Genomic DNA, 57,671 nt, shown 5'->3' with positions numbered 1-57,671 from the left:
GATCAAGTGGTTTCTGCTCAGCTGTCTTATTTTCTTGAAGAAAATCCTGATATTAGTTCGCTATTAATTAAAAAGGCGGTAAAAGCCGCTCAAGCGAGAGAAGCAGCGCGTAAAGCGAGAGAAGATGCCCGCAATGGCAAAAAGCGCAAAAAAAATGAAGCGGTTCTTTCAGGAAAGTTGACGCCAGCACAATCAAGAAATCCACAAAAAAATGAATTGTATTTAGTGGAGGGAGATTCAGCAGGTGGTTCGGCGAAGCAAGGTCGTGACCGTCGTTTCCAGGCGGTGTTGCCACTTCGAGGGAAAGTGATCAACACAGAAAAAGCGAAACTCGCTGATATTTTTAAAAATGAAGAAATCAACACGATTATTCATGCGATTGGTGCCGGAGTTGGGCCAGAATTTGCGGTGGAAGATGCTAATTACGATAAAGTCATTATTATGACCGATGCCGATACAGATGGTGCGCATATTCAAGTGTTGTTGTTAACGTTCTTTTACCGTTATATGAAACCTTTGATCGAAGCGGGGAAAGTGTATATTGCCCTTCCGCCCCTTTATAAAGTAAGTAAAGGAAGCGGCAAAAAAGAAGTCGTTGAATATGCATGGACCGATGATGAGCTCGATGAAACGATGAAAAGAGTAGGAAGAGGCTGCATGCTTCAGCGTTATAAAGGTTTAGGTGAGATGAATGCCGATCAACTGTGGGAGACGACGATGAATCCTGAAACGAGAACGTTAATTCGTGTCTTAATCGATGATGCCGCAAGAGCGGAACGTCGAATCACCACGTTAATGGGTGATAAAGTTGAACCGCGCCGCAAGTGGATTGAATCGAATGTTGCGTTCGGCATGGAAGAGGATGGCAACATTTTAGAAAACGAGAATCTTTCAATCGGCGAGGAGGAATAACTAAATGGAGAAAGAGAAATTTCAAGATTTACCATTAGAAGAAGTGTTAGGTGATCGCTTCGGTCGCTACAGTAAATATATTATCCAAGAGCGTGCATTACCGGATGCTCGCGATGGATTAAAGCCGGTTCAGCGCCGAATTTTATACGCGATGTATGCAGAAGGAAACACGCAAGAAAAAGGATTTAGAAAATCAGCCAAGACGGTTGGTAATGTCATCGGTAATTACCATCCGCATGGTGACACGTCCGTCTATGATGCGATGGTACGTCTTAGTCAAGATTGGAAAGTGAGAAAATTGCTCGTTGAAATGCATGGAAACAACGGATCGATTGATGGCGATCCTCCAGCAGCGATGCGTTATACAGAAGCAAGACTTTCCTCGATTGCGGGTGAGTTGTTAAAAGATATTGATAAACGAACGGTTGATTTTATCCCAAACTTTGATGATACAACCGAAGAGCCGACTGTGTTGCCATCACGATATCCCAATTTGTTAGTGAATGGAGCGACGGGAATTTCTGCTGGGTATGCAACAGAAATTCCCCCTCACCAACTTGGAGAAGTCATTGATGCGGCTATTTTAAGAATGGACAAGCCGAATTGTACAGTAGAGGAGTTAATGACTGTCATAAAAGGTCCAGATTTTCCGACTGGAGGAATTATTCAAGGGATCGATGGCATTGAAAAAGCGTATAAAACAGGTAAGGGAAAAGTAGTCGTGCGCGGTAAAGCCGACATCGAAGAGATTCGAGGTGGCCGTAAGCAAATTGTGATCACAGAAATTCCTTATGAAGTGAATAAAGCCAATCTCGTCAAGAAAATAGATGAGCTACGATTAGATCGCAAAGTAGAGGGAATCTCCGAAATTCGCGATGAAACGGATCGAACAGGTTTAAGAGTTGTCATCGAGTTGAAAAAAGACGGTGATGCACAAGGGATTCTTAATTACTTATATAAGGCGAGTGACCTGCAAGTTAGCTACAATTTTAATATGGTCGCTATCCATAACCGTCGTCCTACGTTAATGGGGCTTACTCAGTTGCTCGATACCTACATAACCCATCAAAAAGAAGTGGTGACGAAACGTTCTGAATTCGAATTGGCAAAGGCAAAAGCAAGAGCCCATATTGTCGACGGCTTAATAAAGGCATTGTCTATTTTAGATGAAGTGATTGCAACGATCCGAGCATCTAAAGACAAGAAAGACGCGAAACAAAATTTAATGCAATCGTTTGACTTTACTGAGCCGCAAGCAGAAGCAATTGTCAATTTACAGCTATATCGATTAACGAATACTGATATTACAGCTTTACGAACAGAAGCGGATGAGCTAGCGGCTTTAATTGCTCAGTTGACGTCTATTTTAGCTAGTGAGAAAAAGTTAGCAGCTGTCATTAAAACAGAGCTTCGAGCTATTAAGAAAAATTACAACGACGAGCGCCGAACCGTCATTGAGAAAGAAATTGAAGAAATTAAAGTGAATTTAGAAGTGATGATCCCGAGTGAAGATGTAATGGTGACTGTTACAAAGGATGGCTATATGAAGAGAACAAGCTTGCGTTCTTATTCAGCTTCCGGTGGGGCTGACCTTGGCATGAAAGAAACGGATCATTTACTTTATCAAGCGGAAGTGAACACAACAGATGTTTTACTAGTGTTTACGAATAAAGGGAACTACTTGTATTTACCGGTTCATGAATTGCCAGATATTCGTTGGAAAGACTTAGGGCAGCATGTCGCAAGCCTTGTGTCGATTGATAAAGAGGAAGAGGTTATTTCTGTATTCTCGGTGAAGGATTTCAATCAACCGCTCTTCTTATTGTTTATGACGAAAAACGGGATGGTCAAGAAAACAGAGCTGTCACAGTATAAAGTTCAGCGTTATTCTCGAGCATTAGTCGCGATCAATTTAAAAGCGGATGATGAAGTCGTCGATGTTCATTTGACGGATGGCGAAGGTCATGTGTTCATCGCGACACATTTTGGTTACGGTTTATTATTTGCTGAGCAAGAAGTGAATATCTTTGGGCCACGAGCAGCGGGAGTCAAGGGGATTAATTTAAAAGAAGGCGATTTTGTTGTTGCTGGTAAAGCAACGAAAGAGCTATCCGGTCAAGCGCTCATTCTAGTCACGCAACGAGGTGCTGTCAAGAAAATGGACATATCTGTGTTTGAAGTCGCTACCCGAGCCACTCGGGGAGTCGTCATGCTTCGTGAATTAAAAACGAATCCTCATCGTGTCGTCGGAGTAGAATGGGTCGAGTCTATAGAAAAAATGGTGTTACAAACAGAAAAAGGTCAAACTGAAACATTTGATTTTCACTCGTTAAAAAAGAGCGATCGTTATTCTAATGGTTCCTTTGTTGTTGATGAAAAAGAAAGTGGTGTAGTCACAAGAGTGTGGCCGTTGATTGATCCACAACAATAAGGGAGTTCCGTAGGGCTGTGTATGATTATGCAGCCCTATTTCTCAATGGTGTTTAAAAAATCCATTTGATTGGAATCTATCTTTTTGATAAGGTAGTATAGGTTAATTTTAAGCTGAATGCAGGTAAAAGGGAGGGTGATTTTATATGGAGCTTTTAGATGTCATTAATCAATATGTATTGACAATTAATGATTATTTGTATACCTATTTAATGATTGCCATGTTGATAGGTTTGGGTCTATTTTTCTCATATAAAAGCAAGTTTGTTCAGTTTCGTTATTTCGGGGAAATGTTTCGTGTAATTTTTGAAAAATCAACAATCTCAACCGATGGAAAAAAAGGGGTCTCTTCCTTCCAAGCGTTTACGATCAGTGCGGCTTCAAGAGTAGGAACAGGAAACCTTGCTGGAGTTGCAACAGCAATCGCAACGGGTGGACCAGGAGCTGTTTTCTGGATGTGGGTCATTGCTTTTGTTGGAGCGGCGTCGAGCTTTGTTGAGAGTACACTTGCTCAAGTGTATAAGGTAAAAGATAAAAATGGTTTCCGTGGAGGTCCTGCCTATTATATGGAGAAGGGGCTTAATAAAAGATGGATGGGAATTATCTTTGCGATTACCATCACTTTTTGCTTCGGATTAGTCTTTAATGCCGTTCAATCGAATACCATTTCAAATGCGGTTAATCAAGGGTTTAATATACCTACTTCTACGATCGGGCTGATCCTTGCCGGGTTAACAGCTGTCGTTATTTTCGGTGGGATTAAAAGGGTTGCGAATGTGACACAAATTCTCGTCCCCGTGATGGCGATTATTTATTTAATTTTGGCGATTACTATTTTATTCATGAACATTACAGAAGTACCAGCGATGTTTATGTTAATCTTTAAAAGCGCTTTCGGTTTGCAAGAGGCAGCAGGAGGAGCATTAGGTGCTGCGGTGATGAACGGAGTGAAGCGAGGACTCTATTCAAATGAAGCAGGTATGGGTTCCGCTCCAAATGCCGCAGCGGCAGCAGATGTTAGTCATCCAGTGAAGCAAGGGTTGATTCAAACATTAGGCGTATTCGTCGATACGATTTTGATTTGTTCGGCTACTGCTTTCATCATTCTCTTATCTGGTGAGTATACAAAAGAAGGACTTACTTCTATTAATCTAACTCAATCAGCGCTTAGTGTTCATATCGGTGATTGGGCGAGTATTTTCATTGCTGTAGCGATTTTTCTATTTGCTTTTAGTTCGGTTATCGGGAATTATTATTACGGAGAAACAAATATCGAATTTATTAAAAATTCACCGACAACATTATTTGTGTATCGCGTAGCTGTCGTTGGAATGGTCTATTTTGGATCAGTCGCTAAAATCAGTTTAGTCTGGGACTTAGCAGATTTATTTATGGCGATTATGGCCTTTATTAACTTAGTGGCCATTGCGATGTTGTATAAAATCTCTATGGCGGTTCTTAGGGATTATCAGAAACAACGAAAAGCAGGAAAAGACCCCGTTTTCTATGCTGATTCTATCGAAGGTCTCAATGGAGTTGAATGTTGGGAACGAAAAGAAAAATAAACGGGCAAAGCTCATGACGTATTCGTCGTGGGCTTTTTATATGAAACGGCATAGATATTTAGGAAAGAAACCAGTACATTCCTACTTTTTTCTCGTATTACCTAGTCATTTTATATACAAAAGTGTTAATCTTTAATTAATTCTAATTTTTTGTAGGACTAAAATTCGTTTTTAAAGAGGTATAGAAAATGGCGAATAATTTTTTTAATTCTTCACTCGTTTCTCCTGAAGAGATTGAGTGGTTTATACAAATGACAAAAGAAATGTTTGCAGCTACTGATCATGATGGAATTATTCGATTTGTTAACCCAGCATTAACCTCGGTGTTAGGTTATGATGAGAAAGAACTTATCGGAAAGAATTTCTTAGATTACATTCACTCATCTGACTTTGAAAATACAAGAGAAAAGTTTGAAGAGGTTGTACAATGTGGCAAATCAGTAACTGTTGAGAACCGTAGTTTATGCAAAGATGGTAATTACATTTGGATGTCTTGGAGTGGAGCTTCAATGGTTGCGCAAAAAATGGTTTTAATGATCGGGAGAGATATGAGCCGACAAAAGCGATTAGAACGTGAACTTATTCAATCAAATCAATATTTTCAATCATTTTGGGAAAATACGGATGATGCAGTTGACCTTATAGATTTAGAAGGAAATGTTATTGCTGTGAATAGAGCCTTTGAGAAGATTTTTGGATGGACAAATGAAGAAGTAAAAGGACAAAAGTTACCGATTATTCCGGACTCTTTTTACATTGAATTTCAACAGATCAGGGAAAGAGTATTATCTGGGGAAAAAATGGTCAACTATGAAGCGATGAGATTGCGTAAAGATGGGTCAATGATTCCTGTGAGTATAACCGCTTCACCGATCCGAAATGAAGTAGGAGAAGTCGTGGCTTTCTCCGGTATTAGTAGAGATAATTCCATGCTAGTGGAGGCGCAGAGAGAGCTTATCAATCAGAAAAAAGAGCTAAAAAAAGCAAACGAGCGTCTTGAGAATATATTACAGAGCATTATCGAAGCATTTTTCTTTGTAGATGATCAGTGGAATATTGTCTATGTCAATGACGTGCTTGCAAACATGTGGAAGAAAAATCAAGAAGAAATTGTGGGGAAGAATTTATGGGATACTTTTCCTGAGGTAAGAGGAACGATTTATGAATATTATTATAAGCAGTCCATGAATACGCAAGAACCCCAACGTTTTCAAGTATATAGTAATCTTTACAAAGGTTATTTTGAAATCTGTACGTTCCCATCCTCAACAGGGCTTGCGGTAAATATACGTGACATTACAGACTATCAAATGAGTTTGCAAAAATTAAGGGAAAGCGAAAAACAAATAAGAGAGATTACTGAAAATATTAATGAAGTATTTTGTGTGCATAATGTAGAGGGGTTTCAACTACTTTATGTAAGCGCTGCATTTGAGAAAGTATGGCAACGTTCTATATCCGATTTATATCAAAATCACTTTCAATATATTGAAACGATTCATGAAGAGGACCGCGAGTACTTAATGTATCAATTTACTCATTATAAGGAAGAACCTGATGAATTCGAGTTTCGTATCATTCGACCGAGTGGTGAAATTCGCTGGATCCGATCAAGACAAACCGTCATTTACAATAAAGCGAAACAGCCGAAGCGAATCATTAGTGTGATGGAAGATATTACCGAATTGAAGGAGAAAGATATTTTAATTCGTAAAGGCGATAAGCTAGGAGCTGTGGGACAATTAGCGGCTGGGATCGCTCATGAAATTCGCAATCCATTAACGACGATTAAAGGGTTTGTTCAGCTTTGGGGAAAGGAAAGCCAAACGAAGTATAGCGACATTATTTTGTCTGAACTACAACGAATTGAATTTATTATGAATGAATTTTTAATGCTAGCGAAACCTCATCAAGAATTGCAAATGGAAAAACTTAATTTGAATAAAATACTGAATGAAGTCATTATTTTTATGCAACCTGAAGCGTTACTCCATAATGCCAATATCGTTAGTACACTTGATCATTATTTACCGGAAACATTTGGAGAAATGAAGCAAATTAAACAAGTAATCATTAATTTAATCAAGAATGCTTTAGAAGCGATGCCTAATGGCGGGGTCATTACCATGACAACGAAGCATGAAAATAATCGAGTGATCATGGAATTGACAGATGAAGGAGTTGGCATTCAAAAAGATCGGATTGCTAGACTTGGTGAACCATTCTATTCTAATAAAGAAAAGGGGACCGGTCTTGGATTAATGGTCAGCTTTAAAATTATTCAAAACCATAAAGGAACGATTTCTTTTGAAAGCGAAGAAGGGAAAGGAACAAAGGTGATGATTTCTTTACCTGTATATGAAGAAGAAAAGAGTAAAGGGAGTGGGAGAAGTGAACATAGTGAGTAGTTTAATGCAACTATTTGTGTTTGCTATACCCGTTTTTTTTATCGCTCTGTTGACAGGGCTGTTTTTTTCAGAGAAAAAACGCAATGAAAGATTTAGAAGAATAGAAGAGAGAGTCAAGCAGAAACAACATCACGACTGAAAGCAGGAGTATATCCTGCTTTTGTTTTATTTTGTCTAAAGAAGTTTAGAAACAAGAAAGAAAAATTCATAATAATTTATTTTCTTTATCTTTCCCCATTTTTTGCTATAGTTAGAGAGAAATTATTAGTGAATGGAGGGGTTTTATGCTAAAGGAATTTAAGGAATTTGCGATGCGTGGGAATGTCATTGACCTAGCAGTTGGGGTGATTATCGGTGGAGCTTTTGGTAAAATCGTAACGTCGCTTGTGGAAGATGTGATTATGCCGCTGGTTGGATTGCTTCTTGGAGGAGTCAACTTTACGGATTTAGCCTTTACTTATAACAAGGCGACGATTAAATATGGGGCGTTTATTCAAACGATTGTGGACTTTTTAATTATTGCTTTTTCGATTTTTCTTTTTATTAAGTTATTTAATAAACTAACCGCTAAGCGAGAAAAAGCTGAGGAACCAGCAGCACCGCCAGCACCTTCTAAAGAGGAAGTGCTATTAGCAGAAATTCGAGACTTATTAAAAGCGCAAAAATAATTTGAGTTGGATTATTGGGATATAGGAGCGGGGAAAAGTGACTTTTCCTGCTCCTTTTTAATTATGAATGATGGAAAGCTTGTCTTTTATAGTATTTGTTTGTCGTATTAATTGACGGAATATTTCGAATGATATACTCTTTATGTAAGTACATAGCATGGAAAAGGAATGATAAGAGGAGGGTATTCAGAATGAGGAATCATCATTTTCGTTTAATTAATCAAGAAGTACCGAAAACGATTATGGAGTCTTGGAAAAGAAGTCGGAAAAGCGAAGTATCAGAAACCCTTAATTCTGCACCTCTTGTGTTAACCGAGGAAGATATAAACAAAATCAAACAACATGATAACCTTTATCAATCTTTTTCAATGGTCTACTCTCGAATGGAGAGGGAGATTGAGGACTACTATGCTTTTGGACTAGCGGATGAACGCGGCAGAATGATTGGTGTAAGGATGAAAGGGAAGTTACATGACCAATTGCGAGAAGCTAACTTTTATCCGGGAGCGAATTGGCATGAAGAAGTGACAGGAACAAATGCGATCGGCACAGCGTTAGCCGCAAAACAGCCGGTGACGATTCATACGGCGGAGCATTTTTGTGATGCTTGGAAAGCGTTTTCATGTGCGGGCGTACCTATTTTTCATCCTATTAAAAAGAAGCTAATAGGCGTTCTTGACTTGACGAGCAATGATGAACATTTCCATAAACAAAGCTTGCTGCTGACAAAGGCGGTTGCGGAGGGGATTCATTTAGACATGTTGAATCGTGTTCACAGAAAAACAAGTATATTGAAAGAAGTCTTTATGAAGAAAAAACATGAGACCCAACAAGATTGGCTACTCGCGATTGATGAGGATGGGGACATGGTTGCTTCTAATCACTCATCTAAATCTTTTCAGTATATATGGAAATCTGCTTTTGATTGGGACACATACTTTCAGCAACTGCAGAGTAAGAAAAAGACAGATAACGAGCATGCACCTTTGCCCTTTTTACATGGACAACCTGAAGGAAAGGTGCATTCGGTTATTGATAACGAAAAAATCATCGGCATCATCGTCCAACTCCCTAAACATTCATCTCGGCAACCTACTACAAAGATGTCCACCCAAACCTCACAACATGAAGATGGAGTGATCGGGCAGAGCGCTCCGTTTCTATCTTTCTTTTCCAAAATTAAAAAAGTAGCTCCAAGCCATGTGCCTGTATTGCTAACTGGAGAGAGCGGCACGGGAAAGGAGGTATTTAGTCAAACGATTCATCGATTAAGTGATAGAAGAGAGAAGCCTTTTATTACATTTAATTGTTCTTCTCTTAACCATGAACTCGCAGCGAGTGAATTGTTTGGCTATGCACCAGGCTCTTTTACAGGAGGATTAAAAGAAGGAAAGAAAGGGTTATTTGAAGCAGCGGATGGCGGTGTGTTATTTTTGGATGAAATTGGAGAAATTCCGTTAACCGTTCAACCATTGCTATTGCGAGTGTTGCAAGAAAAAGAGGTGCTAAGAGTCGGAGAATATAAACCTAGAAAAGTCGATGTTCGAATTATTGCAGCGACAAACCGCGATTTAAAACAAATGATTCAAGAAGGTACTTTCCGAGAAGACCTTTATTATCGATTAAGTGTGATTAACTTACCGATTCCTTCGCTTAGAGAAAGGAAAGAAGATATTCTTCCGTTAGCCGATTATTTTTTAGAGCAATGCCAGCTAGCTGGGCGTATTCAATTTAGTGAATCGGTCGTACAAGTACTACAAACGTATGATTGGCCAGGTAATATTAGAGAGCTTCGCAATGCGATTGAATATAGCGTACTATTTGTGGATGGAGACATCATCGAAATCTATCATTTACCTGATTATTTACAAGAGCTTAGATCGACTCCATTTGTGTTAGTGAATAATTTACCAGACATTGGGACGGAGAAACATGAACGAGAAAATATTATTCAAATGTTAAAGCAAACGAATTTTAATGTAACAAAAGCTGCTAAGATGCTCGGCTTTTCGCGAGGCACATTGTATAATCGTCTAAAAAAATACAATATTTCCTACTGAAAATAAACAAACTGTTCAATTGCCGTTGAACAGTTTGTTTATTTTTTTGAACAACTGAACAAAAAATAGTCAGAAAATATAGAATAATCAATGTATTTTCTTTGGCACAAGATTTGCATTTATGTAGGTAAGCTCATAGACATTTAAGGATTCACTTCTAGTAAATGAGTTTTCAGAAAATTCAAGGAGGGGAATGAAGATGAGAGCTGCTGTTATGGAAGAGTTTAATAAACCGCTGAAAGTTTTAAATGTAGCTGATCCTGAATGTGGCCCAGATGATGTGATTGTAGCGGTGAAAGCCAATGGAGTGTGCCGTAGTGATTGGCACGGATGGGTAGGAGATTGGGAATGGCTCGGCTTAAAGCCGGAATTGCCTCATATTCTTGGTCATGAATTTGCAGGAGTCATTGAAGAAGTAGGAAAGAACGTAAAACATTTCAAAAGAGGAGATCGAGTCGTTATTCCATTCAGTTTAGGATGTGGAAGTTGTGATTGTTGTCAAACAGGGCATCAAAACGTCTGCGAAAGTTTAACGATTTTAGGCTTTGCGTGTAATGGGTCTTATGCTCAGTTTACGAGAGTCCCTCTTGCAGACCAAAACTTAGTTCATTTACCCGATTCCATTGACTTCACTACGGCAGCTTCTTTAGGTTGTCGGTTTATGACTAGCTTCCATGCAGTAGCAGATATTTCGGGTGTGAAAGCTGGCGATTATTTTACCATTTATGGAGCTGGTGGAGTAGGCTTAGCGGCTCTACAGATCGCTTCTACACTCGGAGCAAGGGTGATTGTTGTCGATATTGATGATCAAAAGTTAGAAATGGCGAAACAACTTGGTGCGGTGGCGACAGTTAATTCAAGAGAAGTGAACCCTGTTGAGGCGATCATGCACATCACAAGTGGTGGAAGTGATATTACGTATGATGCGCTAGGTATTGCTGAAACTTGTCGGAATTCGATTTTGAGTTTAAGAAATCGAGGCACTCATGTTCAAGTCGGATTAACGACTCAAGCAGAGGGAGGGATGATTTCATTGCCGACTGACTTAATCGTTGCGAAAGAATTGCAAATAAAAGGTTCCCTAGGAATGCAAGCTCATCGCTATAAAGCCTTACTGGCAATGGTAGAAAGCGGCCAGCTCCATCCAGAAAAACTGATTTCAAGAACCATTCCTTTAGAAGAAGCGAGCAGTGTTTTAGCGTCTATGCATGAATATGGAACGGTAGGTTCTGTCGTTATTGACCGTTTCTAAATAAACATGAGGAGGAGATTTAAATGGAAAAAACAATCAACATTTCACCACGTGTAGAGGAATTTTTAAAAGGGACGAAAAAGCTATTCATTAATGGAAAGTGGGTTGAGTCCGCTTCTGGAAAAAAATTTGAAACGTATAATCCAGCAACTGGAGAAGTGCTTGCTGTTGTCAGTGAAGCGATGGAGCAAGATATTGAACAAGCTGTTCAAGCTGCAAGACGAGCATTTGACAGTGGTCCGTGGTCAAAGATGAGTGCAGCGGAGCGGAGTCGTCTCATTTATTTATTGGCTGACAAGATGGAGGAGAATAAAGAAGAATTAGCACAGCTCGATACGTTAGATAGCGGAAAGCCGATTCGTGAATCATCGGCAGCAGATGTGCCGCTTGCGATTGAACATTTTCGTTACTTTGCTGGGTGGGCAACGAAGATTATGGGACAAACAATCCCGGTTGCAGGTAATTATTTGAACTACACTCGACATGAGCCTGTAGGGGTAGTCGGGCAAATTATTCCATGGAACTTCCCATTATTGATGGCGGCTTGGAAATTAGGAGCGGCATTGGCAACAGGTTGTACAGTTGTCTTAAAGCCAGCAGAGCAAACGCCATTATCAGCTCTTTATTTAGCTCAGCTTGCGCAAGAAGTTGGGTTTCCTGATGGTGTTATCAACGTCGTTCCTGGCTTTGGAGAAACAGCAGGAGCTCCATTAGTAAACCATCCGCAAGTCGATAAAATCGCTTTCACTGGTTCGACACCAGTTGGAAAATCGATTATGAGACAAGCATCAGAAACATTGAAACGAGTCACGCTTGAGCTAGGAGGAAAATCACCGAATATCATTTTACCAGATGCCGACCTTAGTAAAGCGGTACCAGGAGCTTTATTCGGTATTATGTTTAACCAAGGACAAGTGTGTTGTGCCGGTTCTCGACTGTTTATTCAGAAAAAGAAATACGATAATTTCCTAGCGGATATGGTGAGTCATGCTGAAAAAATTCAGCAAGGTCAAGGGATCAATCCAACAACAGAAATGGGACCACTCGTTTCAGACGAACAGCAAAAACGCGTCATGTCCTATATTCAAAAGGGACAAGAAGAAGGGGCAGAAATTTTAACAGGTGGAAAAGTGCCGTTTGATCAAGGGTACTTCGTGCAACCGACTATTTTCGCTGATGTAAACGATTCCATGACAATTGCTAAAGAAGAAATTTTCGGACCCGTCGTTTCAGCCATGCCATTTGATGACTTAGACGATTTGGTCGAGCGCGCAAACAATACAAACTTTGGATTAGCGGCAGGCGTATGGACAGAAAACTTAAAAAGTGCTCACTATTTAGCTCAGCGAATTAAAGCAGGAACAGTTTGGGTGAATTGCTATAACGCGTTGGATGCAGCGAGTCCATTCGGCGGCTTTAAGCAATCTGGCTTAGGAAGAGAAATGGGGTCTTACGCGTTAAATGCTTATACAGAAGTAAAAAGTGTATGGGTGGACTTAAACGAATAATTTAGACAAGTCTGGTCCGCTTATAGCGGACCAGCTTTTCTAAAAGAAGAAAGGAGCAGTGTCAATGAAGCATATTAAACCTTTGAATTTCAAAGGAAAGATGATTGAACAAACGGTTGACCTTGAAAAGAAGCCCGAGGTACAAGGATTAGCCTTGCTTCCGATGGGATGTACAAGCTTGTTTGATCCAGGGTGGGAAACAGACTTTTCTGGAATGAGCTTAGAAGGTGTATGCCAACCGCATTATAAAGACATTTACGGTTGTTATGGAGATTGTTGGTGGGCAGCTCAAGTACCTGATGGATTAACCAATTATGGAAATTGGGCAGATGAGTGTCCGGTCGCTGCGAATGATTGGCGAAAATTAACGTATGTGAAACCTTAAGAAGGAGTCGTGCCATGAGAAAAAAATATATCATGCTGGTCATTGTTATCGCTAGTTTTATGGCCTTATTAGTGGCTTGTTCAGATTCTGCAACAAATAAACAGAATAGTGAAGAAGTTGAAACGGTCTCATCAAATGTGCTTGTTAGTGAACAAGTGGAAAAAAGCTGTGTGAGCTGTCATGCGGTCGATCAATCAGGCAAGTTTGAACGCATTGAGTACATGAGGAAAACTCCAGAAGGTTGGGCTCAAACGATTGCTCGAATGGAAAGAATACATGGTTTAAAGATCACAGATGAAGAAAGAGAGCAGCTCGTAATGGACTTGAGTAGAGAAAGAGGATTAGCTCCGGAAGAGGCGGAGAAAGTTCAATATTGGCTAGCGAATAAACCATCTTATTCCGAGCCGATGCCTGAAAACGAAAGTGTGACTCAAAGCTGTATTGGCTGTCATGCGGGTGGAAGGTTCGAAGCACAGCGGAGAACAGAAGAGGAGTGGAAGAACTTAAAAGACTTCCACCTTGTGATGTATCCATCTATTTATTTAAATCACCGTCATATGGATTGGCCAACGGAAGCGGAAAAAGCGCTTGAGTATTTAGCGAAAAACTATGGCGAAGAGTCTGAGGCTTGGGAGCAGTGGAAAGGAAAAGAATACGATGTGACAGGGAAATGGAAAGTCGCTGGTTTTCAAGGAACGAAAGGCTATTACATTGGAGACAGTGAATTTTCAAAATCGGAAAAAGGTTATACCGAAGAGAAAAAAGTCCGCTTTATTAAAGATGGTAAAGAAGAGAGCTTTAGCGGGGATATGAAAATTTTCTCTGGCTACATGCTGCGCTCACATTATAAACAAGGAGAAAGCAAAATCAACGGAACGTATAATGTGACGAGCGACAACCTAATTAAAGGAGACTGGTCAAAGGTAGATGACCTTGGCATTACAGCGGAAGAAACGTATTACAAAGTTCAAACGGAAACACCGGAAATTTTTCACGTAGCACCTTTCGCATGGAAAAAAGGGGTGACGAATAAAGTAACTTTTTATGGAATGAACTTAAAGAAATTAAAACCAGAATCATTATCTTTACCTAAAGGAGTAGAAGTAGCCAATTTAACAGCAATATCCGACGATCAAGCAGAGATTGAGGTGAAAGTCGATCCAAAAGCAGAAACTGGATTTTTTATGCTAAGTGGAGAACAGGTAAAGGTCCATGAAAAGATGATAGTTTACGATCAAGCTGATTATATAAAAGTTGAGCCTAGTTATGGTGTTTCCCGAATGGGAGGGGCAGGGCCAATGGATAAAGTGAGTATTCAATATGTTGCTTATGCCTACAGTAACGGAAAAGATGGAAAGAAAGACTCGAAAGACGACTTGAATCTTGGTCCGGTGGATGCCGAATGGTCGTTATTAACATACCCAGAAGAGAATGCTCCGCGAGATGATCGCCCATACATTGGCGAACTAGCAGAAAATGGTTTATACACACCGGAAGCAGAAGGTTTAAATGAGAACCGAGAATTTGTTCAAGAAAATGTAGGAAGTGCTACAGTACAGGCGAAAGTGACGATTGATGGAAAAAGCTTAACCGCTAAAACGCATCATATCTCTACCGTACCAGACTATGTGAATAATGTTCACTAATAAAGGAGTTGGCCGCTATCGCAAACGTCACGTTAACTAATTATATTCAATTTGAAGTCGCAAATAAGGAATATTTATTTCATGGGTTAACAGGAAATATTATTGAACTGGATGGGTTATCGAAAAATATGGTTCAAACTTTTACTGAACATGGAGAACGTGTGGCTGATACATGGACCCTTTCTGAGACCAGTTTATTGCAAAAGAATCCAGCTTTCACTCATGTGTTAACGGAGCTTGAGCAGATGGAGATGATTCAACGAGAAAACGATCGTCAGCAACGGTTTTCTATGACTCCGCCTCCACCATCCACAACGGAAAATATGCCGGTGAAAACGCTCGTGTTTCATTTGGTCAACGAATGTAATTTGCGCTGTACGTATTGTTATGCGGGTGATGGAGAATACGGGGCACCGCAAAAGTATATGTCTGTTGAAACGGCGGATCAAGCAATTCGCTTTTTAATGGAGAATAGCTTTGATGAAAAGGAAGTCAATATTGTGTTGTTTGGTGGGGAGCCGTTTTTAAACTGGAAAACGTTAAAGTATGTGGTGGAACAGGCAACAGTAGAAGGAGAAAAGTATGGCAAAAGGGTTGGATTTTCGTTAACAACGAATGGCAGTAAAATGTCGGAAGCACAAATGGCTTTTCTCCATCAATACAAAGTCATGGTGTCAGTGAGTATGGATGGAACAAAAGAAGCGCATGACCGACATCGACCATTGGCGGGAGGTCAAGGATCATATGATCGCGTCAGTCAAAACGTCGAAAAATTAATGAACATTCACAATTCTGCTCCGATTGGTACTCGTGTGACAGTTGTCAAAGACTTTGAAAAGCTCGAAACATCTTTAAAGCATCTTTTATCTAAAGGATTTTATGAGGTCGGGTTCGCTCCAGTCACAGAGACGAATATGAATCTTGCATTAAATGATAAAGATTTAAAGGAGCTATTACGTCAGTTTGAAGAACTAACGGATTTATTTGTTGAACATGCGTTGAAAAATGAATATGTTGGTTTTTCTAATTTAACGAATTTATTAAAAGAGCTGCATATCGGGACAAATAAAGCGTACGGGTGTGGAGCAGGACTAGGCTTTTTTGCTGTGAGTCCTGATGGCGGTTTGTTCTTATGTCATCGCTTTAACGAAAATGAAGAATTCCGAATGGGAGATATTTTCTTCGGGATTGATCAGAAGAAAAGAGCGAACATGTTGGATGAGTTACATGTCGATCGTAAGCCAACGTGTCACTCTTGTGCGCTAAAGCATATTTGTTCTGGCGGCTGCTATTATGAAGCGATGGAAAGGCAAGGGGATTATCGAGCACCTAATGCTCATTACTGTAACTGGATGCACGAATGGATCACGATTGGATTAAAAGCGTATGTGAAAATTTTGCAACACAATCCTACATTTTTAGAAAAAATAAGCGGCACTACAAAAGAGAGGTGTGTGAGCAACTAATGTTCAAAAAAACAGCTTCATTTTTCATACTCACTTTATTGCTAATGATCGGAAGTACCAATTCTTTCAGTAGAGCAGAAGAGAATTATATAGAAAGAGTCTATATTTCAGGATATGGACAAATCATTCCGATTGATCCATCCGCTCCGAAAGTCATGGAAAGTATTAAAGTAAAGGGACCAGTTCGAGATATGAGCTTTTCAGAAGATGGTAAGACTGGTTTGTTTTTAGCGAATGATCGCAAATCGCTGTATGTAGTCGATACGATGCAAAATAAAATAATGTCTGAAATCAATCTTCAAGCAAGAACAGATCAAGGTTTGTTAGATCGTCGTGTATGGGGAAGTACGATTTCACCTGATGGGAAAACAGCGTATGCATTCGTCACCCAAGGAGAGAAAAGGCGGAATAGTTTTAAAACTCACCCGAGCAAGATTATAGAAATTGATATTGCTAGTAAAGAAGAGAAGCGCAGTGTAGAGGCTCCTTATGGTACCCACGTACTGCAATTTAAAAAAGGAGACCCGAATATTATATACGTTTGGGGATATGATGTTCATGAATTAAATGTGAAAAATATGGAACTGACGTTGAAACAAGGCATTAAACACCCTGAAAATGAAGCGGATGGATCAGGCAACTTTCTGATGCTTTTCCCGAGAGGAGAAAATGGAATTAACTCGATTCCATTAATGAAGCAATATCCGGATGGGCGTGTGACTGAAGGGATTATGTGGATGAATTTAGCGTCAGGTGAACTCAAAACATTAGAATACGATCGAGAGCCGATCGGAATGTTTTCAGCGATCATCGATCAAAAAGAAGAGTTCGCTTACACGACATTGAATAAATGGTATAAGGTGGATATTAAATCGCAAAAGGTTGTGAAAGAAGCCATACCGCCAGTTGGAAGTATGTATGGCGTCAATTTAAGTGCTGATGAAGAAAAACTATACTTTAGCGGTGCGGGAAATGATTTTATCATTGCTAATAAAGATTTACAAGTTGAGACAAAATTGACCATTCCAACCGACAGTTTAGATCTTAAAGTGATTAAAATTCAAAAATAATAGGCATCATCAGCAGACGAAAAGGGGTGGTTGATTTATGAAGCTTTCAGTAGCAATCCAATCGATTCGAGATTTAAAGTATGCGAAGGAGCCGTGGAATCCGATTGAATCACAGAATGAAATCGAAACTGAATTACAGGAAATCTTTTTTCAAGGGTGGAAGGAGGTGTTTGGAGAAATATCGACCCCTGATCGGATCATTTTCGGTTCTGAGTTTTGTCAATACCGCATTCCTTCCTTGAAAAATCTTAAAAAAGCGTGGGAGTTTTGCTTAGAAAATGATCTCGATTTCTCTTTTGCTACCCCCTATGTACATGAGGACAAATATCAGCAACTTCATGAACTGTTCGTTTTTTTAAATGAAGAAGCGAAGCAACAGGAGAAGCCGATCGAAATCATCGTCAATGATTGGGGTGTTTATTACTATACGAAAGAACATTTTTCGAACCTTCATTTAGTGATTGGAAGGTTATTGAATAAATCGATTCGTGATCCGCGGGTGGCTCATTATTATAATGAGAGCAATGCACCGGAAGAAGGGAAAGATTTTTTTAAGAGTACCGGTTTGTTTTCTACAGCCTTTGAACAATTTTTAGCTGACGGAAAAGTGATAGGATACGAATTTGATCAATTGATTCAAGGGAATTCGCTAAGTGCGAAAGAATCAGAGAAAACGATTGGCTTGCATTTTCCGTTTGGCTGTGTAGCGAGTGGAAGTGCGTGTATGGTTGGTTTTATGGATACGGATAGAATGGACAAGTTCCGTGGTGATCCGGAATGCAAGCAACAATGCCAACTATATATTTTTGAACTGAAAAATAAGCTCCATAGAGATATGAAAAATCGGGTGTTTCAAAAAGGGACGACCGCTTTTTATAGTCATGATCAAGGATTGGTCAAAGCTGGATTTACAAGTTTACAAACAATCGAACATGCGCGGGCTGTATATAGTATACGGATCCCTGTGTAAAGGAGGGTGAAAACATGAAAATTTTAGCACCGCTTGGATCAAAAGAAGAGGTAGAAATGTTAGCTGAAAATGGAGCGGAAGAATTTTATTGTGGCATTACTCCAAATGAATGGATGGAACAGTATTCGCCAGGTGTATGGATTAATCGTCGTAATCCATACGCCGGCTTCCCTTCTTTTCAAGATTTACAAGAAGCGGTACGACAAGCAGAGAGCTATAACATCCCGATTTTCTTAACGTTAAATGCTCCTTATTATATGGAAAAACAATATCCGATGTTGATCGATTTAATTAAACATTGTTCAGAGGAGATTGGTGTACGAGCGTTTATCGTCAGTGACCCAGGGTTAATGATTGCCATGAAAGAGAAGGTACCAAACGCTGCGATCCATGTGAGCAGTTTAGCAGCTCCAATGAATACAGGGAGTATTGAACTGTATAAGCAAATGGGAGTGGAACGAATTATTCTTCCTAGAAGTGTTCAGTTAAATGAAATCCCTACATTAAAAGAAGCGGCTGGGGATATAGAGTTAGAAGTGTTTATCTTGAATGATGGTTGTGTGTATGAAGAAAGCTTTTGTATGACGACTCATTCAGCAGGTGCTTTTTGTGCACAGTCACAATGGGAATACGAAGCGTTTCATGCGGATGGAAATAAACAATTGTCTTCGCGAGAAATGGCGAAATTAACTGAGCAAGTGAATGATTATCGCGAATTTGTTTGGTTTGTCAATGACTGTAACTGTCAAATTGCTTCTGACGGACTACCGCTCGGACCGTGTGGTTTATGTTCACTCGGAAAACTATTTCATATGGGCGTGGATTCGTTAAAGATCGTCGGTCGTGAAGGAGCGCCTTATAGAAAGTTGGCCAGTGTTCAGATGGTGAAAGCCGTGGTCGATCATGTTCGAAAGCAAGCTGTGGAAGAGGAAATAAAGCAAATAGCACGAAGCGTTCGTAATCAGCCTCAATACTGTGAATCTGGACTGATGTGTTATTATCGCTGAGGTGAAAGAGATGAAGATGTTTTCCTTTATCAAACCGTATCGTTTCATATTTTTATTCGTGTTTTTAATGGGACTTGTTTCGACGTTCATTACATCGATCCAGCCGATGATCGGCAAGTTTTTTATCGATGAAGTATTGATTGCCAAACGGTATTCCTTCTCGCTTACTTTAACATTAGCCGTCGTAGTAGCAGCTATCGGTTATGGAATCGCTCTTTTGACGAGGTTTCTGTATTTTCGCATGAGCTTGCAGATCACGGTTGATATGCGAACGATATTTTATCATCATTTACTTCATCTCCCATTTGATTTCTTTTCCAAAAATCGAACGGGAGATATCTTATCTCGAATGAATGAAGATCTCACAGAAATACAGCGTCTTTATACAGAAAATATGTTGCAGCTATTTACGATTAGCTTAACATTTGTCTTTAACGTGGCATTATTATTGTTTTTAGATTGGCGTTTAACCTTGTTATCATTTTTATTTATGCCTTTATTAGTAATCGGTGTTCAAAAATTTCGGCGTTTGATTTTTATCAATCAAATGGAATTTCGAAAATTATCAGCGAAAAATCAAAGTTTTCTATATGAGACGTTTTCATCGATGAACTTTATCCGTACCGCTCATATCGAAAAACAGCTCAAGCAGCAGTTTAGAGAAGAGTTAGAGGATATAAATAAGCAAAATATGAAAGTGATGTTTACCAATGCGTGGGCACAAGGGATTCCGCAGTTTGTTTTAATGGGGTCTGCTGTATTCATGCTAGCGTTTTTAGGGCAACAAGTCATTGGTGGACAGATGACATTAGGAGCTTTGCTTGCTTTTATGGCTTATCAGGCTAGCTTGTTTGCGACTGTTCAAGGAATGGCTCAGCTATATATGAAGTTTCAAAAAGGACGAGCATCCATTCAACGAGTAAATGAGTTTTTTCAAATTCTACCTATTCAAATGGAAGGAAAAGTAGTGCCAAAGACCTTTCATACCATTCGTTTGGAACACGTCTCTTTTTTTCACCAGCCACAGCAGCCGATTTTAACAGAGTTTAGCCTTGACATTCGATCAGGAGAGAAAGTCGGTCTTATTGGAGAAAATGGTAAGGGGAAAAGCACAATTGCTCAGCTACTAGCACAAATCTATGAGCCTATTAACGGAGCGATTTACTTGGACGATGAAAATATCCATAACTTTTCTAAAGCAAGCTGGTATAACAAAGTTTGTATTGTGACACATGATCACCCAGTTTGGTGTATGACGATTGAAGACTTTTTAAGATTAGGAAAGAAACAAGCGACAGCAGCTGAATTGGAGCAAGTAATCGAGTGGATGGGATTGACTAGCTGGATTCAGGCATTGCCTGAGAGAATGAACACACAGCTTGGTGAGCGTGGACTTACGATATCCGCTGGACAGAGGCAACGTCTTTTGTTGGCGCGAGCCTTATTGCAAGAGGCAGATATTTATATTTTGGATGAAGCCACTTGTCACTTGGATATCGAATCAGAGCGTCAGTTATTTCAACAATTAAACGAATACTTTCACGATAAAACCGTCATTGTCATTACCCATCGCCATAATCATTTAGCATGGTTAGATCGCGTCGTTGATTTATCAAAAAAAGAATGGAAACCGATAAGAGGGGAGTTGGCTAGTGAGCATGTATCAACTTTGCATGGATGAAGGAAAGTGGGGAAATGGACAAGGGATCAAAATCGCTCATATTGATAGTGGAATCAATGAATGGCATCCGCATATTGGGAAGGTGAATGGAGGGATTGCCTTTCGAGTAAACGATGCTGGAAAGATCGTAAGTGAGGAAGAGTTTCAAGATAAACTCGGACACGGAACAGCTGTTGCAGGAGTGATTAAAGAGCAGGTACCAGAAGCAGAGCTATGGGCAGTGAAAATTTTTCATGATCGACTCACGACTTATATTGAAGTGTTATGTACGGCGATCGAATGGTGTATAGAGCAGAAAATAGATCTGATCAATCTGAGCTTAGGGGTTAATAAAGACATTCCGACATTTCAGCATATTTGTCATCAAGCAAACGAAGCGGGCATAATTATTGTTTCGGCATGCGATGAACAAAATAATTTGTATTGGCCAGGCCATTATCCATCTGTTTATGGCGTGTGCAGTGCCAAGAGCGGAAGAAGAGGGGTGTTTCAGTTTTCGCCTAATGAGCCGGTTTCTTTTCAGACGATTGGTGTGCCTAGAAATTTAGAAGGGCCGTTACAAAAATTTAATTATCAAGGGCATAGTTTTGCAGCGGCTCATGTGACAGGTATGATTGCTAAGATTAAGGAGAAATATCCAAAAGTGAGAACGATCGCAGAAATGGATGATTTACTAATCAAATTGGGTAAGCAACACGCTGTTTAAAAGGAAAGAGCATCTAGCTTTGAACAGATGCTCTTTTTAGTGATTTACACTTCTCGCTGAAAAGTCCCTTTTACCTTTATTTTTCGTTCTTTTTCTCTAAACGTCAGCCAAATGATTACACTTAATCCGAAAGTGAGAAATTCTAAGGAGACGATGTACCAAGGATAAGGGCCTAATAGATCGAGTAGGCTCGTCCCTTTTGGCTTATGATGTAAGTACAAGTAGTTACCGTCGACGCTCTCATTCAGGAGCATAATAAAAGGCATGAGTATATTTAAAAAGATCAACATTTTGAAAACGGAATAAATGGTCGGTCGATAGCCTTTAATCCATGTAAAGTAAAAGGGCGTACAAAAAATAAACATATGTGTGATGAAGAAATGAAAAAAGCGGAAATGTGGAAAATCAAATGTTAAGAAAGGAGTTAGTAATGCTTGTGAAGCCCCTAATAAACCAGTAAATAATAAGATTTCATAGGCGATTTTTTTCTTAGTTATTAATAAGAAAATGGTTAAAAATAAACTAATGCTACATAATTCTAAAGGAATGGAGTGGCTAAGCTTCCAACTATCGGTTGTAAGCATCCAAACATGATAAGTGATTTCCAATATCAACAACAAAAGCGCTACTCCAAGTTCAACGTACCTTAACTGAAGTGTTTTTAAGTAGTTTTTAAACATATACATAAAAACGACGCTGGAAAGTACAATAAGTAAAATAGCTATATGACTAGTCGAAAACATTTGAAAAGGAAATTGTTCATTACTCCCACCGAACCATTCCATATATTTCTCCCCCCTACGGCAATAGTTTAACATATTTTGTTAAGAGTGTTGTTATAAATGAACGAATGTAGTTGTAGAAGCATTTAATAACTGGTTGAATAAGCTGTCAGTATATGAGCGACATCACACGAATGATCCAATATATTTGTTAATTGATTGTTAATTAACAGTGGAATCGGTGTGCATGTTCTGAAATACTGATATAATTGAGGGAAAGTGAGGCAATCAAACAAGGAGTGGTGTGACGGATGCCAAAATATGTTGTATTTGATTTCGATGGAACATTAGCGAATTCATTAACGCTTTTTATTGAAGCTTATAATGAAATGGCTGCAAAGGAAGGCTATCGAATTGTGCAAGAGTCGGATTTAGAACCTTTGAGCAAGATGTCTATTCCGGAAAGATGTAAGTATTTGAATTTTCCTTTACGAAACATCCCATTTGCCGCTCCGAAGCTTTATCGTTATGTGAGGGAGTCTGGTGTTGGTTTTCAGTTTTTCCCAGGCGTTAAAGAGCTTTTAGATGAATTAAAAGAAAAGGGATATCGATTAGCGATTATTTCCTCTAATGCTAAGGACATTATTAGTCAATCGTTAAAAGCACATCAAGTAGACTATTTTGATGAAATTTTATGTTCTAAATTTATTTTTAGCAAAGACAAAATGATTAAAAAGCTGTTGAACAAGTATAAACTAACGCCGGCTGATGCGTTATATGTCGGTGATGAAGAGCGCGATATCACTGCTTGTAATAAAGCGGGCATTAAAGTAGTATGGGCTGGATGGGGCTATGACGATGCGGAAGTGGCCTTAAAGGCAAAACCGGATTATATTGCCGAAAATCCGACAGAAGTATTACCGATTGTCTCTAAGTTGAGTGTCAATTGAATCATTTTTAATCAAAGAAAAAGGATACTCATTCAATGGGTATCCTTTTAATAACTCACTTGTTCAATGATTGTTTTCGGCTCGTTGGCTGGTTGCTGCTCCAACCAAGTAGGATACCAGCTGTTGATCATCAGCTGCATTTCCTTTGAACTAAATTGGCCTTTCCATGATTGTATTTCTTCTCCATCAATATAAAAGCTCAATTTATTTGGTAATACATCGAACCTGTAGCGATGTACATCCTTTGTTGGATCAAAAGGTAATTGATGAGTCGCTTGTTTCGCTTGTTTTCCATCTTTATAAACGGTAAACAACACTTTTCCGCTAGAGTCGTTCCATATTTCGATGTCAATTTCATGATAAAGATCAGGTGGTGCATAAAGAAAAAAGCCAGTGATCGACCCAGGAGCATCGGCTACTTGAATGTCAGCTTCAAACCGACCGTATTGAAAGGTTTCCTTCGTACGAATTTCCCCACCATTTCCTTCTTGGTCAGAAAGTGACAAAATGACTTTTCCACGTTCATGGCTCACTTGATCAGCTAATAATAAGCCATGGCCAAGTGGAAATTCCTTTCTTACTTCCCACTTAGCATGATCAAAAGTATCAAAGTTTTCTACTGTTCTATTAAATGTGTGAAGAAGGATAGCATTATTGATCCAAAAAGAACTGACGGCAACAACAGCAACAATTAACATAAGAAGCAATAATTTCGATTTCATGATTATTCCTAACCTTAAAATGCATTTTTAGTAAATATAATATAATAGTAAACACTTTTCAAGCTTATCCTGTTTCTGTATAGTAATATAAAAGAGACATTAAAAAAGAAGGAAGAGTTTTATTTATGATTATTAAAAATGATGAAGAACTGCAAGCGTTAAAAAAAATTGGTAAGATTGTGGCTGAAATACGAGATGAAATGCGTGCAGCGACAAAGCCAGGTGTGACGACAAAACAATTAGATGTATTAGGTGGAGAATTATTTGCTAAACACGGAGCCATTTCTGGTCCAAAGGGTGAGTATGATTTTCCAGGCTTCACTTGTATTAGTGTGAATGATGAGGTGGCCCATGGGATTCCGGGAGATCGAATCATTCAAGAAGGAGATCTTGTAAACATCGATGTTTCGGGGTCTTATGATGGATATTTTGCAGACACAGGTATTTCTTTCGTTGTGGGTGAAGGGGATCCGGTTTTAACAAAATTATGCCAAGCGGCCGAAATGGCTTTTGAACATGGCTTAACGAAAGCGAAGGCCGGCTCTAAGCAAAATCAAATCGGGAAAGCGGTTATGAATGCCGCTCGCCGAGAAGGGTTTACGGTCATTAAAAATCTAACAGGGCATGGAATTGGACGCTCTCTTCATGAAGCACCGGATCATATTTTAAATTATTTTGATCCGTGGGATAATGCTCTATTAAAAGAAGGTATGGTTATTGCTTTTGAGCCGTTCGTTTCAACAAAAGCAGAAATGATTGTCGAAAGTGGAGATGGTTGGACGTACAAAACACCAGATGGCAGTCTAGTGGCACAAATCGAACATACGATTGTGATTACAAAAGGCGAACCCTTGATTTTAACAAAATAATCAAAAAAGCTGAATCTGAAACATATTAGATTCAGCTTTTTTATTGTAGCGAGCAATAAAATAATGTATCCTTAAAGGAATCGACAGTTTTTTCATTCAGTAAAGGAGTTAAATGCATTGTTAGATTATAAGTTATATGAACATGCGAATTCGGATAAATATGTAGTGCTCATTCATGGTATGGGTGGAAATTCTAGCATCTTTTATAGTAATCTTAAATCCTTGAAAAAACATTTTAATATACTGGCTGTTCATCTTCACGGACATGGAAAGAGTCCGAGTGTAGAAGATCCCAAACATTTTAATATTGATGTAGCCGCACAGGAAGTGTTACATGTACTCGACCATTTATTCATTAAAAAAGCCCATTTTATCGGCATCTCTTTAGGAACGATTGTGATTCATTCGATCTTTAAAATAGCGCCGAAACGGGTGTATTCAGCTGTGATGGCTGGAGCGATCACGCACTTCAACCTCTTCTCAAAATTTTTGATTAAAGTTGGAAAAATGATTAAATCATTCACTCCTTTCTTATGGATTTATAAGCTTTGTGCCTATATTATTATGCCGGGGAAAATGAACCGCAGATCGCGCTCCTTATTTATTAGCCAGGCGACAAAAATGAAGCGTCCAGACTTTCTTGCTTGGTTCGACTTAGTGGATACGGTAGAAGAGGTGTATAGAGGGGTACCGGAAAGCTCAAAAGGCGTACCGAAGCTATACGTTTCCGGAGCGGAAGACCATTTGTTTATTAAGCAGCTTCAAAAGGATATTGCAGAAGATCCATATGCCACGTTTACATTAATTAATAATTGTGGTCACGTATGCAATGTCGAAAAAAGCAAAGAATTTAATGAAGTTTCTATTGATTTTCTGTTGAATAATGGAAATGAAATTAAAGAAGCGCAGTAATAAAATAAAGTGAAACTTCAATCAGTGGGGGGCATCCCCCACTGATTGTTAGTTGAACCGATCGGGCGTTTACGGGCTGTTGATCCCTCCTCAACGTTGAGGGGGGAGTCTTACAGCCCGTTAATGCGGGAGAAATGCATAGCTTCTTCACAAAGGTGGAGGAGCTTTCGTTTTTTTATTAAATCGTAACAATTACTATTTACAAAACGGAATCATTTCGATATAATTTCATACAGTTAGCAGTAGGAATGAGGAGGAGAATGGATGAAACGAATATTTTCAATGATTTTTATGCTATCAGCGATCATGCTTATTATAGCCGGGTGTTCAACTGAAAAGGTAGGAGAGACTAAGGAAAACAAGAAAGTTAACGAACAAAACGCTCCATTACAAGTGTATACAACGATCTATCCTTTAACGTTCTTCACTGAAGAAATCGGTCAAGAGTTTGTTGAGGTGGAAAGTGTCTTACCTGCAGGGGTAGATGCTCATACATATGAGCCGACACCGAAAACGATGATCAATATTGCACAATCCGATTTATTTATGTATAACGGTCTAGGACTAGAGCCTTTTGGAGATAAAATACAAGAATCGATGAAAAATGAAAAAGTTAAAGTGATCGAGGTTGGTAAAACCCTCGACCTAGATGCCCATCAACAAATGCATGCTCATGAAGAAGAGGTGGGACATGAGGAGCACGGTACTCATGAACATGAGGATCATGGTCATGATGATGGTCATAACCATGGAGGTATCGATCCTCACGTATGGATTGATCCAACATTAGCGATACAAATGGCGGAAGTGGTGAAAAATCAGTTAGTAGATCTTCAACCTAAACATAAGTCCGAGTTTGAAAATAATTTTGAGTCGTTAAAACAAAAATTATCGACGTTAGACGAGCAATTCCATGAAATGGCTGATCACGCTAAGCGTAAAGAATTTCTTGTGTCTCACGCTGCTTTTGGCTACTGGGAAGCTAATTATGGTTTAAAGCAAATTAGTGTAGCTGGTTTATCTCCAACGAACGAGCCTTCACAGAAGCAATTAACAGAAATGGTGGAAACAGCGAAAGAGCATCAGATTAAATACGTGATTTTTGAGCAAAATGTGACGCCGAAAGTGGCTAAAGTAGTGCAAAATGAATTGAATGCAGAAGCGTTACAAATTCATAATTTAGCGGTATTAACAAAAGAAGATGAAGCGAACAAAGACAACTACATCACTTTAATGGAAAACAACATTGAAACATTGAAAAAAGCAACAGAATAAAGATCAGAGCCTTGCCTCTTCTAAGATGAAGCATCACATGTCATAGGAAAGAGGCAAGGTTTTTTGCTACGTGAAAAATCTTCCTTGCTGTTTGGAATACTTTTCCTACGGGTTTGGCATGATAATAGATAGCCGAATGGAACAGGAGGAATTAAATTGACTAGAAAAACATTATGGGAACAAGAGGTGAAGCTCCCTTCATTTCCAGCTCTCGATCAGATGGTATTTGCAGATGTTGTTATTGTGGGTGGCGGTATTACAGGGATTATTACCGCTTATTTATTAACGAAAGCAAAGAAAAAAATTGTTTTAATCGAGGGATCACAGCTTGTAAACGGAACGACGGGCCATACAACTGCTAAAATGACAGCTCAGCATCATTTAATTTATCATGATCTTATGCAAAACTTTGGCAAAGAGCAAGCGAAGTTATATTATGAAGCGAATCAAGAAGCGATTGCTTGGGTGAAACAAACGATTCAGGAAGAAGCGATCGATTGCGACTGGATGGATGAAACAGCTTACGTATATACGAATTCAGAAAAAGAAGTAGAAGCTGTGAAGCAAGAGGTACAAAGCTATGAAGCGCTAAGCATTGATGGGTCGATAGCGACGACACTACCATGGAAAACCCCTTTTAAACAAGCGGTGCAAATGAACGGTCAAGGGCAGTTTCATCCGCTTAAATTTTTACTTCCGCTAGTACAGTTTATTACAGAGCATGGAGGAGAAATTTATGAGCATACTGTGGCAAAAGATATAGAAAAAGGAGAAAGACCTGCTGTCATTACGACAGAGGGGATGAAAGCGGTAGGCAATGAAATTGTAATTGCGAGCCATTTCCCTTTTTATGATAGCGGCTTTTATTTCACGAAAATGCATGCCGATCGTTCTTATATTATCGCAATCAAGCCACAAAAAGCAGTTCCAGCCGGAATGTATATAACAGCTGAAAAACCGATCCGTTCTGTGAGAAGTGCGATGTACCGAGGAGAGGAAGTGTTGCTCATCGGTGGAGAGGGACATAAAACAGGGAAAGGGCAGCCGACAGAAGCGCGGTATCAAGCATTAATTGATTTCGCAGAAAAAGAGTTTGGGATGAAAGAATTATTATTTACTTGGTCGACACAAGATTTAATGACGCTAGATAACCTTCCGTACATTGGTAAAGTGAATAATGCCGAACATATTTACACCGCTACTGGCTTTAAAAAATGGGGGATGACATCAAGTGTTGTCTCGTCGTTGCTCATTTCAGATTTAATTTTAAACAAGCAAAATCGCTATCAAGAATTATTTTCTCCACAACGCTTTAAAGCGGCCCCTAGTTTGGGGAATTTTGTGAAGCAAAATAGCGATGTAGCCGCTCAATTTGTTAAAGGTAAGCTGGACTATTTTCTGCAAAATAATGAGGAGTTACCGGCTAATACAGGCATGGTGATCAATTGGAATGGAACGAGAGCAGGGGCGTTTAAAGAAGAAGATGGCACGGTCCATCTTGTGGATACGACATGCACGCATTTAGGGTGTGAATGTGAATGGAATGATGCCGAAAAAACATGGGATTGCCCATGCCACGGCTCTCGGTTTTCTGTATCAGGGGAAGTGATCGAAGGACCAGCGATCGAGCCATTAAAGAAGTTGAAGGAATGAAAAAATCGTCCTCTGTATGAAGGACGATTTTTTTAGTATTAAATAAGACCAGTGACATCAAGAAAGACGATGATAATGATGATCGGTACAACAAAACGTAATAGTAGCAGCCATAAAGCGAACCAACTTTTTACGTTTCCTGCACCTTTGGATAATTCTTCAATTAGCAGTTGTTTATCCATCTTCAATGGGACAAAGATCGCGATTAAAAAAGCACCTAAAGGCATTAAAATATTACTGACTAAAAAGTCTGCTGCATCAAAAATGCTTTTATTAAAGAAAGTGATCTCACTGAGGACACCGAATGATAGAGCGGAAGGGATACCAGCGATAAAGATCAATAATCCAATGATCCAAGAAAGACTCTTTCGTTTCGTTGAATCTCCTTTGGCGATCGAAGCAACGATAATTTCGAGCATCGAAAAAGCAGATGTAAGTGTAGCAAATAAAAACAGTGCTAAAAATAAGATTAAAAACACTGAGCCGAAAGGGATTTGTTGGAAAATTGAAGGTAGAACGATAAATAATAATCCTGGTCCTGCTGTCGGTTCTACTCCCAATGCAAACACGGCTGGGAAAATCGCTAATCCTGCTAGCAAAGAAATAAAGATATTTAAACTAGCAATAGAAACAGCTGATTTAGGTAAATTTTGTGTTTTATCTAAATAGGAGCTGTATGTCACCATGACAGAGACTCCCACACTTAATGAGAAGAAAGACTGCCCCATAGCAAACAATACACCTTCAGAAGTAAGCTTCGTGAAATCAGGCTTTAAGAAAAATTCCACTCCGTTCATTGCTCCATCTAATGTTAATGAGCGAATAATGATCGCAATAAAGATGACGAAAAGAGCAGGCATTAAATATTTGTTTGCTGCTTCAATTCCATTTTGAATACCACGTGAGACAACGATGATCGTAATAAGTAAAAACGCTAATTGAGCGCCTATTGACCAAAGTGGGGATGAGATCGTTTCTCCAAACAGCGAAGCAAAGTCGCTTGTTGCTTGAAGTTTACCAGTTACTCCAAATAATAAATACTGTAAGATCCAACCGCCAACCACACTATAAAAGGATAAAAGGATAAAACATGTAATTACTCCAATATATCCAGTCACTGGCCAAAACGATTTAGGAGCAATATGTTCGTAAGCCCGAATCGCTTCTTTTTGCGTGCTTCGACCAATGACGAACTCCCCAAGTAATAAAGGAAGCCCCACTAATGCAGTAAACAAAAGAAAGAGAAGGAAGAAAGCTCCACCGCCACTCGTGCCAGCTACATAAGGGAGCTTCCAAATCGCTCCAATCCCAATAGCAGAACCGGCTGAGGCTAGAATAAAGCCAATCTTTGATGTCCATTGTTCAGTTTGATTCATTGTTAAATCTCCATTTCTCTTCTTAATATTTAATCATCATATACTACTTTAATTAAATAGAAAAGAACATAATCGCATTTTTCAAAAAAATCCTGCGTTCATATCATTGGGAAAAATAAAGGGAAAAGGGTAAAGTGATAGTAGACGAGGAAATTGATTGTGAATGGAGAGGAACGTTTATGAACGAACAACAAATTTACGAGACAATTAATAACCAAAAACAGTTCTTTCATACAGGAGAAACGAAAGATCTTACTTTTCGACTAAAGGCACTTCAGCAATTAAAGAAAATAATTGTACAATATGAGCCGCGAATTATGGAGGCGCTTTATCAAGATTTGCGAAAAAGTGAATTCGAAGCGTATGCGACAGAAGTCGGTTTAGTATTAGATAGCATTAATTATGTATTAAAGAATCTAAAGAAATGGGCAGCTCCAATCAAAGTAAAAACACCTGTCTATCAATTGCCAGCGAAGAGCTGGATACAGTCAGAACCGTATGGCGTCGCTTTAATTATCGGCCCTTTTAATTATCCGTTTCAGCTTGTGATTGAACCATTAATTGGAGCGATCGCAGCTGGCAACTGTGCGGTCATTAAACCGTCTGAACATACACCTTATACCGCTGCTTTAGTGAAAGAAATGATCGAACATGCCTTTGACTCGAGCTATATTCAAGTGATTGAGGGAGAGAAAGAAACGACATCTACGCTCATTCATGCCCCATTTGATTATATTTTTTTCACAGGGAGTGTACCAGTAGGAAAAATTGTGATGGAGGCAGCGAGTCGCAACCTTGTTCCATTGACGCTTGAGCTTGGAGGGAAAAGCCCGGCTGTTATTGATCGGACTGCTGACTTACAAACAGCAGCGAAACGAATTGTTTGGGGAAAGTTTGTTAATGCCGGACAAACTTGTGTCGCACCTGACTATTTACTCGTTCATCATAATATTAAAGAAGATTTTCTAAAACAATTGAAGAAAGAAATCATTGATTTTTACGGAAAGAACGCTCAAGAAAGCCCTGATTACGGCCGAATTGTGAATGGGAAACAGTTTGATCGTTTAGTGGAGATCCTCGAAAAAGACCGATCTAAAATATTTTATGGTGGCGAGTTTGATCGAAACGATTTATTTATCGCACCAACGATTTTGCATTCGGTTGATTGGACGGATGCTGCGATGCAAGATGAAATATTTGGACCGATCTTGCCGGTATTGAGCTATCAAGAGTTAAATGACGTCATTACCGAAGTAAATAAACATCCGAAACCGCTGGCGTTGTATGTATTTACAGAAAATGAAGCGGTAGAGGAGAAGGTTTTATCTGCAATTTCCTTTGGGGGAGGTTGTGTGAATGACACTTTGTCTCATGTAGGAAGTCCTTATTTACCATTTGGTGGAGTGGGCTCTTCAGGTATGAACAGTTATCATGGAAAGCATAGCTTTGACGCCTTTTCTCATCAAAAAAGCGTAATGAAAAAAAGTACGAAGCTCAGTCATTCGATCGTTTTTCCGCCATATGGAGATAAAGTAAAATGGCTGAAAAAAATTATGAAATAAAGATTAGTTAAAGGGAAAATATTGTCCGCGTCGAATGACATTAATAAAGACAAGACTTTAACTGAGGTGAAGAATATGCCGGTGAGCATAGCTGATTTAAAAGTGCCAGATGAGTGTATACTGAATCAAGAAGAAGTGATTGTAGCAGCGGCGAATTATTTTGAGCAGATGGGTTGGCAAGTGGAACACGCCCTCTCGCCAACAGAACCGGATGTAGTGGCAAAAAAAGATCATTGGACTGTTGTTGTCAAAGCGAAAGGGTCAAAAAGCAAAAAGCAAAAAGCAGATGTTGTTTTTGATAATAGTCAGCTAAGAACTCACGTGGCTGATCAAATGGAAAAGCTAATGCGGTTTCAACAAACAGCAACAGCCCCAACCATTTTTATTATGGCAAACCCTAACGTTTATCGAATCAAGTCCATTACGAATCAAGTGTCATTAAGCTTGGATAAACTCGATATTGTTAGGATGTGGATCAATCCAAACGAGAAACCTGACTTTGATATCCCGAAACATTTGTATGCAATTGCTGAACAAGTTGACTTATAAGAAACAAGGGTTGACTCTTTTAAGTGTCATGAACACTTAGGAGTCAACCCTTGTTTTGTGTAATAGCAATATTACTCATCTCTTTTAGATAGACAACGATCGCACTCCATCAAGTAAGATTCCGCTTGCTCATGCATATGCTCACCGCACTCTGGACACATTTTTTGAGGCATTGTTCTAAAAAACTCTACTGGATTCATCATTTTACTCTCTCCTTTTATAATACAGTATTTTATATTTGCTTTCTGTTATAATACAGTATACGCACGGATGGTCATTTTGTAAACGATAAATTTAAATTTTCTGAAAATTAGTTCGATAGTACTGTTTTGTTATAGATCTAAAAAGCAGTTTGAAGGTGGTCGAATCATCGATGGATATCTTGTGCCATTCTAAGCTTGGATTGTCAGAAAATCAACGATATAGAACAATTCTCCTTGCTTTATTCTATATGAGATGTTATTATTAAATCAGTTGTTTAAGTTCGTTTCAAAAGAGAGCATTGTTTCAAATTGTTTTCGTCTTGAAATAGCAATAAACAGCAAGAAATGAATGAGCGTGTTTGCGCGAGGAGGAAATTACATGTTACAAGGTAAAGTAAAATGGTTTAATGCAGAAAAAGGTTTCGGATTCATCGAAGTTGAAGGACAAGACGATGTATTCGTACACTTCTCAGCTATTCAAGGCGAAGGCTACAAATCTTTAGAAGAAGGCCAAAGCGTATCTTTCGAAGTTGTTGAAGGACCACGTGGACCACAAGCTGCTAACGTAGAAAAACAATAATAAATGTATATAAAAAGAGGCTATCCAAAAAGGTAGTCTCTTTTTTTGTGTATATTTTTAATAAAACTAATTATTTGGAAAATTATATATATTTACTGGTTTTTATCCTATATAATGTAATTATTATGGGGATATTTAAAATGGGGGGAGGAGGATTTGGAGTTTGCTATTAATGAAAAAGCAAAAAAGTGGTTAACGAGCCATGGGTCTGTGTTAACGATCAGTTTTTTAGAAGCGGGCAAATGTTGTGTGAGTGTCATGGAGTTAGCTGTTCGCTTAGGTGAACCCGATGATTTAAGTAGATTTCAATGCTATACAGAAGACGGGCTTACGTTTTTTATCGAAAATGGTTTGAAGTTTAAAGAGGATCGAGTAATGATTTCTTTATCGATCTTCTCAAGAGTTCAAGTGCAAGGGGTAAAAAGGTTTTAGTGAGGTGTCAGTCATGAAGGGAACAAAGGATGTCCAGAAGGTTGTGCATGAATTAGCTAATATATATGTTCCTTTTTTTGATGTAGAACGAGGAGGAAAGGTTGGTAGCACGGATATCGCTTTTTCAGCTGTTTATAATCGAAGAGATGAGCGTTATATGTTTACGAAGAAAATCAAAGTGTGGGGAGTGGACAATCAACAAATCGTTTTTGCGACAGCTCCTAATTTAGAAGTAAACGAAGCGTATATTGATCGAATGATGAACGATATGATCGATTGTGCAAATGAGTATGTGAAGCCACATGGAGAACATATGTCTACCGTGTTTACAGGTATTATTATTACGAATCAACCTGTTACATCAGAAGTCATTCATATGGTATTAAAAATCAGAAAATTGAAATTTTTTAAGTTTGGTATTCAAGGGTGGGTGGAAATGTATATAGCGATTCTCGACCTTAGTCAAAAAGAAATTTATATGCATAAGAAAGGGAAATTATTTATTGAGCCTTTATATCATTATTTGAAGGAGGTAGAAGAATGAGTTTATTAACATTATTAACGATTGCAGGTATCATTTTTATCATTGCCTATTTTACGTACGGAAAATTTCTCGACAAGAAATTTGGGGTAGATCCAAATCGTCCAACGCCAGCAATTACGATGGCTGATGGGGTTGATTATGTGGCCGCCAGAAAACCGGTGTTGTTAGGGCATCATTTTGCGACGATTGCCGGAGGAGGTCCGATTGTCGGTCCGATCACGGCCGTTGTTTTTGGATGGATTCCAGCTGTTATTTGGATCATTATTGGTAGTATTTTCATCGGTGGGGTTCATGACTATGCTTCGTTACAGGCTTCTTTGCGCCATCGAGCGGAATCCATTGGCTCGATTATTAAAGAATATATGGGGAAAAGAGGACAAACCTTATTTTTAGCCTTTTCGATTGCGACATTGATCTTAATTGTCGGTGTATTTATTATTCTTGTGAAAGATACATTTGTCGCCGTACCACAAGCAGCTACTGCCTCTGTTTTATTTATTGGAATCGCCATGATTTTCGGATTTCTAGTTAATCAATTACGAATGAATTTCGTACTTGCTAGTATTTTAGGTGTTGCGGCAATGTTCTTTAGTATTTGGGCGGGAATCAATTATCCACTCGAGTTAAGTGGTGGAGCTTGGGTTGCTATTTTACTTTTGTATGCATATGTAGCTTCTGTTATGCCGGTTTGGATGCTCTTGCAGCCTCGAGATTATCTTAATTCATTCTTATTATATGGCATGATTGGCGGGGCTGCGCTAGGGATTATTTTAGCCAACCCAGAAATTAAAATGGCTGGCTACACAGGCTTTTATAATGAAACATTAGGGTTTTTATTCCCTATTCTCTTTATTACCATTGCGTGTGGAGCTGTTTCAGGATTCCACTCTCTCGTGTCATCAGGGACAACAGCAAAACAGTTAGATAATGAAAAGAATGGACGATTTATCACGTATGGAAGCATGCTTTTGGAAGGGTTTTTAGCCATTATTGCGATTGGAGCAGTGGCGTATTTATCACAAGTAGAGTTTACTGCTAGAATGGCTGAGCTTGGAGGTCCTATTGGCACGTTCTCAGCTGGCGTCGGTTTCTTTATGTCCCATTGGGGGATTCCTGAGGTGACAGCCACTACATTTACAGCTTTAACTGCTTCCGCCTTTTTAATGACGACGTTGGATTCCGCGACCCGCCTTGGAAAATATGCCGTGCAGGAGTTTGCGGAAAGTCGCTCTGTTATGTTTACTAATAATCATGTCGCAACCATTGTGGTTGTCGTCGGAGCAGGTGCTCTTGCTTTATCAGGTACTTGGAGTGCGGTATGGCCTTTGTTTGGTTCGGCCAATCAAATGCTTGGAGCGATTGCCTTGCTTGCGGTGAGTGTGTGGCTAATTAAAACGGGTGTAAAGGCTTGGTTCATTATTGTACCGATGATTTTTATGTTTGTTGTCACTTTGGCCGCTCTGATCGTGTTAATGCAGAAGAATTTCACAAGTGGAAACTACCTTTTAGCCTCCGCTTCATTTGCTTTATTCGTTCTTTGTATCGTCCTTGTGATTGAAGCTTGGCGTTCCTTAACGGCGGTGAGCGATGATACTTCAGTGAAAATTTAAATAAAAAGTACATGTATGGTAGAATTAGGAGCCCCTATCGAAATAAAAAAGGGGCTCTATATCCATTTAATTTACATAATATCATTATAGTGTATTTTTCTACATTTAGATTCTTTTTGTATTTTAATAAATAACATACTATAATAAGTGGAAAAGGAGGAATACCGATGATTAATGAACTTTTACCACCGAAACGGATTTTAATGGGGCCCGGTCCAAGCGATGTTCATCCGCACGTATTAAAGTCGATGGTTACACCGTTACTAGGGCATTTAGATCCGGCATTTTTAACGATTATGGATGAAACGATGGACTTGTTGCGCCAAGTCTATCAAACAAATAATAAAGCAACGATGGCGATGTCTGGAACAGGAAGCGCCGGGATGGAAACGGTGTTTGTTAACTTAATAGAGCCTGGTGACAAAGTGGTTGTTGGGGTGAATGGACTTTTTGGAGAGAGAATGGTCGATGTAGCCGAGCGTTGTGGGGCAGAAGTCATTCAAGTCAAGGCGCCATGGGGACAAATCATTGACCCCGAGCAAATAAAAGAAGCGTTGCACCAGCATAAAAATATTAAAGTAGTCGCTGTCGTTCATGCGGAAACTTCCACTGGTGTGAGACAGCCTTTAGAAGAGATTAGTCAGATCGTTCATGAACATGAAGCATTACTTGTATGTGATATGGTGACCAGTCTTGGAGGGTGCCCGACAGACATTGATCGTGTTGGTGTGGATGCTGCTTATAGCGGAACACAAAAATGTTTAAGTGCACCTCCGGGATTAGCGCCTGTTACGTTTAGTGCTCGTGCGGTTGATGCTATGGCGAAACGGACACAAAAGGTACAAAGCTGGTATTTAGACTTATCAATGATTCAAGCCTATTGGAGTGAGGATAGCGAGCGTTTCTATCATCATACAGCTCCAATTACGATGATCTACTCTTTACGTGAAGCGTTAAGATTAATCGTGAATGAAGGGTTAGAAAATGTATTCGCTCGTCATAAGCGATATGGTGATTCCCTTCATGAGGGGCTTGAAGCGATGGGATTAAGTCTTCTTGTAGACAAAGAGCATCGATTATCCCAATTAACTTCGGTCAATATTCCAGAAGGTGTAGATGATTTGGCTGTCCGTAAGCGCCTGTTGGAAAAATACAGCTTAGAAATTGGCGGAGGCTTAGGGGAATTAAAAGGGAAGATATGGCGAATTGGCTTGATGGGTTACAATGCTCGCCAAGAAAATGTTACATACATGCTAGCGGCTTTAGCGGATGTGTTAAAGGAACAAAAATTGTAATATTTATTGATAGACAAAAGATTATATTTTTTTACAAATAGTCTTATTTACAAATGGATTGAAAGCTGATACCGTAGGATTGTCAAAACACTTACCGAATAAAGGGGTATTCAAATGGCAATTTTTACGGATGAAGAGAAAGCATTAGAATGTACCGTGACAGATACAGAATGTTTATGGAAAAAGAATGTGATTAAGATTGAGAACGGATATTTAATAAGCAAGGGATTAGTGACAAATGTTCGAATTCCATTACATCATGTTGATACCGTCGTATATTCTATGAATCCTAAAAAACCAGCGCTTGTACCTGGTTTAAAGATTATTGGAAAAGGTGTTATACTAGCTGAAATGGACATTTCTGCTGAGTATATTGAAACAGTGCAAGATTGGCTTCTTCAAGTAATTGAAAAGGCGTAATTACTTTTAAAGATGCCAGGCTTCTCCGCGGTTCTTCTTTTCTTAAGAGAGAAAAATTACGGAGACAAAGCCTGGCTTTTTACTTATCGTTCTATTTTTTTATTTATTAAATACTGAACATTCATTCTTTTTGGAAGTGGTGATCAAATGAAACGGCCTTCTCCATATCTTCTCCTCATATTGGCTACTCTTTTCTGGGGAGGTAACTTTGTCATTGGCCGAGCAGTAGCGAACAATGTGCCGCCATATACGCTCTCTTTATTGCGTTGGTGCACAGCCTTTCTCATTTTTTATCCTTTTGTAAGGAAGAATTTGCAGACGGATTGGCTCATTATAAAGCGGTATTGGAAAATCGTGATCGTAATGGCTGTAACAGGCATCGCAGGTTTTAACACTTTAGTATACATATCGCTCCATTATACGACGTCGATTAACGCGTCGTTAGTAAATTCATCTACTCCCATTATCATTTTTATGTTGTCTTTTGTCTTTTTTAAAGAACGGCTTCATCGTAATCAATTGATAGGGACGCTCGTTTCCCTTTTTGGTGTCCTCTTTATTTTATCGAAGGGTGATTGGAAGAATTTGATGTCGTTCTCATTTAATCAAGGTGATTTGCTTGTTGTCGCGGCGGTTCTCTTTTGGGGTGTTTATTCCGTTTTAGTGAAGCAATATGCGAACAAGTTACCTGGGTATAGTACGTTTTTTGTAGCGATCGGTCTTGGTCTCATTGTTTTATTCCCTTTTTCACTGGTAGAATTATTGATCTATAAAGAAACGGTGAACTGGAACATCACATCAATAAGTGCAATCGCTTATATTGGCATTTTTGCTTCGATTGTTGCTTTCACTTCATGGAATACAGCAGTTGCTACGATCGGTGCCAATAAAGCAGGTGTTTTCTTAAATTTCATTCCTGTGTTTGCCTCTTTATTTGCGATTATGTTTCTTGGAGAAACTATGACCTCGTATCAAATGATTGGTGGATTATTTGTTGTTCTCGGTGTGTATTTATCAACGAAAGTACCGAAAAAAGCTCATTTTGTTAGTAGAAAGAACGCTGTCTCTTGAAAAATTGAGAGATAGCTTTTTTTTGATAGGAAAGAGAACGTTTGTTTGTTATAATGAGTCGAGATAAGAAAGAAGGGAAGGATCTTTCATGAAGGGATCAGCTCATTTAGCCATTGGAGGGGCTACAGGTTTAATAACGGCGATGTATTTGCAAGCAGATCCGCTCTCAACAGCATCGCTTATTAGTATTGGAGCGGTTGCGGGTCTTGCACCAGACCTTGATGTAAACGGTAAGTTAGCTAATCGAATTACCATTTCGAAAAAGTGGCTTATTTTGTTTTTTGCTTTATGTGGCGTGCTGTTAATCGGTTATAGTTATATTCAGTTAGTCGGATTGATGAAGTCAGCTGGCTTTTTAATTGGGATCGGTTTATTATTGCTTCCGAGATTGTTTATTAAGCAGCGAACGATGTTATTTCTTACGGGAGCGATATTAGCTTATGTCGGTTGGAATGCTAATATTTATTGGGTTATGCTTTTAAGTGGCTTCATCATGATTTCTTCCTTTTTAGCTCACCGATCATTAACTCATTCGATCATAGGTGTTATTTGCTTCGGTTATATCGCCTGGCATTTTGAGCAATCGGTCACATTAGAAGGAAGCTTCATGGCAGCAGTATTCGCTTATGTGAGCCATCTAGTCGCAGATATGAAAATGTGGTCCTTTAACAAAAAAGGAGTTAAATGGTTCCAACCAATATTTAATAAAGAATTTTGAGCGATTATTACAAATATCACTATGTGCAAAATTCAAAATAAAATATTTAAAAAGATTACACCCCTGACATGTCAAAAAAACATAATGAATTCCATGCATCGTTGTTAAATATAGTGCAAAAGGTAATACGGGAAAGGTATGATAAGATGGAAAAATCATTACTCATGTGTGAAAGGGATGGGAGAAAATGTGGAAGGAATTTTTATCCAGTATAGGAATTGGCAGTGTAAAGGTTGATACTGTTCTTGAAAAAGGGCAGTTTAAAATTGGAGAAGTGGTAGAAGGGAAAGTAGTCATTACGGGCGGAAAGGTAACAGTTCCTATTCAATCAATCATGTTGCAGCTTGTGTACCAATTTGAAGAGGTTCGTGATGATAGTGATTTCTCAAGTCATGAGAAGGAAATGGATCACTTAACAATTGACATAGATAGAGAAATTCCGCCTGGAGAAATATATGATTTTCCATTCGAGATAACCTTGAAAAAAACTCACCCTATGACGGAAGATAACAAACAAACGTTTTTAAGAACGACGGTGATTATTCCGCAAGCGGTAGACGCAACGGACCAAGACGAGATTATTATAAAAGGATAAATCATCACTTGCGAAAATGATCACCCATTGTTATAATGAGTCAGGCACAATATTTAGTGTTTTATTATCAAAAAAATCTATATTTAGTGTGAAACCAGTAAAAAGGTGTTATATGTAGCATAATAGGGAATCCGGTGAAAGTCCGGAACTGTACCCGCAACTGTAAGTGCTGACGACCAAGGTAATGCCACTGTCTTAAGACGGGAAGGACCTTTGGGAGGATGAAGCACAAGTCAGGAGACCTGCCTTTTTATAGCGTTTACTCTTTTTCGGGAGTTGGGAAGAAAAGCGCGGGGAAAATATCAATGGCTTATTAATTAGCGAGCTAGAGGATTCTCTATGTCCGTTTGATTAATAGGTAATATTTCTTCGCTCTGCTCCCATCTTTCTCATGGAAAGATGGTTTTTTTGTTTGTTTTTTGAGCAAAAAACTTTTTTAGACAAAAATATATTTTTTAAGGAGCAAATAAAATGAAACAAACAATGCTAAAAGGGGTCGAGAAAATGATAGACGAGATCGGAGTAGAATATCCGAATCTTGACTTATCGAGCGTGAGAGAAAAGATAGAAGGGGCCGCTTCAGAGAAAGAGCATTGGTCAGAGGAACAATTACAACGTTTACTTTTACAAGCAGCTGTTGAGAGAATTTCCAGTGAGGAGCCAGATTGGACATTTGCGGCAGCGAAGCTTTATTTGCAAAATTTATATAAAGAAGCAGCAGTGGTTAGAGGCGATCATACAAATGGATACGGAAGCTTTCAAGGGCTCATTCAATTATTGATTGATGAGGGTATTTATCATCCTAAATTGTTAACGGAGTATTCAGAAGAAGAACTTCAACAATTAGGTGAAGTGATCGATCCAAGTAAAGACCGTTTATTTACATACATTGGCATTGTGACATTAAGTGATCGATACTTAGCGAGAACGCATGAGAAACAAACAGCTGAGCTTCCACAAGAGCGTTGGATGATCATTGCGATGACGTTAATGGTTAATGAACCGAAACAGCATCGTTTGCAGCTCGTGAAAGAAGCTTACTGGGCTTTATCTAATTTATATATGACGACCGCTACTCCAACGTTAGCGAATGCTGGGAAATCGTACGGTCAGCTGTCTAGCTGTTTTATCGATACAGTCGATGATAGTCTACGCAGCATTTTCGATGCGAATACAGATGCGGCGACATTAAGTAAAAACGGTGGGGGCCTTGGTATTTACCTCGGCAAAATCCGTTGTCAAGGTAGTGACATTAAAGGCTTTAAACATGTCAGCTCTGGTGTGATTCCATGGATGAAGCAATTGAATAATACGGCTGTTTCCGTTGACCAACTCGGTCAACGACAAGGCGCAATTGCTGTTTATTTAGATGTATGGCATAAAGATATTTTCTCCTTTTTGGAAACAAGACTGAACAATGGGGATGAGCGCCGCCGCACGCACGATTTATTTACAGGCGTATGTATTCCAGATTTATTTATGGAAGCAGTCGAAGCCCGTGAAGACTGGTATTTATTCGACCCACATGAAGTGAGAAGAGTGATGGGTTATTCGCTTGAAGATGCTTTCGATGAGAAGAAAGGATCTGGAACATTTAGACAACGCTATGAAGACTGTTGTGCTCACCCTGCGCTAAGTAAAAAGGTTGTGCCGGCGATCGAAATTATGAAAGCGATTATGATTTCACAGCTTGAAACAGGTACACCTTATATGTTTTATCGCGATACGGTCAACAGAGCGAATCCGAATAAGCATGCTGGTATGATTTATGCTAGTAATTTATGTACGGAAATTTGCCAAAACATGAGTCCAACCGTTGTAACGGAAGAAACAACAGAGGACGGCAAGATTATTGTAACGAAGGACCCAGGAGACTACGTTGTATGTAATCTATCTTCTATTTCATTAGCTAGAGCGGTAGGAGATGATGTATTAGAGAGATTGATTCCGATTCAAGTGAGAATGCTTGATAACGTAATTGATATTAATGATATTTCCGTTCCGCAAGCAGAGCTAACGAATCGAAAATATCGAGGGATTGGTTTAGGAACATTCGGCTGGCATCATTTACTGGCGCTAAAGGGATTGAAATGGGAATCAGATGAGGCGGTTACTTATTGCGATGAATTATATGAAAAAATTGCGTTCTTAACGATTCAAGCAAGTGCTGATTTAGCGAAGGAAAAAGGAGTTTATCCAGCGTATTATGGTTCAGATTGGGAGAATGGCAGTTACTTTGACGAAAAAGACTATACGACTGAACAATGGCAAAGCTTAAAAGAGCAGGTGAAGGAATCCGGACTTCGCAATGGTTATTTGCTAGCGGTTGCTCCCAACTCTTCAACGGCGTTAATTGCTGGTTCAACAGCAGGAATTGATCCGATTTTCCGTAAAGAATATATGGAGGAAAAGAAGGATTATAAAATACCAGTTACAGCACCTGATTTAACAGCGGACACCGCGTGGTACTATAAATCCGTTTATTATATTGATCAGCATTGGAGCATTAAACAAAATGCTAGACGCTCTCGTCATATCGACCAAGGAGTATCATTTAATCTTTATGTTCGTAACGACATTAAAGCGAAAGCCTTATTAAACCTTCACCTTGATGCGTGGGATTCAGGGTTAAAAACAACTTATTATGTTCGATCAACGGCTTCAAATATTGAAGAATGCGATAGTTGTCATTCATAAAGAGGAGGAAGTATAAATTGAAATTAGAAAAAAGAAAACTAATTGACGTTGAAGCACCGAACCGTTCAACGGGGATTATTAATGGACAAAGTTCGAATATATTAAACTGGGATGATGTTCGATTCAGCTGGGCGTATCCAAAGTATAAGCGGATGCTTGCTAACTTTTGGACGCCGTTTGAAATCAATATGACGAAGGATCGTCAGCAATTTGAACAATTAGAGCCAGCTGAAAGAGAAGCTTTTTTGAAGATTATTGGTTTACTAGCTTTACTGGATAGTGTGCAAACAGATTATGCCGGCCGAGCGGCTGATTATTTAACCGATTCAAGCCTTCACGCTTTAATGATTATGCTTGCTCAACAGGAAGTCATTCATAATCATTCTTATAGTTATGTATTATCGAGTGTTGCTGATAAAAGTATTCAAGATCAAGTCTTTGAATATTGGAGAAGTGAGCCGATTCTTCAAGAGCGAAATGAATTCGTCACTAATGGGTATGAAGCATTTGCTGAGGAACCGACTGTTGATCATTTTTTACGTTCGATCATTTATGACGTCATCTTAGAAGGTCTTTTCTTCTATTCAGGCTTCGCTTTCTTTTACAACTTGGCAAGGAACCAAAAAATGATTGCAACAAGCACGATGATCAACTACATTAATCGTGATGAGCAGCTTCATGTCGATTTGTTCGTTAAAATTTACAAAGAAATATTGGTCGAATATCCTGAATACAATACAGATGAGTTAAAGCAATATGGACAAGAGACGATCAAAAAAGCCGCGGAGCTTGAAATTGAGTGGGGCAGACATATTATTGGCCATAAAATTGACGGTATTCAAATGAATGAACTAGAAAGCTATATTAAATTTATGGCGAATAAGCGTGCGGAGCAGCTTGGGTTCGCAGCCCCGTTTGAAGGCTATCGTACGAATCCAATGCGCTGGATCGTTGCTTATCAAGAAGTTGACCTTGGAAAAACGGATTTCTTCGAGCAGAAATCGCGTGCGTATACGAAAACGAGTGAGGCGAACGGCTTTGATGAATTATAATGTAGAAGAAACGGAAGAAAAAAAGAAGTGGATGAACCAATTGCTAGCGGGAGTGGTTCTTTATGGAAGTCTTGACAAGGCGCTAACTGAGTATATGATAAAAGAAGAGGGGAAATTTTCTCTCGATAAGAAAGAGTGGTTCTACATAAGTAATTAAACAGTCGAACAAAGGGGTTGTCATTTCGTGGATCAGACAAAAAAGTACAGTGAATTATTAACAAGTGCCGAGCAAGCTGTGGCTTGTATTGAAGCAGGGGAAGATATTATCGTTCCTCTTTTACCTGGTGAGCCTCCTAGCTTGCTAGCAGCTTTGGAAGGCCGAACAGACTTGCAAAGAAATCGGCTGTTTCAATTATTGACAGCTAGACCTGCGATCAGGAAGCATCCAGATGAATTAAAGGTCATCTCTATGTTTTTATCAGGGGGGGATCGCAAGGCGTTTCATGAAGGGGCTGTCGATTTATTGCCTAATCATTTTTCAGATGTACCAGTATTATTAGAAGAAATGACGAATGAGCGTGTCATTATGGCAACGGTCTCACCAATGGATGAGAATGGCTATTTTTCATTAGGGACGAATTGTGATTATACTGCACCGCTAGCGAAACAAGCGAAGAAAATTTTACTTGAAGTAAACGAGTATATGCCTAGAACGTATGGAATGAATCAAATTCATATTTCAGAAGTGACGGCGCTTATCGAAAACCATCAGCCGCTTCTTGAAGGCCCGACACCTGAAATAACTGAAAAAGATGAGAAAATCGGAAGCTATATTGCCGACTTAATTAGCGATGGAGATAGCTTGCAAATTGGCTTCGGAGCGATTCCTAATGCCGTGATGGATTCATTAACGAATCATCGTGATTTGAATATATTTACAGAAATGATTCCTGATAAGCTTGTAGATTTAGTGAAAAGCGGAGCTGTGTCGAATATCGGAAGAAGCGATTATCCTGGGAAAACGACTGCTACTTTTGCTTTTGGCACACAAAAGCTCTATGATTTCTTGCATGAAAACGAGGAAGTCTATATGCTACCTGTCAATCAAACAAATGATATTAGCCGCATTTCTGAAATTGATCAGATGATCGCCATTAACGCTACGATTGAAGTAGATTTTTTAGGACAATGTAATTCCGAAAAAGCTGGTTCACTGTATTGGTCTTCTACAGGGGGACAAGCAGAATTTGGTATTGGTGCAAGAAGATCTAAAGGCGGAAAAGGAATCATTTGCTTACATTCAACAACTAAAGACGGCAAAATATCGAAAATTGTTCCAACTTTGGCACCTGGTACACCAGTAACCACTTCTAAAAATGATGTCGATTATATCGTCACTGAATTTGGAGTAGCGAAATTGCGTGGCAAGACGATTCGTGAGCGGACAGCTGCGCTAATTGACATTGCTCATCCAGATTTTAGAGAAGAATTAACGATACAAGCAAAAGAAATGGGTTATCTCATTTAAATGATTAAATAAGGACTAGTCTAAGTGACAGCGTAATTTCTATTATTATGTTTAGTATTCATGATCAATGAGAATACTATATTTAATGGAGAAGGTTGTTCGTGAAGACTAGTCCTTTTTTATATGTTTATATTTCAGAAAATTTTATTTTTTTGTGTTATGCAATTGACATAGAGAATAAACTGTTATATATTATGTTTAACAAATAAATTTTGTTATATAACAGAAGGGGGAACAAACAATGGAAATGTATCGTATCGCTTATCAATATTATATGGAGACTTGTGAGAATTATGGAATGGAGTCGATCAACTTTCACCACTTTATTAAGCATTTAACGGAAGAGCAATTACAAGAATATATTAAAAAAGCCAATTAACGAAAGGGTGTGTTGATCACGGAGGTTCAAGCAGATCATCATAAAGATTAACCCCGCTTTGTAACAGAAAAACTGTTCATAGGCGGGGTTTTCGTATGTTTATGACTCTTGATCGGCTTCATGGTAATGATCGCGGCAATAAACAGAGATCATTTCCACTTCATCCTCTTCTAATTCAAAATCGAGCACTTCGTCTGTTGCTCGGTCATAGAGGTGGTAGTGAATGATTTTTTGCTGTTCACCATCTACCATATATAGAACGCGAACATAAAAGCCGGACTCAGAATATAATTCATCCTCTTCCTCTACTTCCGCGTACAAACGAAATTCGTACCGATCACCTGATAATAGCCCAAACGGATCTTTCAGCCATTCTACTGTATGTTTAGTTATATTCATTCCTACAACCATCCTTTTAAGAAATATCTTTCTTATTCTAACATAACTGAAGATGGATAGACATCTATTCAAATGAATGAAAAAAGTAGAAAGAAAAAATTATTTTTCGTATGTTTCTTTGGAAAACCGTACAAAATAGTCTAATAATACTTTGACTGGTCGTTTCGTTATATTTGAGAAATGATTTGTTTTTAATATAATTGAGTTAGCGTTATATAAAGGAGGTTCGCATGAAGCAATTTTTCTTGTCGCTGTTAGCCCTTTTAGTTATTGCCGTCTTTGGACTTTCTATATGGATTTATTATCCAAAATATAAAATTAGTCAAATACAAGAACAGTCAGTTACGGTAGCTTCACAACAAGAGCTCACCTATATTGACCACTTCCGTATGCTTGATCAAACTTATTTGAATCATTTAGCGATCGGTGATTCAATTATTACCGGAATTGGCGCGGAAGGAGAAGAAAATTTCGTTGATCACTTTTCAAAGCAGTTAGAGCAGCAAACTAATAAACATGTTATTACGCAAAATGAAGGAATCCCCGGTGTGAGTAGTTCGCAACTAAACGCCGTAGTACAAAAAGGAACATTTGACCAACAAATAAAAGATGCGGATTTAATTACCATTAATGTAGGTGGGAATGATATCCTGCAAACGATGGAAGGAATGGATTACCATAAAGTATTTCAATCGTTTGACTCGATGCAATCAACTTTTATTAATAATTTGACCGAGATCTCTAGCAAAATTAGAGAAACGAACAAGGATGCTACTATCGTGTTTTTAGAAATGTATAACCCTCTTGAACAAGAGCATGAGCTTTATGACATTGCCGATCAATTGCTTCCAAAATGGAACGTGAAGATTTATGAATTAGCTAGTAGCTTAGATTACTCACTAGTGATGCAAACAACGAAAGTGATTAATAGTAACCATCAGCAATACTTATCAGCAGACGGCGTTCATCCGAACTCGTTAGGGTATGCGGCACTTTCGAAACAAATGCTCGAACAATTAAGAAAGAAGCCGTTTGGGAAGTCGGCTTAACGTTAACCTTAATATTAAAATAAAATAATTTAACTAATTACTGCGAGCAATTTAAAGAAGCCATGTAGAAAGGTATCAAAATGCCTTTCTATATGGCTTTTCTGTTTATTTTGAATAATAGTACGAATTTTTAGTTGATATTTTTTTGTATATCGTCAAATTTTCTTTTTATTATTTTTGATAAATGTGTTACATTATATAAAAATAAGTATAACACTTTGCGGAATGTGTTATACAATATAACACACTTTTTATCGGGAAGAGGGTGATAATGATTAAACTATCCAATCGTCAAGATGCGATTCTTCAAATTGTAAAGAGTAGCGGACCGATCACAGGGAGTGAAATTGCGAAGAAGCTTTCTGTTTCAAGAGCAGCGTTAAGGTCCGATCTTGCGGTTTTAACGAGTTCGGGCAATTTAGATGCAAGGCCGCGAGTGGGCTATTTTTATAATGAAGAATATAAAATGATGCGCCAGGCAGAGCCATTTATTCAACAAAAGGTGAATGATTTCAAAGCAAACCCAATTGTTGTTGAGAAGTCATCTTCTGTATATGATGCCATAGTTCAGTTATTTTTAGAGGATGTTGGCACGCTTTATGCAGTAGATTCAGAGGGTTATTTGGACGGGGTGATTTCACGAAAGGATTTACTAAGAGCTTGTCTCGGAAATAAAGATCTTCAAGAATTGCCGGTTAGTGTGATTATGACGAGGATGCCTAATATTACGACTATTCGCCCTGAAGATACCTTGTTAGAGGCTGCTAAAAAAATGATCAGTCTACATATTGATTCTTTGCCTGTTGTGAAAGAAGTAGCAGGAAAGAAAAATAAGTATTCTCTACTAGGCCGAATCACGAAAACGACTATTACAAGAGCTTATTTAGAAATGATAGAAGGACAATAAGATATAAGGGGAGTTGCTGAAGTATTGGAAAGAAAAGAAGTGGTCTATGTCGTTTCTGACTCAGTTGGAGAAACGGCGGAGTTTGTTGTAAAAGCAGTAGCAACACAGTTTAACGGCAGTAAAGTAGATATCCGTAGAAGTTCATATGTAGATGACATTGAAGATATTGAAGATGTCATTATGTTAGCTCGTAAAGAAGTTTCAATCATTGCTTATACGATTGTGATTCCTGCTTTAAAAGAGTATTTAGACCGAAGAGCAAAAGAAGAAGGGATTATTGCCATCGATTTACTTCATCCATTAATGAATGCTTTTCAAACACAGTTCAATAAAGAACCCCATCATAGTCCAGGAGTGATGAGACAGTTGGACGAAGAGTATTTTCGGAGAATCGAAGCAATTGAATTCGCTGTTAAATATGATGATGGCCGGGACCCAAGAGGAATTTTACAAGCCGATATTGTGTTAATTGGTGTGTCGCGTACATCCAAAACCCCACTATCGATGTATTTAGCACATAAACGGTTTAAAGTAGCCAACGTCCCGTTAGTTCCTGAAGTATCTCCACCGGATGAATTATTCGAAATTCCAAGAAAAAACTGTATTGGCTTAATTATTTCTCCAGATCAATTAAATGAAATACGCAAGGAGCGGCTCAAGGCGTTAGGGTTAGGGGCAAAAGCGAATTACGCAAGCTTTGAGAGGATTCTTGGCGAACTAGATTATGCTGAAAAAATTATGAAGCGTGTCGGTTGTCCGATCATCAACGTATCAAACAAAGCAGTCGAAGAGACAGCCGGATTAATTTTAGAAGTGTTGAAAAAAGAGAGGAGCTTTTAATTATGGAGAAATTTGTATACTTATTTAATGAAGGCAAAGGAAATATGAAGGAATTGCTAGGAGGAAAAGGAGCTAATTTAGCGGAAATGACGAGTATCGGCTTGCCTGTTCCATTTGGCTTTACGATCACAACAGAGGCTTGTAATGCTTACTATGAATCTGGTAAAGCTATTCCTTCTATTGTAGAAGAACAAACGTTAGAAGCTCTCAGTCATTTAGAAGAGAAAATGGGAAAAAAGCTTGGAGATGCTGATAATCCATTGCTTGTTTCTGTCCGCTCTGGTTCTGTGTTCTCGATGCCAGGCATGATGGATACAGTTTTAAACCTTGGAATGAATGATGAAACAGTTGTCGGTGTGGCAAAATTAACGAATAACCCACGCTTTGCTTATGACTCTTACCGTCGTTTCATTCAAATGTTCAGCAATGTTGTTCTTGAAATTGATACCTACTATTTCGAACAACTATTGGAAGAAACACGTGAACAAAAAGGGTACTCAGCTGATCCAGAATTAACAGCGGAAGATTGGAAAGAAGTCATTGCTGGATATAAAGAAATTGTGAAAAAACATACGAAAAAAGCCTTCCCGCAAGATCCAAAGGAACAGCTCTTCTTAGCGGTCAATGCGGTGTTTAATTCTTGGAACAATCAGCGTGCGATTATTTACCGTCGTCTGAACAAAATTCCAGACCATCTTGGAACTGCAGTGAATATTCAAAGCATGGTATTTGGAAACATGGGAAATGACTCTGGTACAGGAGTTGCTTTCACAAGAAATCCATCCACGGGTGAAGCCATTCTTTATGGGGAATATTTAATCAATGCTCAAGGAGAAGACGTTGTCGCGGGAATTCGTACACCACAGCCGATCGCTACTCTAGAGCAAGAAATGCCAGATGTGTATAAGCAATTTACAGAGACATGCCATCAATTAGAGCAACATTATCAAGAAATGCAAGATATCGAGTTTACGGTAGAGCGTGGAAAACTATTTATTTTACAAACACGTAACGGAAAGCGTACAGCACAAGCGGCCATTCGCATAGCAGTAGAAATGGAACAAGAAGGAATCATTGATAAAAACACGGCCCTTCTTCGAGTAGATCCTGATCAATTAAATCAGCTACTTCATCGCCGAATTGACGATTCAGTCAAGAAAGAAGTATTAGCTAAAGGGTTACCAGCATCTCCAGGTGCAGCGACAGGTCAAGTCGTTTTCGATGCAGATGAGGCAGAACAATTAGCTAGTCAAGGGGAAAAAGTGATCCTTGTTCGTCCTGAAACGACGCCAGATGATATTCATGGCATTGTTACGTCACAAGCGATTGTTACAAGCCGCGGCGGAATGACGAGTCATGCTGCTGTTGTCGCAAGAGGTATGGGGAAAGCGTGTATTTGTGGCTGCGAAACGTTAAAAATCGATTTAAAAGCAAAGCAATTTGTTGTAGGTGACAAAGTTGTCCATTATGGAGAGATTATCACGATTGATGGCGCGACGGGTGAAATCATGCTTGGAGAAGTACCGATGATTGATCCAGAGCTATCCGATGAGTTCCAGCAATTGCTTACTTGGGCAGATGAAGTACGTCAAATGAACGTTCGCGCTAATGCCGATACACCAGAAGATGCGAAGAAAGCTTTTGAATTCGGAGCGGAAGGAATTGGTCTATGCCGTACAGAGCATATGTTTATGGATAGTAAACGTATCCCAATCGTGCAAGAAATGATTTTAGCGGAAAACTCAAAAGAGAGACAATCAGCGCTTGAACAGCTGTTACCGATGCAGCAAAGTGATTTTGAGGGCATTTTTGAAGCAATGCAAGGTCATCCGGTCACCGTTCGTTTACTAGACCCACCACTTCATGAGTTCTTACCTAATAAAGAAGAACTTCTAGTAGAAGTAACTAAGCTGCAAATGGTCGACCCTAAATCTGAAGAATTAAAAGAAAAGGAGCAGTTACTGAAAAAAGTACGCCAATTAGATGAACACAACCCGATGCTCGGTCTTCGTGGCTGTCGTTTAGGAATGATGTACCCTGAAATTTATGAGATGCAAGCGAAAGCGATTTTCTATGCGGTCGCTCAATTAGCTGAAAAAGGTATTCCAGCTCAGCCAGAAGTGATGATACCACTTGTTGGACATGTGAATGAACTTAAAGAAATGCGCCAAGTCGTTATCGATGCAGCTAATGTGGTTCAAGAGGAGACAAGCCAAACGATTGCGTACACGATCGGTACAATGATTGAAATTCCACGTGCCGCTTTAACAGCTGATGAAATTGCTGAGGAAGCAGACTTCTTCTCCTTCGGTACGAATGATTTAACGCAAACAACATTCGGCTATAGTCGTGACGATGCAGAAGGAAAGTTTCTGCAAGCTTATATCGAAAACAAAGTGCTTCCAGAAAACCCATTTGCTGTGCTTGATCAAAACGGTGTTGGAAAATTGGTCGAAACAGGTGTGAATTTAGGACGTGCGAAAAAGTCTAAGCTGAAAACAGGTGTGTGTGGAGAGCACGGCGGTGAAAAGAGCTCCGTTGATTTCTTCCATAAAACAGGATTAGATTACGTCAGCTGTTCCCCATACCGAGTGCCACTTGCGCGCTTAGCAGCGGCTCAAGCAACGATTCGTCATAATCAAGAAGAAGTGAAGACAAAAGCATAATTTTAACTAGAGGGCTGTCCCGTAAGTCTAATTTGACTATGGGACAGTTTTCCTATTTTTATAAGATCATCCTAGTTATTACTTGAACTCTCATTTTATTACTATTAAAATAAAACAAGAACATATATTCTTGTTTGTCGTAGGGGTGAATGAATGTTAGAAAGGTTTGTTAACTTTTACTTTCGTTTTCCTATTTCGATAGATAAAGATTAGATAAAGGTAGTGATAACATGCAAACAACGGAAAGACTAATTGACCAATTAGTAGAAGCTTTAAAAGTCTTTAAATTACAGCAGCCCGTCATCGACTTATTGGAAGACTATTTACTTGGCGATGAAAATGATGCAGAAGTTGAAAAAGTATTAAACGAGATAGAAAAAGAGCAGGAGTATAAGCTAGAGGGGTATAATACTCCGTTTCAGCAAGCACTTTATGCACTAGATGATTATAAACAGGAGAAAGTCTATCATCGCTTTCTCAAGATTTGTCTTTTAATTGGGGGAGAAAAAGTATTAAATATTTGGCGGTTTAGGATTTGGCTAAGACAAGATTATAAAGAAACATTTGAATATTTCAAGCAGGCTAATATCCCGTTTGAATATTACATATTAAATTATTCGAATAAGAGGATGGAACCAAGGGAATTTGGCGATGAAAAGTATGTAAACCACTTAGAGAATTTATGTGATCTAGATTGTGAGGCGATGGAGAGAGCCTTTGAAAAAGCTGAACATGCACCGAAAATCTTTATCGGAGCCGTTTTATGGAAAAAAGGCATTCAAATAGATGGATTAGAAGAATGGCTTATGTCTTGTATCACTTATAATTTGTCCATTTTTCTTAAAGATGAAATGCAGTTTACAGAACAACAATTACAACAGGTGACGGATTGGTTACAAGAGGAAGAGCTTACTTCTTTATCTATACATAAAAAATGCGTGGAGAGTTTTACATTCCATTTCTTAATTAGTTTGAACTACTATATGAAAGATGATTGCACGTTAAGTTCACGCGTGTTGAAGTTCTTACTGGAACTTGATAGCATTCCAAGCTTTAATCGTTTATTTGATTATTTTGAAAGAACATTCGAATATCGTTCGGTCCCATCAGTAGAGTTTTTCCGAGAACTTGAGCGTTTAGTGAACGATCTTCACATACCGAAAGAATATTATGTCGCTTGGTTGGCTGAGCAAACGTTACATTCGGATTATGAATTATTTTCGAAACGACTTCGTTTGTTTCGACAAAATCCGGATATTGTTGTTCAAGCATTACAATTACCTTATCATCAAGGCAAAGGTGTGTTAGCTTCCTTGCTTTGTGAGTGTGGAGAACTAGAGACATATTTGCCTGTTTTAGAAGATGAAGTGAAAGCTTTAATGATCGCGGAATTAAAAGGCGACGGCGTGAGTGAGGAACAAATGCTTTCACTTGTTCATTATATTGAAGGGAGAGTAGAAAAGCCAATCGCTCCGAAGCTTGAATGGTTGGGGTTATCGAGCCATCTGATTCGTAGTATTTTGCTTTTAAAGGGAAAATCATCGTTGTTTGAGAAGTATGTTTATTGTGTAACGGCACTTAGTAGTAGCGCTCCTTATATTTTTAGACATTTCACTCGATATTATGAAGAACGAACAAACGGTACATTACAGGAGATTATCAATATATTAGACAAGCTGCAAGTAGAGGCGACAACGATGGTACCTGCGATCGCGAATATCGGTAATTATGATGGTAGATACAAGCAAACTGTTCGTATGTATATTGAGGAGCATATTGAGAAAGTCATCGAAGGCATTTCAGTTTGTGACGTTGATGGCAGAGAATTCATTTTAACTGAAGCGAAAGAAATACAATGGGAGACGGATCAGTTTGATATGTTGCTCATTCAGTTAATGGGCGATTCATCGAAACGAATTCGTCAATTAGTCATTGATGTATTAAATGAACGTCCGAACATCAAACAATTAGTATTCCCATTGTTGCAACACAAAAAAGCTGTCGTGCGTGAGCAAGCAGTTACTCTACTGTCTAACCATGCCGATCAGGAAGTGATACATGCATTCGAAGAAATATTTGAGAAAGAGCGTTCACATAAGGTGAAGGAACTGATTTCGAAAGTCATCCACGTAGAAGAATTAGAAGAGGAACAAGACATCACTTCATTAGCTAAATATTGTGAAAAGCATTTAAATAAACGGAAAAAAGCGAAAGTAGAGTGGGTGACTCCGGAGACTCTTCCCGCTTTAATGGTGAAAGACCCTACAGAGGATTTAACAGACGATGTAGTTTATTTACTTTTAACGATGTTTGCTGAGACGGATGAAGTCACGCTGAATGCTTCTGTAAGAAAGCTGGCTGAATGGATTGAAGAGAAAAGCTTGCATGATATCGCATATGAAGTATTATTGCGCTGGGTTGCCGATGGAGCACAAGCAAAGCGCAAATGGGTGTTATCGTTAGCCGCTCAATTTGGTGACAGTCGAGTTATTCATGAACTTTCATCGTTGATTGCTGATTGGGTGAAATCTTCTAGAGGAGCTATTGCTAGCTTAGCTGTGAAGGCATTAGCCCTGCAAGGAAGTGACGAAGCGTTACTGATTACCGATGGCATCGCTCAAAAGATTAAACATAAGCAAGTAAAGCGAGCAGCATCTGAAGCATTAGAAGCGGCCGCAAAAGAGTTTGGTATCACACCAGAAGAATTAGCGGACCGTCTCATTCCGACTTTAGGATTTGATCAAGAAGGAAAGCGAGTGTTTGATTATGGAGCGCGCTCCTTTACGGTTGAAGTGACACCAGAACAAACGTTACAAATCTTTAAGGAAGATGGAAAGAGTGTGAAAAATTTACCTCAAGTTGCTAAGAGTGATGATGAACAAAAAGCAACCGATGCAAGAGAGCAGTTCAAGTTGCTGAAGAAGCAACTGAAAACGGTAGTAACGAACCAAAAAACGAGACTAGAAGCTGCGTTATCACAAAATCGCATGTGGGAAGCAGAGAAATGGGAAAAGCTATTTGTCGACAATGTTATTATGCAGTCATTTGCTATTGGTCTAGTTTGGGGTGTGTATGAGGAAGGTGAGCTTCTCCAAAGCTTTCGCTATATGGATGACGGCACATTTAATACGATTGATGAAGACGAATATGAACTTCCAGAAGGAGCAAGCATCGGACTTGTTCATCCACTTGATTTAGAAGCAGACGAAATTGAACAATGGAAAGAACAGCTTGAAGATTATGAGATCACCCAGCCAATCGCTCAGCTCGATCGCCCAATTTTTATCATTACAGAAGAAGAGAAAAACCAAAAAGAGATTACTCGCTTTGCAGGTAGACAAATGAGCGATTTAGCTTTGCTTGGTCGAATAGATAAAGCGGGATGGAGCAAAGGTTCCGTTCAGGATGCTGGTGGCTTCTATGAGTTTTATAAAGAGATTGGAGAGTACGGTGCGGAACTGCATATGACAGGTATGTATGTAGGCGGCGGAATGGATGACGTTGTTGTGAAAGAGGTTATTTTTTATAAAGCTGGAACGGTGGAACGAGGAAGCTACATTTATGATGAAGTAACGGACAAAAATCGAATCATGCCAAATAAGGTGCCAGAAAGGATATTTAGCGAGCTCTTATTGGATGTTTCCAAAGCAACAGAAAAGTACGATAAGCTGATTGAAAAGTGGCAAGAAGCTAGCTGGTAAGCTTGATATTTTAAACAATTAATAAGATGAGTCGAATAAACGATATCGTTTGACTCATCTTTTTTACTCAGAAGTAGAGAGGATTGAAAATGATGACGAATCAAAATATGTTGAAATTACCTCCGGAGCGTCAATATGAAAGAGAATTGTTAGCTTTGAAGGAGAATGATCAAGGTGCGAAGCCTAAGAATTGGGAGCTGTCACCTAAATCTGTGCGTACGTTTATTTTAGGGAGTGACAAGCCTTTACGTTATAACGGTGAAGAAGTAACGATTCAGAAGAAATTTTTTGGGGATGATGCTTTAATTGAGCGTTGCATTATTACGTTAGCGGGAAATCGAGGGCTGTTACTTGCGGGTGAGCCGGGGACAGCAAAGACGATGCTCAGTGAGTTGTTAGCCACAGCGATTTCTGGAACGAGTACGAACACTGTACAAGGTACAGCAGGGACGACAGAGGATATGATTAAATACTCTTGGAACTACGCGCTTTTGTTAGCAAAAGGGCCGTCCGAAGAGGCACTTGTCCCTTCACCACTTTACACTGGGATGGAGAAAGGCAGAATTACGAGAGTAGAAGAAATTACTCGCTGTCCATCTGAAGTACAAGATAGTCTCATTAGTATGATGAGTGATAAAGTGTTAACCATTCCTGAATTAGGAGAAGAAGGCGTATTATTTGCTACACCAGGCTTTAATATTATCGCTACTGCCAACATTCGCGATAAAGGTGTAAATGAAATGAGTAGTGCTTTAAAACGCCGTTTTAACTTTGAAATTGTTTCTCCTATTAAAGAATTAGCATTAGAGGTTCAAATTATTGAGAAGGAAGTAGAAAAATTAATTGCGCAAACGAATATAGATGTCGAGTTGGATCGAGATTCGGCGAACTTATTAGCGACTACTTTTCATGAATTGCGTGAAGGGCAAACCGCTGAAGGCAAGCGTATGGACCAAATGGAAGCAGTAATGAGTACAGCAGAAGCGGTATCGGTCTATTTCCAAAGTGTGATGAGTGCGTATTACTATGATGATGGTCATTTAACGATGGACCGAGTCGTGCAAAACATGCTAGGTACAGTGATCAAGGATCATGATGAAGACCGGAAGAAACTGAAAAACTATTTCTCTACGATTGTGAAAGATCGCAGTATGAAAGAGGGCGGATTATGGAACGAGTATTACCAAGCCAAGAAATGGATCAAATAAATGCTCTATATGAGCAAGCCTTAAATTATAATGGGCAAACGATCTATTTCCCTGTGCGCCACCATAGCCCAGCTTGTTCCTACCACCTGCAAAAAGTGATCGAAACGTATCAACCTGAAGTGATCTTAATTGAAGGACCGACGAATGCGAATAAATTGCTTCCTTATCTCGTTCATGAAAACAATCAAGCTCCTTTCGCGGTTTATTATTCCTATGCAGATCAAGCGGCATTATTGGATGAAGAGAAAGGGAAATATACATGCTACTATCCGTTTTTAGATTATTCACCAGAGTTAGTAGCGTTGCGACAAGCGCACAAGCTTGGTATCGAAGCGAAATTTATTGATTTACCGTATGAACAAATTTTACTGAATAGCGAACGCGGAAAAGGTATTCATGAAAAGGATCGTAAGAAAAATTACAACGATGACTATTTATTAGATCGCAGTCGATTCATTCAATCCCTATGTCAAAAAGAGAACTGCCGTAGTTTTAACGAGCTTTGGGAAAAATTATATGAAGTCGATGGGCTTTATCAGTCAACAGAAGTATTTGTGAAAAATATGCTTGCATATTGTTATTTATCACGACACGACTACACGGAAGACATGCTGCAAGCGGAAGGCTGTTTAGCTCGTGAGCAATTTATGGCGCAGGAAATTCAACAAGCGCTGAACCAATATGAAAGAATTCTCGTTGTAACGGGAGGATTTCATACTTCAGGTCTTATTGAATTGCAGTCTGAGTCACTACCTAAGCTCTCATTGCCAAAAGTGAAGGAAAAAGATACAGGGACATACTTAATGGCTTATACATATAAGGAATGTCATCAGCTTAATGGATATGCAAGTGGTATGCCTTATCCGTCCTATTATCAAACTGTTTGGAAAAACATATTGAAAAGAACGAAGCAACCACTTGAGGCGTCAGTTCAATATCATATAGCGAAGTTTGGTAAGAGATTAAGAGAAAAAGAAGACGGTGTTTCAACCGCCGATTCCATCGAAGCGATGCGCATGGCGATTGGTTTAGCTGGATTACGAGACAAGATAGAATGTAGCCTTTATGAGCTAGTAGACGGGGTGAAAAGTGCTTTTACGAAAAATGAGCATTCCCGCTTGTTACAAACGTTAGATCAGCTACTAGTAGGCGATCAAGTAGGGCTCGTTAAAAAAACGCTTCATATGCCTCCGATTGTTAATGATTTTCACTCGATATGTAAAAAATATAAGCTGCCTATTCAAACGGTGCAAAAGCAAGAGAAAGTGTTAGATCTGCTAAAAACAAAATCTCATCGTGAAATTAGTCGCTTCTTTCACGCTATGGATTATTTAAATACGGATTTCTGCATCAAGAAAAAGGGTCCGAATTATGTGAAACGTATCGATACAAATTTAGTGAGGGAAACGTGGGAATATCGCTGGAATCCGAATGTGGAAACAGAGTTAATTCAGCATTCTGTCTATGGTGGAACGATTAGCGAAGCAGTATCTGAAATGATTATGGAAAAAAT

The 57,671-nt window shown here is 39.0% G+C and carries 49 protein-coding genes and 1 riboswitch (1 of these 50 running past the window's edge); of the genes, 44 read left to right on the top strand and 5 right to left on the bottom strand.

The window, feature by feature from the left end:
* The 16 genes from parE to CEF22_RS11070 all read left to right on the top strand — a co-directional run.
* On the top strand, positions 1-912 hold the 3' end of the coding sequence (parE, locus tag CEF22_RS11145; protein WP_198508104.1) for a DNA topoisomerase IV subunit B. Its footprint begins 1,041 nt before the window's first position; 912 of the gene's 1,953 nt are visible here — the last part of the coding sequence; its start codon lies beyond the left edge, outside the window; it ends in the stop codon at positions 910-912.
* Positions 913-916: 4 nt separating this feature from the next.
* Entirely contained in the window at positions 917-3,343 is a 2,427-nt protein-coding gene (gene parC, locus CEF22_RS11140) for a DNA topoisomerase IV subunit A (protein ID WP_100402936.1), read from the top strand.
* Between the two features lie 145 nt (positions 3,344-3,488).
* Entirely contained in the window at positions 3,489-4,907 is a 1,419-nt protein-coding gene (locus CEF22_RS11135; RefSeq protein ID WP_100402935.1) for an alanine/glycine:cation symporter family protein, read from the top strand.
* A gap of 188 nt (positions 4,908-5,095) precedes the next feature.
* Positions 5,096-7,315: a PAS domain S-box protein gene (locus CEF22_RS11130; protein ID WP_100402934.1), complete on the top strand. Its 2,220-nt coding sequence runs from the start codon at positions 5,096-5,098 to the stop codon at positions 7,313-7,315.
* Between the two features lie 284 nt (positions 7,316-7,599).
* Positions 7,600-7,983 carry a large conductance mechanosensitive channel protein MscL gene (gene mscL, locus CEF22_RS11125; RefSeq protein WP_094836588.1) on the top strand — a complete coding sequence of 128 codons (384 nt, stop codon included), beginning with the start codon at positions 7,600-7,602 and terminating at the stop codon, positions 7,981-7,983.
* Positions 7,984-8,174: 191 nt separating this feature from the next.
* Positions 8,175-10,043: a sigma-54-dependent Fis family transcriptional regulator gene (locus tag CEF22_RS11120; protein WP_198508063.1), complete on the top strand. Its 1,869-nt coding sequence runs from the start codon at positions 8,175-8,177 to the stop codon at positions 10,041-10,043.
* A 199-nt stretch (positions 10,044-10,242) separates the two neighbouring features.
* The gene (locus CEF22_RS11115; RefSeq protein ID WP_100402932.1) at positions 10,243-11,295 is read left to right on the top strand and encodes a zinc-dependent alcohol dehydrogenase family protein; all 1,053 of its coding nucleotides are present in this window, start codon (positions 10,243-10,245) and stop codon (positions 11,293-11,295) included.
* A gap of 23 nt (positions 11,296-11,318) precedes the next feature.
* Complete coding sequence (locus CEF22_RS11110) at positions 11,319-12,803, top strand: aldehyde dehydrogenase family protein (RefSeq protein WP_100402931.1); 1,485 nt, start codon at positions 11,319-11,321, stop codon at positions 12,801-12,803.
* A gap of 64 nt (positions 12,804-12,867) precedes the next feature.
* Positions 12,868-13,188, top strand: a complete 321-nt coding sequence (gene qhpC, locus CEF22_RS11105) for a quinohemoprotein amine dehydrogenase subunit gamma (RefSeq protein ID WP_095480167.1) — start codon at positions 12,868-12,870, stop codon at positions 13,186-13,188.
* A gap of 14 nt (positions 13,189-13,202) precedes the next feature.
* Positions 13,203-14,834 carry a quinohemoprotein amine dehydrogenase subunit alpha gene (peaA, locus tag CEF22_RS11100; RefSeq protein WP_100402930.1) on the top strand — a complete coding sequence of 544 codons (1,632 nt, stop codon included), beginning with the start codon at positions 13,203-13,205 and terminating at the stop codon, positions 14,832-14,834.
* Positions 14,835-14,842: 8 nt separating this feature from the next.
* Positions 14,843-16,300, top strand: a complete 1,458-nt coding sequence (locus CEF22_RS11095) for a radical SAM/SPASM domain-containing protein (RefSeq protein WP_232726109.1) — start codon at positions 14,843-14,845, stop codon at positions 16,298-16,300.
* The gene (locus tag CEF22_RS11090) at positions 16,300-17,370 is read left to right on the top strand and encodes a YncE family protein (RefSeq protein WP_100402929.1); all 1,071 of its coding nucleotides are present in this window, start codon (positions 16,300-16,302) and stop codon (positions 17,368-17,370) included. The genes CEF22_RS11095 and CEF22_RS11090 overlap by 1 nt, the downstream gene beginning before the upstream one ends.
* Before the next feature lie 37 nt (positions 17,371-17,407).
* Positions 17,408-18,340 (top strand): hypothetical protein, encoded by a 933-nt coding sequence (locus CEF22_RS11085; RefSeq protein WP_100402928.1) that lies wholly within the window; start codon positions 17,408-17,410, stop codon positions 18,338-18,340.
* Between the two features lie 14 nt (positions 18,341-18,354).
* Complete coding sequence (locus CEF22_RS11080) at positions 18,355-19,347, top strand: peptidase U32 family protein (protein WP_100402927.1); 993 nt, start codon at positions 18,355-18,357, stop codon at positions 19,345-19,347.
* Positions 19,348-19,357: 10 nt separating this feature from the next.
* Entirely contained in the window at positions 19,358-21,028 is a 1,671-nt protein-coding gene (locus CEF22_RS11075) for an ABC transporter ATP-binding protein (protein ID WP_100402926.1), read from the top strand.
* The gene (locus tag CEF22_RS11070; RefSeq protein ID WP_232726197.1) at positions 21,006-21,734 is read left to right on the top strand and encodes a S8 family serine peptidase; all 729 of its coding nucleotides are present in this window, start codon (positions 21,006-21,008) and stop codon (positions 21,732-21,734) included. The genes CEF22_RS11075 and CEF22_RS11070 overlap by 23 nt, the downstream gene beginning before the upstream one ends.
* A gap of 44 nt (positions 21,735-21,778) precedes the next feature.
* On the opposite strand, the gene CEF22_RS11065 is transcribed toward CEF22_RS11070, so the two are convergent.
* The gene (locus tag CEF22_RS11065) at positions 21,779-22,519 is read right to left on the bottom strand and encodes a YwaF family protein (RefSeq protein WP_100402924.1); all 741 of its coding nucleotides are present in this window, start codon (positions 22,517-22,519) and stop codon (positions 21,779-21,781) included.
* 248 nt (positions 22,520-22,767) lie between these two features.
* Here CEF22_RS11065 and CEF22_RS11060 point away from each other — a divergent pair, with 248 nt between their 5' ends.
* Entirely contained in the window at positions 22,768-23,406 is a 639-nt protein-coding gene (locus tag CEF22_RS11060) for an HAD-IA family hydrolase (protein WP_100402923.1), read from the top strand.
* Positions 23,407-23,453: 47 nt separating this feature from the next.
* Here the strand turns inward: CEF22_RS11060 and CEF22_RS11055 are convergent, their stop codons facing one another.
* On the bottom strand, positions 23,454-24,128 hold the full coding sequence (locus tag CEF22_RS11055; RefSeq protein ID WP_100402922.1) for a glycoside hydrolase family 16 protein: 675 nt from the start codon (positions 24,126-24,128) through the stop codon (positions 23,454-23,456).
* A 125-nt stretch (positions 24,129-24,253) separates the two neighbouring features.
* Here CEF22_RS11055 and map point away from each other — a divergent pair, with 125 nt between their 5' ends.
* The 4 genes from map to CEF22_RS11035 all read left to right on the top strand — a co-directional run bounded on the left by map (position 24,254) and on the right by CEF22_RS11035 (position 28,837).
* Positions 24,254-24,997 (top strand): type I methionyl aminopeptidase, encoded by a 744-nt coding sequence (gene map / locus CEF22_RS11050; RefSeq protein ID WP_100402921.1) that lies wholly within the window; start codon positions 24,254-24,256, stop codon positions 24,995-24,997.
* Positions 24,998-25,114: 117 nt separating this feature from the next.
* Positions 25,115-25,909, top strand: coding sequence for an alpha/beta fold hydrolase (locus CEF22_RS11045; RefSeq protein WP_232726108.1), 795 nt, complete (start codon positions 25,115-25,117; stop codon positions 25,907-25,909).
* Between the two features lie 264 nt (positions 25,910-26,173).
* Entirely contained in the window at positions 26,174-27,184 is a 1,011-nt protein-coding gene (locus CEF22_RS11040; protein ID WP_100402920.1) for a metal ABC transporter solute-binding protein, Zn/Mn family, read from the top strand.
* A gap of 156 nt (positions 27,185-27,340) precedes the next feature.
* Positions 27,341-28,837 (top strand): FAD-dependent oxidoreductase, encoded by a 1,497-nt coding sequence (locus CEF22_RS11035; RefSeq protein WP_232726107.1) that lies wholly within the window; start codon positions 27,341-27,343, stop codon positions 28,835-28,837.
* 38 nt (positions 28,838-28,875) lie between these two features.
* Here CEF22_RS11035 and CEF22_RS11030 read toward each other — a convergent pair whose 3' ends face one another.
* Complete coding sequence (locus CEF22_RS11030) at positions 28,876-30,213, bottom strand: sodium-dependent transporter (protein ID WP_100402919.1); 1,338 nt, start codon at positions 30,211-30,213, stop codon at positions 28,876-28,878.
* A gap of 179 nt (positions 30,214-30,392) precedes the next feature.
* On the opposite strand from CEF22_RS11030, the gene CEF22_RS11025 reads away from it, so the two are divergent.
* Together CEF22_RS11025 and CEF22_RS11020 are read left to right on the top strand one after the other, a co-directional pair.
* The gene (locus CEF22_RS11025) at positions 30,393-31,775 is read left to right on the top strand and encodes an aldehyde dehydrogenase (RefSeq protein ID WP_100402918.1); all 1,383 of its coding nucleotides are present in this window, start codon (positions 30,393-30,395) and stop codon (positions 31,773-31,775) included.
* A gap of 75 nt (positions 31,776-31,850) precedes the next feature.
* Complete coding sequence (locus CEF22_RS11020) at positions 31,851-32,324, top strand: hypothetical protein (protein WP_100402917.1); 474 nt, start codon at positions 31,851-31,853, stop codon at positions 32,322-32,324.
* Between the two features lie 71 nt (positions 32,325-32,395).
* Here the strand turns inward: CEF22_RS11020 and yhfH are convergent, their stop codons facing one another.
* Positions 32,396-32,527 (bottom strand): protein YhfH, encoded by a 132-nt coding sequence (gene yhfH, locus CEF22_RS11015; protein WP_094834265.1) that lies wholly within the window; start codon positions 32,525-32,527, stop codon positions 32,396-32,398.
* Between the two features lie 379 nt (positions 32,528-32,906).
* Between yhfH and cspD the strand changes: the two genes are divergently transcribed.
* From cspD to CEF22_RS18725, 14 genes are all read left to right on the top strand, one after another.
* Positions 32,907-33,107: a cold-shock protein CspD gene (gene cspD, locus CEF22_RS11010; RefSeq protein WP_094834266.1), complete on the top strand. Its 201-nt coding sequence runs from the start codon at positions 32,907-32,909 to the stop codon at positions 33,105-33,107.
* A 156-nt stretch (positions 33,108-33,263) separates the two neighbouring features.
* Positions 33,264-33,539 (top strand): CC/Se motif family (seleno)protein, encoded by a 276-nt coding sequence (locus CEF22_RS11005; RefSeq protein ID WP_100402916.1) that lies wholly within the window; start codon positions 33,264-33,266, stop codon positions 33,537-33,539.
* Positions 33,540-33,552: 13 nt separating this feature from the next.
* Positions 33,553-34,083, top strand: a complete 531-nt coding sequence (locus CEF22_RS11000; protein WP_100402915.1) for a DUF8052 family protein — start codon at positions 33,553-33,555, stop codon at positions 34,081-34,083.
* Positions 34,080-35,693 carry a carbon starvation CstA family protein gene (locus CEF22_RS10995; RefSeq protein WP_100402914.1) on the top strand — a complete coding sequence of 538 codons (1,614 nt, stop codon included), beginning with the start codon at positions 34,080-34,082 and terminating at the stop codon, positions 35,691-35,693. The genes CEF22_RS11000 and CEF22_RS10995 overlap by 4 nt, the downstream gene beginning before the upstream one ends.
* Before the next feature lie 167 nt (positions 35,694-35,860).
* Complete coding sequence (locus CEF22_RS10990) at positions 35,861-36,988, top strand: pyridoxal-phosphate-dependent aminotransferase family protein (RefSeq protein ID WP_100402913.1); 1,128 nt, start codon at positions 35,861-35,863, stop codon at positions 36,986-36,988.
* 114 nt (positions 36,989-37,102) lie between these two features.
* A complete protein-coding gene (locus tag CEF22_RS10985) occupies positions 37,103-37,408 on the top strand; it encodes a hypothetical protein (RefSeq protein WP_100402912.1) in 306 nt (101 codons plus the stop codon).
* 147 nt (positions 37,409-37,555) lie between these two features.
* Entirely contained in the window at positions 37,556-38,479 is a 924-nt protein-coding gene (locus tag CEF22_RS10980) for a DMT family transporter (RefSeq protein WP_100402911.1), read from the top strand.
* 88 nt (positions 38,480-38,567) lie between these two features.
* Positions 38,568-39,197 (top strand): metal-dependent hydrolase, encoded by a 630-nt coding sequence (locus CEF22_RS10975; RefSeq protein WP_100402910.1) that lies wholly within the window; start codon positions 38,568-38,570, stop codon positions 39,195-39,197.
* A 187-nt stretch (positions 39,198-39,384) separates the two neighbouring features.
* A complete protein-coding gene (locus CEF22_RS10970) occupies positions 39,385-39,792 on the top strand; it encodes a sporulation protein (RefSeq protein ID WP_100402909.1) in 408 nt (135 codons plus the stop codon).
* A gap of 86 nt (positions 39,793-39,878) precedes the next feature.
* Positions 39,879-40,056, top strand: a riboswitch (cobalamin riboswitch).
* A 207-nt stretch (positions 40,057-40,263) separates the two neighbouring features.
* The gene (locus CEF22_RS10965) at positions 40,264-42,489 is read left to right on the top strand and encodes a ribonucleoside-diphosphate reductase subunit alpha (protein WP_100402908.1); all 2,226 of its coding nucleotides are present in this window, start codon (positions 40,264-40,266) and stop codon (positions 42,487-42,489) included.
* 17 nt (positions 42,490-42,506) lie between these two features.
* Positions 42,507-43,541, top strand: a complete 1,035-nt coding sequence (locus tag CEF22_RS10960; RefSeq protein WP_095478984.1) for a ribonucleotide-diphosphate reductase subunit beta — start codon at positions 42,507-42,509, stop codon at positions 43,539-43,541.
* Positions 43,528-43,698 carry a hypothetical protein gene (locus tag CEF22_RS18525; protein ID WP_157843224.1) on the top strand — a complete coding sequence of 57 codons (171 nt, stop codon included), beginning with the start codon at positions 43,528-43,530 and terminating at the stop codon, positions 43,696-43,698. Before CEF22_RS10960 ends, CEF22_RS18525 begins: the two co-directional genes overlap by 14 nt.
* A 27-nt stretch (positions 43,699-43,725) precedes the next feature.
* Positions 43,726-45,009, top strand: a complete 1,284-nt coding sequence (locus CEF22_RS10955; RefSeq protein ID WP_100402907.1) for an acetyl-CoA hydrolase/transferase family protein — start codon at positions 43,726-43,728, stop codon at positions 45,007-45,009.
* A 241-nt stretch (positions 45,010-45,250) separates the two neighbouring features.
* Positions 45,251-45,388: a hypothetical protein gene (locus CEF22_RS18725; RefSeq protein WP_170941847.1), complete on the top strand. Its 138-nt coding sequence runs from the start codon at positions 45,251-45,253 to the stop codon at positions 45,386-45,388.
* A 99-nt stretch (positions 45,389-45,487) separates the two neighbouring features.
* On the opposite strand, the gene CEF22_RS10950 is transcribed toward CEF22_RS18725, so the two are convergent.
* A complete protein-coding gene (locus CEF22_RS10950; RefSeq protein WP_100402906.1) occupies positions 45,488-45,787 on the bottom strand; it encodes a DUF6509 family protein in 300 nt (99 codons plus the stop codon).
* Between the two features lie 230 nt (positions 45,788-46,017).
* Here CEF22_RS10950 and CEF22_RS10945 point away from each other — a divergent pair, with 230 nt between their 5' ends.
* The 7 genes from CEF22_RS10945 to CEF22_RS18720 all read left to right on the top strand — a co-directional run.
* Positions 46,018-46,836, top strand: coding sequence for a GDSL-type esterase/lipase family protein (locus tag CEF22_RS10945; protein WP_100402905.1), 819 nt, complete (start codon positions 46,018-46,020; stop codon positions 46,834-46,836).
* A gap of 271 nt (positions 46,837-47,107) precedes the next feature.
* Positions 47,108-47,743, top strand: coding sequence for a helix-turn-helix transcriptional regulator (locus CEF22_RS10940; protein ID WP_269799382.1), 636 nt, complete (start codon positions 47,108-47,110; stop codon positions 47,741-47,743).
* A gap of 24 nt (positions 47,744-47,767) precedes the next feature.
* Entirely contained in the window at positions 47,768-48,583 is an 816-nt protein-coding gene (locus tag CEF22_RS10935; RefSeq protein ID WP_094834282.1) for a pyruvate, water dikinase regulatory protein, read from the top strand.
* A gap of 2 nt (positions 48,584-48,585) precedes the next feature.
* Complete coding sequence (gene ppdK / locus CEF22_RS10930) at positions 48,586-51,249, top strand: pyruvate, phosphate dikinase (RefSeq protein WP_100402904.1); 2,664 nt, start codon at positions 48,586-48,588, stop codon at positions 51,247-51,249.
* A gap of 230 nt (positions 51,250-51,479) precedes the next feature.
* A complete protein-coding gene (locus CEF22_RS10925) occupies positions 51,480-54,950 on the top strand; it encodes a DUF4132 domain-containing protein (RefSeq protein ID WP_100402903.1) in 3,471 nt (1,156 codons plus the stop codon).
* 89 nt (positions 54,951-55,039) lie between these two features.
* Positions 55,040-56,158, top strand: a complete 1,119-nt coding sequence (locus tag CEF22_RS10920) for an ATP-binding protein (protein ID WP_198508061.1) — start codon at positions 55,040-55,042, stop codon at positions 56,156-56,158.
* A partial coding sequence (locus CEF22_RS18720) for a DUF5682 family protein (RefSeq protein WP_232726106.1) occupies positions 56,119-57,671 on the top strand: 1,553 nt, incomplete at its 3' end. The genes CEF22_RS10920 and CEF22_RS18720, both read left to right, overlap by 40 nt.

This window comes from Bacillus sp. FJAT-42315 (assembly GCF_002797375.1).
Lineage (GTDB): Bacteria > Bacillota > Bacilli > Bacillales > Domibacillaceae > Bacillus_CE.
This window is presented reverse-complemented; position numbering and strand designations above follow the sequence as displayed.

Coding starts and splice junctions, on each gene's coding strand:
- CEF22_RS10995 (WP_100402914.1), top strand. CDS start 34,080: ATGAGTTTATTAACATTATTAACGATTGCAGGTATCATTTTTATCATT.
- CEF22_RS18725 (WP_170941847.1), top strand. CDS start 45,251: ATGGAAATGTATCGTATCGCTTATCAATATTATATGGAGACTTGTGAG.
- peaA (WP_100402930.1), top strand. CDS start 13,203: ATGAGAAAAAAATATATCATGCTGGTCATTGTTATCGCTAGTTTTATG.
- CEF22_RS11025 (WP_100402918.1), top strand. CDS start 30,393: ATGAACGAACAACAAATTTACGAGACAATTAATAACCAAAAACAGTTC.
- CEF22_RS11055 (WP_100402922.1), bottom strand. CDS start 24,128: ATGAAATCGAAATTATTGCTTCTTATGTTAATTGTTGCTGTTGTTGCC.
- ppdK (WP_100402904.1), top strand. CDS start 48,586: ATGGAGAAATTTGTATACTTATTTAATGAAGGCAAAGGAAATATGAAG.
- CEF22_RS11115 (WP_100402932.1), top strand. CDS start 10,243: ATGAGAGCTGCTGTTATGGAAGAGTTTAATAAACCGCTGAAAGTTTTA.
- CEF22_RS11090 (WP_100402929.1), top strand. CDS start 16,300: ATGTTCAAAAAAACAGCTTCATTTTTCATACTCACTTTATTGCTAATG.
- CEF22_RS11065 (WP_100402924.1), bottom strand. CDS start 22,519: ATGGAATGGTTCGGTGGGAGTAATGAACAATTTCCTTTTCAAATGTTT.
- CEF22_RS10975 (WP_100402910.1), top strand. CDS start 38,568: ATGAAGGGATCAGCTCATTTAGCCATTGGAGGGGCTACAGGTTTAATA.
- CEF22_RS11085 (WP_100402928.1), top strand. CDS start 17,408: ATGAAGCTTTCAGTAGCAATCCAATCGATTCGAGATTTAAAGTATGCG.
- CEF22_RS11120 (WP_198508063.1), top strand. CDS start 8,175: ATGAGGAATCATCATTTTCGTTTAATTAATCAAGAAGTACCGAAAACG.
- CEF22_RS11060 (WP_100402923.1), top strand. CDS start 22,768: ATGCCAAAATATGTTGTATTTGATTTCGATGGAACATTAGCGAATTCA.
- CEF22_RS11110 (WP_100402931.1), top strand. CDS start 11,319: ATGGAAAAAACAATCAACATTTCACCACGTGTAGAGGAATTTTTAAAA.
- qhpC (WP_095480167.1), top strand. CDS start 12,868: ATGAAGCATATTAAACCTTTGAATTTCAAAGGAAAGATGATTGAACAA.
- CEF22_RS10980 (WP_100402911.1), top strand. CDS start 37,556: ATGAAACGGCCTTCTCCATATCTTCTCCTCATATTGGCTACTCTTTTC.
- CEF22_RS10950 (WP_100402906.1), bottom strand. CDS start 45,787: ATGAATATAACTAAACATACAGTAGAATGGCTGAAAGATCCGTTTGGG.
- CEF22_RS10990 (WP_100402913.1), top strand. CDS start 35,861: ATGATTAATGAACTTTTACCACCGAAACGGATTTTAATGGGGCCCGGT.
- CEF22_RS10965 (WP_100402908.1), top strand. CDS start 40,264: ATGAAACAAACAATGCTAAAAGGGGTCGAGAAAATGATAGACGAGATC.
- CEF22_RS10925 (WP_100402903.1), top strand. CDS start 51,480: ATGCAAACAACGGAAAGACTAATTGACCAATTAGTAGAAGCTTTAAAA.
- CEF22_RS11135 (WP_100402935.1), top strand. CDS start 3,489: ATGGAGCTTTTAGATGTCATTAATCAATATGTATTGACAATTAATGAT.
- mscL (WP_094836588.1), top strand. CDS start 7,600: ATGCTAAAGGAATTTAAGGAATTTGCGATGCGTGGGAATGTCATTGAC.
- CEF22_RS10945 (WP_100402905.1), top strand. CDS start 46,018: ATGAAGCAATTTTTCTTGTCGCTGTTAGCCCTTTTAGTTATTGCCGTC.
- CEF22_RS11020 (WP_100402917.1), top strand. CDS start 31,851: ATGCCGGTGAGCATAGCTGATTTAAAAGTGCCAGATGAGTGTATACTG.
- CEF22_RS11040 (WP_100402920.1), top strand. CDS start 26,174: ATGAAACGAATATTTTCAATGATTTTTATGCTATCAGCGATCATGCTT.
- CEF22_RS11080 (WP_100402927.1), top strand. CDS start 18,355: ATGAAAATTTTAGCACCGCTTGGATCAAAAGAAGAGGTAGAAATGTTA.
- CEF22_RS10985 (WP_100402912.1), top strand. CDS start 37,103: ATGGCAATTTTTACGGATGAAGAGAAAGCATTAGAATGTACCGTGACA.
- parC (WP_100402936.1), top strand. CDS start 917: ATGGAGAAAGAGAAATTTCAAGATTTACCATTAGAAGAAGTGTTAGGT.
- CEF22_RS11000 (WP_100402915.1), top strand. CDS start 33,553: ATGAAGGGAACAAAGGATGTCCAGAAGGTTGTGCATGAATTAGCTAAT.
- CEF22_RS11075 (WP_100402926.1), top strand. CDS start 19,358: ATGAAGATGTTTTCCTTTATCAAACCGTATCGTTTCATATTTTTATTC.
- CEF22_RS11130 (WP_100402934.1), top strand. CDS start 5,096: ATGGCGAATAATTTTTTTAATTCTTCACTCGTTTCTCCTGAAGAGATT.
- CEF22_RS11070 (WP_232726197.1), top strand. CDS start 21,006: ATGTATCAACTTTGCATGGATGAAGGAAAGTGGGGAAATGGACAAGGG.
- map (WP_100402921.1), top strand. CDS start 24,254: ATGATTATTAAAAATGATGAAGAACTGCAAGCGTTAAAAAAAATTGGT.
- cspD (WP_094834266.1), top strand. CDS start 32,907: ATGTTACAAGGTAAAGTAAAATGGTTTAATGCAGAAAAAGGTTTCGGA.
- CEF22_RS10920 (WP_198508061.1), top strand. CDS start 55,040: ATGATGACGAATCAAAATATGTTGAAATTACCTCCGGAGCGTCAATAT.
- CEF22_RS10940 (WP_269799382.1), top strand. CDS start 47,108: ATGATTAAACTATCCAATCGTCAAGATGCGATTCTTCAAATTGTAAAG.
- CEF22_RS11030 (WP_100402919.1), bottom strand. CDS start 30,213: ATGAATCAAACTGAACAATGGACATCAAAGATTGGCTTTATTCTAGCC.
- CEF22_RS10970 (WP_100402909.1), top strand. CDS start 39,385: ATGTGGAAGGAATTTTTATCCAGTATAGGAATTGGCAGTGTAAAGGTT.
- yhfH (WP_094834265.1), bottom strand. CDS start 32,527: ATGATGAATCCAGTAGAGTTTTTTAGAACAATGCCTCAAAAAATGTGT.